Source organism: Paenibacillus sp. GCM10027630 (assembly GCF_042676305.1).
Taxonomy (GTDB): Bacteria; Bacillota; Bacilli; order Paenibacillales; family NBRC-103111; genus Paenibacillus_S.
The window spans coordinates 1-57,671 of the sequence record NZ_JBHTGY010000090.1 but is presented as its reverse complement, the minus strand read 5'-3'; the positions used below and the strand labels follow the sequence as shown (position 1 = coordinate 57,671).

The following is a 57,671-nucleotide window of genomic DNA, read 5'->3' as shown; positions in this document are numbered from 1 at the left end:
ATAGATGGCAATAAAGATTAGGAACAAAATAACAAGATTCAAAATCCAGCGCAGCACGTTCCACAGCTCAATATGCTTCATCTCAATATGCAGCTCCGTATGCATCCAATCCCCTATCAAATGTCCGAACACACTCAGTAGAAGAGCTGAGAACACAACAACCAGCATTCCCATCGTTAACGCAATAGCTAGCAGCTTGGAGCGGATGTAGCTTTTCCGCGCTGGCAATCCATAAGCTTTATTGACGGCGAGCACGATTGCATCCATTGCGGCACTCGCAGTGAACAAGGAAAAAATCAGACCAAATGACAACGCATCGCCTCTCCTTGAATCAAGCAAACTGCGAAGCTGCTCCTCCAGCCCCAATGTCACGCTTTCCGGAATATATTCTTTGGCTAGCCCAATCACATCTTCCGATGTTATCGGCAGATAGCCAAGCAAGCTCATAAGAAAAAGCAGAAATGGAAACACCGAGAGGAGAAAATAATAACTGCATTGTGCAGAAAGTCCGATAGCATCATCATGATTGAGCCGCTTTATCAATTGTTTTATGAAATTAATGATCAAGGAATCAGCCACCTTATATTAAGAATAAACAACAAGAGTAGATGCTGCAGCAACTGATTACTATCATTACCCCTTTTGCCTGCATCGCAAACATCCCGTTAATCTATTAGCTGCTGCATTATGACTTGCTTCTCGAAGCTTGCAGGTATGCCTAGTAACAAATAAAAATGACTCAGTCACTCTGTAAATCAGGAGATTATGCACTATCCTGTACAACCAATTATCGCACATAATAGCATCGGGCTTGTGATAACTATTACGCAGTGAATAGAAAGGATGAGTTTTGTGACTTTGGCACGAATAACGGGATGGCTTGGCTTTATCGCATTATTGGCAGGTGCTGTCAGGATGCTGATGACACCCGCATCCCTCATTTGGGGAACCGATAGTTTACCTGAGCTCGCGGCAGGCTACGCAGGCTGTGTGTTGATGGCCATCGGATCCATTGGATTGATGCTGGGACAATCGCAAAAAGCAGGAATATGGGGATTTATTGGCTCCTTGCTGATGGCGGTTGGAAATATTTTCACCTCCAGCTTAGTCTGGACCACGCTATTTAAAACCATTACGGAGCCGTCCCAAACTTTTTTAATGATCAACAATATTGTCATGCTGCTCGGTTTTGTCATTTTTTCCCTAATCTCGATACGAGTGAACGTCTACCCTCGCTGGGCATCCATTCTGCTGCTTGTTTCTCCACTAATCAGTATGATTCCGATGTTTGGGGACTATTTCGCATTAATGTGGGGATTAGCCTATGTTGCTTTTGGCTACCAGATTTGGAAAGCAAGAACATAGCCTGCATCAGGAACCTGGTATTATAAGTATTCCTGTGCAATTGCGGCGTTGAATGGCGATCCGTCGAACCCCAAGATCTTAGAAGTTGGATGAATCCATGAGGACATACATTAGCTGTCCTGTTAACAATATCATGCCCCATCCATGGAAGTGAAGGACAATAGCGGAAATATTTGTCTTCGATCACTGAAAAGCTCAAAAAACAGAGAGACAACGGAATTGCCAGTTCCGTTATCTCTCTGTTTTTGTGCATATTGCTCGTATTCGTCCAGAATAACGGAATTCTGACTTCCGCTATTAGCCTGAATTGGTGGCGGCAGAAGGAATAACGGAACTCTCCGCTCCGTCCAAATCCTTTAGGGCTCCTGGCAGCTTCGCCGCTATCCGCATCTCATTTTAATTGTAAATGCCGCGATTATTTCTTTTTCATTTCCTGGAATGCCTTCAACTGCTCATCCATAACTTCTTTTCCACCGGTTTTCATATATTCTGCCACCATCTCATCGTAAATTTTGTCAAAATCGGCAGGTTTCGCAGTAACTGTTTTTACCAATATTTCTATTCCCTTATCGCCAAGCGTCTGGCTGTACTTGATTTGCGCTTCAATCGGCCTGTCAAAACGAGGGGGCAGCTGGCCATCCTGATCTCCAACCTTAATACTGTTCATTGTAAATTCCTTATATTTGGGGTCCGCTGCATTCGCTTTTAATGTTTTCTCAGCATCGCCCATGTCCTTACCGTTGATCAGCATACTGTAGTCCAAATAATTGTACATGACCTTCTTCGCTTCTTCCGAATCGATAATTACCGGTATGCCGTCCTCGCCCATTTTGTAGGTTACACCCTCAGTGCCGTTCTGCAAATCAAAAATAACCTTATAATCCGACATCCAGTTCAGAAATTTGATAACCTCCACGGCTCTTTTGCTCGATTTGGGAATTGCGATATGGGCTGACAATGGATGATATATCGATTTTACATGCTTGCCTTCAAAATTCGTGAACGGATCGACCGCTGCCAGCACAGCACTTGGCACATTTTTCTGTAAGGTCGAATAATACGCTTGATAAACAGGCTCATTTGTATTTGTTATCGCAAATCCGATTAAGCCATTTACCAAATCCGCCTGAAATTTCTTGCCATCCTTATCCAAAGCAAAATCCGGACTGATTAAACCTTCATTATACAGCTTGTTCAGATACTTGTAGCCGTCCTTATTGCCAGGCTTCATTAAGTCTGGCAAGGAGTTGTACTCCTCATCGGTCATCTTTTTCCAGAACGATCTTACCAGCGGATCCAGATTATTGTTATACCGAATTCCATAAGGGATAACCTTCCCTCCAGTTCCCCCCGGATCCTTTTCCTTAAATGCTTTTAATACCGCATAAAATTCATCGGTCGTCTTAGGCGGCTGCATCCCGAGCTTGTCGAGCCAATCCTTACGGATCATAGGTGTTTGGGAGGCTATAATAATCCGCTTGGCAGGAATCGTGTACTGCTTGCCGCTAATAACACCGTAGCTGAGCAGCTTGTCACCCAAATATTTTTTCAAATTAGGCCCATACTGGTTAATTAAATCTCCCAGCTCGGTCAATCCACCCTGCTTTACCCAGTTTTGAACCGCGGGATCGCTATAAGTAAATATAAGATCGGGTGCTTCGTTAGCCGACATCAGCACATTCAGCTTAGGCACTTCCTCCGTCCTAGGCACCGTAACAAATTCAAGCTTAATATTATTCGGATCACCAAACTTCTCCTGCATATATTTGACAAAGTAGCTTTCCGTAAGAGGCGGAGCTCCAGGTGGTGTATTGCCGCGGTCGAACAGCTCAATTTTGAGTGTAACAGGTGGCCCTTTCTTGCCGCTATCCGAAGCACCCCCACTAGGGCTCTCCCCGCCTGAACAAGCAGCAAGCATGCCTGCAAGCAAGGTAACGGTTAAAGAACAGCTAATGGTTTTGACAGATGAAATTTTTAGATGCATCTACTACAACTCCCTTAACTAAGTTTGGTAAAGCTTATACCGCTTGCCCCTTGGTCTGATGCTTCTGCTCAAAGCCTTATGATGAATCAACCTTTTACAGCGCCGATCATCATTCCGGATATAAAATAACGCTGCAGCCACGGATAGACCAACAGAATAGGCAGCGTGGCGAACATAATGCTGGCCGCTTTCAAGCTCTCAGGAATTGGAGCGGTCGCATTCATACCTTCTGTTGCCGTAGAATCACTCATTTGATTGCTGATGACAAGCTGGTAGAGCTTCAATTGAATCGGGTACAATTCCTGTTTCGTTATATAGAACAGCGCGTCCATAAATCCGTTCCAGCGTCCTACTGCATAAAATAAGCTTAATGTTGCGATTACCGGCAAGGAAAGCGGCAATACGATTCGAATTAAGGTTCCAAAGTGGGAGCTTCCATCCATTCGCGCCGATTCTTCCAATTCTTCAGGAATGGAGGAAAAGAACGACTTTAATATAATTAAATAAAAGGCATTGATCATACCTGGGAGCACTAGAGCCCAGATTGTATTGGTCAGCATCAATGATTTCACTAGCAAATATTCGGGAATTAAGCCGCCGCTGAAAAACATCGTAAATAAAATCATAAGCAGACAAAAGTCCCTGCCCTTCAATTTCTTCTTGGTAAGCGGATAAGCTGCGCAAATCGTCATGGTCATACAGATCACAGTAAAAACAACCACAAGCAAAATAGTGAATAGCAATGAGCTTATCATTCTGCCATCGGAAAGCACCATTTGATATGCCAGCGTACTAAGCTCCACTGGAAACACGGTTACTTTGTTCGAGATGATTGCGGCATTAGAGCTTAAGGAAACGGAAGCCAGATGAAGTATAGGAACCAGGCACAAGAAGGATGCAATGGTTACAACCAGTATGATGAACATATCGATCAGTCTGTCATTCAAGCTTGCTTTCATTGGAGCCCCTCTCTACCAGATACCCTGGTCCGTAACTTTTTTGGAGATGTAATTGGATGAAAGCAAGAAAATCAAACCTACAACCGCTTGAAAGAGCCCTATGGCTGTAGCTATGGAGACTCTTGCGGACTGAACGCCCAGCTTGTATACAAAGGTGCTTATAACATCGGAAACATCGGTAACTAACGGGTTAGCTAACACATACGGCCGTTCGAAGCCAATGCTCGCCATATGCCCAATATTGATGATAAGCAGGATCATAATAGTCGGCTTAATACCTGGCAGAGTAATATTCCATATTTTCCGTAGCCGCCCAGCTCCATCGACCTCCGCAGCTTCATACAGCTCCCTGTTTATACCGGTCAATGCCGCCAAGTAGATGATTGTTCCCCATCCTGCATTCTGCCAAACTCCCGATCCTACATAAGTTAGAACCCAATACAAAGGATCCGTCAGAAATGGAATCGCTTTCATTCCAGCCATTTTAAATAGATGATTGACAAGCCCCGTGTTGGTGGACAATAGCTGGTAGACCATACCGCCGATAATAACCCATGAAATAAAATGGGGTAAATAGAGTATCGTTTGCGCACCCTTCTTAAACCATTTCAATCGGATTTCGTTTAATAATATGGCCAAAATAATGGGAGTCGGAAAGGATACGATCAAATCCAACAGGTTTAGCAAAAGTGTATTGCGCAGCACCTTATAGAAGTCCTTCATTTGGAAAATTTCACGAAAGGCATCAACCCCCGCCCATGGGCTGTTCCATACCCCCTTGAACATGTTAAACTCTTTGAATGCAATCGTTACACCATACATCGGTATATACTTGAATACCAGGAAGTACAGCATCGGTACGGACAGCAATGCATATAACTGCCAGTCCTGCCCCAGGGAACGCCAAGTACTCCTCCATACGGATGTTTGTACCAAAGGCTTAGGGGAATAAGTGTTTTCTATTACAGGTTCCTTGCCAGGCATAGTAGACCTCCTTTTCCTTAGACGGTACCTTAACGGTAATTTAATTGTTACCCAACGGTCAATTTACAAGAATCGCCTACTTATCATAAAGTTAAAAAGCGATTCCGAGGAATCGCTTATCATTTTCTCACACTTAACTTTTACGACAGCAATGTATATAAGATTTATCACTTTCCAGCATTTAGCTGCCTTCCGCTCGTTTCCGATAGTCTCCTGGAGGTATTCCATACATATTCTTAAACGCCCTGTGAAAAGAAATAACATGCACATACCCTACCCGCTCTGCAATATCCTGAACAGGCAGCTGAGTTGTAAGCAGCAGCCTCTGGGCTTCCTCCAGCCGTATTTTCAACATGTACTCCATAAACTTTTCGCCAAATTCTTCCTTAAACAGCTTGCTTAAATATCGCGGATTCATCTCGAATCGTTCGCTGATTTGGTTGAGGGACAAATTGGGATCCGTATAGTGGATTTCTATATACTCTTTCACCCGGCGAATGAGGGCATAATTATTTTTGGCTGACCGCAAAGAACGAATTTCAACCTCCAATTGCACAAGCAGAGCGTTAAGCCTTTCACGCCATTCCTCCAACGTTTCAGAGCTATTGGATATAGCCTCGAACTTCGCTGCATATTCATTATGCCAAAGCTTGCTTACCTCCTCGGCCATTTCCGACATCTGATTATGTAAATGGTACATCAAATAATTGGTTATGGTCCCGATGTCCGATTGGGATATACGGCCCTTCTTCAATGACTGAAACAGCTGGGTATAATGAAACTGCCACTGGCCGTCGCTGAGTCGAAACGACTTCGCTATCGTCCGCACCAATTGCAGATGGGGAAATATTCGTCCCTCCGCTTTGGAATGCAGCTCCCCGCTCCCGATTATGGAACCCACTCCGAACACCGGCTTATAGGAAACATATTCCTTCGCCTCCGAGTAGGACTGAGCCACATCCATAGGAGAATAGACCTCTGACCCTATCCCTACGGATACCGTAAAATCAAGATTGTTCAAAATCCAGTCCTGCAGCTTCTTCATCGTTCCGGTAACCACAGCCTGGTTCGTGAATGGATTGGTGTTTAAATAAAAGACAACGGCCATCTGCTGGGGCTCAAACCATTCATTCCATACAACCATATTATCGTTTTGAGCCATCTCCTGAAGCACATTGCTCAGAACAAATTTTAGCAAATACTGGTCGCGTGAATTATAAATTCCGGTAAAATGGGTGAATCGGTCAATCTCCATAACGGCAACCGTCAGCGTTTGGCAATCAGAAGGCATCTGCAGCTCAGCCATTTCGTTCTTCCACTGCACTGCATTCATTAGCTTATGCCCCTCCAGCCAATCCAACAGCAGCTGCTTTCTCCGAATTAGCAGATCATCCTTATGAAGCTGCTCGAATTGGCTCGCCCTTTCCAGCAGCTCGTCAATTGCAGCTTCGATGTATTTCAGTTCATCGCGGAATACCGCTGTTTTCACCAGCTTACCGCTTTTGCGTTTCGTATAATTGTTAATGCGTCCAGCGATCGCTTGAATGGGTTTGTAATTGCGGTGAGTGATGTAAGTAAACCATATAAGTCCGGCCGTGATGGTCGAAATCCCAACAAGCATCCAAAAATCATTAAACAGAGATGCCAGAGACAAACGTTTATCTGTCGGGCCTCCTGAGCCATATTTCCAGCCTGTATAATCGGATTTGATATACAAAGACGACAGCTCCGACTTATCGGCAGGGTGGGAGGGTTGAATGCTATTTCTATCAAACGGAGCCATATTAGAAGCAAGAAGCGAGATCGGTCCCCCGTCCAAACGGGTTAAATCCTTGACGAACCCGACTAACGCTTGTACACGAATGTTGACTACGACGGCTCCTTGCTTTTTCCCGGTATCAGGATAAAACTTAACCATCGTTACTACCCGCTCATCGCTTGATTCATGACTAAACTCTTTGAACGGTCTTGGATTGGTCCACACTATCGCATTCGAATTGGAAGTATAAGCATCAAGCAGGAAGTTACGGTCGCCGAACTCATCTAGAGGCGAGAGACCGCTTCTTGATAATATTTTGCTTGTATTGGCGTTATATAAATAAATGGAGTTCGAAAAGGGGAGTCCAGAGGAGAGTTCATCCATTTTTTGCGATATTCTAAAATAATCGTATAAAACCTTGTCACCTGATTCACCAAAATATTCCTTAAGTGCAGCATTCGTGTAAATTTCCTTAATTACCATTCGCTCCGCAGTTTTCAGATTGGCATCAATAACCTGTAATACCTTTGTTGCTATCACCTTCTTCGTATTCACGATCTGCTTTTGTGCAGAATCGTTTAATACAGCAAAAAAGGAGAAGATAAGCACGGATATAACCACGAAAAAAATAGGTGTATACGACAAAAGCATGCGATAATACCAGCTCATCTTCATCACAATCAGCCTCCTGCAATTATGGAAAATTGGTGACTGGCAGCTCTGATGTGTACACTAAATTTCCCCAATCTTAGCATCGTAATTTGATTTATTCAATCATTATTTTTGACATTAGAACAACGGAAAACAGCAGATTTCTGTTTCTTGTTTTCAGAACGAAAAGGGGCTATCCACTTGTCATTATATGACTTACCGGACAGTCCCTTGACCCCTGCACTTCAATTAATTTTTAAGCTCCGATTCGGCCTTTTTTACCGGCCAATTTTTACTTATTAAATTCTTCATACTCTCTATTCATCTCTTCCATGATCAAGTTACCGCCATTTTGGCGCCATTTACCCAGCTCGCGGTTAAACCCGGCTTCATCCAATTTACCCAATATGAATTGATACGTAGCGTCCGTAATGATTGTCTGCAGCTCCGTCCCCTTTTCCGCTTGAGCCTGGGAGATTAAAGCTGCAGTGGGATCCAAGACGACAATGTTATTATTGTCTTGGATCATTGCGTTGATTTTCTCTTGAAAGGAACCGTTTTCTCCAAGCTGCAAATACCGGATATCTGCCGTCCTAAGAGCATTGGCGTAGAGCTCAACCTCCTGCTCCCGCAGCGTTTTTGTATCAGGCATTATCTTAATCGTCTTTTCATTAATAAGTTTATAGTGACGGTCTTGCAGCCCGTAAGTGATCAGGTTATTGACATCCTCAGTCAAGGTTTGGTCAAAAAAGGAAAGCACGGCTCTTAGCTCGGCTTCGGTTTTGACACTCGTTTTCGGAAACAAGAACAGCCCTCCAATACCGGTACTCCCCCAGATCCTGTCTCCCTTCGGTCCGCTTATGCGGTTTTGTATTTCGATTACTGCTGCCGGATTGCTTTTCTTGATTCTGTCTCGAATAGTGGCGCCGAGCACGTTGCTGATCATCATTCCAGCCTCGCCGTTAATGAATCTATCCTCCTGCTGCACCTTGCTTGTAACTGTAAAATCCGGATTGATTAATTTCTCATCATACAGCTTTTTCATAAATCGCATCGTTTCCAAGTATTCCACGGTCATGAAGTCGGGTACCAGCCTCTTATTTACAAATCCCCAATTATTGGGTGTGCCGAAGTAGGAAGCTATATTTTTAAAAGCTCCATAGACCAAGTCGTTACGATCAAGCAGACCATAAGTGTCCTGTTTGCCGTTGCCGTCCGGATCTGCATAAGTAAATGCTTGTAAAACGGTATACAACTCTTCTATTGTATGGGGCTCTTTCAATCCGAGCCGCTCCAGCCAGTCTTTGCGATATTGGATTCCTTGCCGCGATAAAGGACGTTCCCAATACAGTCCATAATATTTGCCAAAATAGGACCCGTTGTTCATAATAGTTGAATTCATGTATTTGCTTATATGGGGGTAGTCCTTAAGAAGGGGTCCGATTTCCCAGAACATTCCGGAGCGGATGCCATTCACAACAGACGGGTGCTTCAGATCCACCGACTTGATTTGGACGACCTTGGGAAGGGTTCCGCCCGCTATAGCCGAAACCATTTTATCCGTATAGATGTTATCCGGAACCCATGTAAAGGACAATTTAGTCTCCGTCTTATCCTCCAAAGGCTTCACAATCGTGTCCCGTGGAGGGTCAGCGCTGTTCAAAACGAGCATCATGCTGATCTCAGGCTTCGCCTCCGACTGCAGTTGAGCCATACCGCTTTCCGATTTTCCCAAGTTAGCTGCAAAGGAACAGCCCGTAGTTAGCAGAGGGATGACCACCGAAATGCTAATCCTGGCAATAGCAGGTTTAAGTACGTTCGAAGTTCTGTTCACACCTCGTCCCCTCCTTCCTTAATAAGCTGAACTCCAATGGATGTAGCAGCATGCTCAGTTTCCCGATATTTTCCAGGACTGATACCTTCCAGCTTTCGAAACGATCGGATAAAATTTTGCGGATTATTGTAACGAAGCTTCTCCGCCATATCTTTAATTGGCATGTCCGTTTCCTTGAGCCACTTCAAAGCAACCTGATGACGATATTGGGCCAAATAAGCACTAAATGAAATATCCATACTTTTCTTGAATAAAGTGCTTAAGTAGCTGGAGTTATAATGCAGACGATCGGCACAAGAATCAATAGTAAGGTCTGTGTCGAATTCCTTATGAATCATATCGATCATTTCCCTGGAAACAGTAAGATGCTTAACTTCGGTTCTCTCTTCGATTCCAGCCATTAGCGGGTCGATTATTTTAGTAATGAACCACTTTTCCCCCTCATCAACAAGGTTCAAATGAAACAACTCGTCAAATAACGACTGCTGCCGCTGCATCGGAATGGATTGAATAGCGAGTCCGTTGGCTAGGCCGAGTAAATTCATCAATAGACGTATCGCATTGAACTGTAAATCATGGAGGTTCGGATTGCCGCTTTCCAACACCTGGAGCAATTGCCGTAATAGTGATATGGCTTGGCTTCTATCTACTAACTTGACCGCATCGAATAGCTCAGCTTGCAAGCCAAAAGGATAGGCATAGTGCAGCGAATGATTGTCACCCAAGTCTCCGAAATAAAGAATCGCTTCATCACCAAGAGATGTGCGCCTCTTAAGCACTTCTACCGCCTCTTCGTAAGCCCTTGGAATTTCCACAAAGCTGTTGTAGGTTAGACTGATCCCGATAGTGACATTTAAATCCAACAATTCATTGACCTTGCGTTGAACAAGCTGAGCGAAAGCAAGCACTTCAGTTGTAAAGGAGCCCTCGCTCTCCGCCCCACGTGTAATTACCGTCAGCTGAGAGAGTCCAAGCACAATAGGCTGCAGCCGTCTTCCGGCAGGCAACAGCTCACCTATCATGTTGTTTATGGCAAACAGCAGCAGATCAAGATCCTTTTCAGCAAAACGGGTGGGCTCAAGGCTTCCTGTCTGCAAAGCCAGAACACATAACTGGGAGAAGTCGTTACGCATGCCGAAGCTATCCATTCGTTCCCTGATCTCCTCTTCCTTCATGCCCCCCAAAAACAATTTGATTATGAAAAAAGTGCGCAGCAATTCATTTTGCCCGTAAAGCCTCGTTTCCAGCTCTGTATTAGCGGCGAATAAGCTATGAACCTGTTCCCCGATATATTGGATTTCATCTACTCTCTTCTTCGTATCAAGTATAGTTTGTCGTGCCGCTACATCTTTATAAATTTTATCAATAGGCCGGTATAACTTCTTGGATCCATACCATGACAAAATACTGAATAACAGCAGCAGCCCTATGCATATGTAAAGAGTATACCAACCAATTTCCCGGGACTGCTTGGTTAATTGATCCAGGGTGACGAGCGATATATAAATCCAATTATTGTACTCTGATTTTCTGTAGGTAATCGTATATGCCCTCTCATTGACTTCCAAAAAAAATTGTCCGGAAGCCTCCGGCTGCTGCACAAGTTGAGCCAAAGAAGCCTTAAGTGAGGCACTGGGTCCTTCCTCCTTAAAGCCTTTGCGTACAATCAGATTAGCTGACTCATCGAGCACAAGGACGGACTCGCTTTCTGTATTTACCGAGAACAGGCTGCTCAAATTGCACGCCGGAATTTGGATCATGGCCATCCCATTGCTTCGGAATGAAGTTAAGGGAAGTTTTTTGATTAAGCTAACATTGAGTTGGCATGGATCATCAGGCAGAGCAGTTGGAGGGGAACCGGCCCAAACAGGAGCTGCTGCACTGCTAGTCACTTCCCAGACTGAAGGCAGATCAGGCTCCGGCAGCACAAATCCCTTATTACTTTTCATCCAGGCATCCAATCGGTATAGTCCATCATTATTAATCAACCAATTGCTGCGCTTACTTAATAAGACGATATCACTTATCCCGTTATCCAGCCTCTGGAGACTGTTCAATTCCGTTTTGACTTGGGTGAACAGCTGAAATTGATCCGGTCCCAAAGGTTCATTCAAAGCGTTCAGAATGATCTTGGATCCCAGAAAATGTGTGGCCGCTTGGTCGACAACCTTCAATGTATGCTCTACATTCATTTGCGTTTGCTGGAGACTTAGTAATTTCTCCTCATTAACCTTTTGCTGAACAACTCCGGATGATTTGGCATAAGAAAAAATACCCAGGAAAATAACGGGCAGCGAGGTGATGATAAAGCATAATACAACCAATTTAATATAATAACGGCGAGGACGTTTGTTCATGTAAGCTATTTTCACCCTCTACCTTCTCTCTTGCTGGAAGCGTTTTCTGATCACTTAGTTCTCACATTGTATCATAAATAACCCGAAGCCAAACAGCAGGTTTTCCGTTATGATATACTAAAAATCAGACATTGCTAACTCAACCGCAACCGAATTCTAAATTGATATAGGGAACCGTGAAGGCTATGAAAATAAGATTAGGCTATATCGGAGTCGAAGATACCATGGAAATGGTTCTTGCTGTTATTAGGAAATATCCGGATTATGAATGTTATCCTTATATCCATACCCGGTTTGAAGAAATCGATGACCTGCTGGAGCAGCACTCCGGTAAAGTGGATATGTGGCTTTTCTCTGGCCCCCTTCCTTATGAAGCGGCTAAACAATCGGGTAAAAGCTCAAAGCCTTTATTTTTCATTCCATATACGGGTACAAGCTTATACCGCACTTTATGCGAAATTTTATACCAGCAAAAGCTTCATATTGATGAGCTCAGCTTTGACATTTTAACCCAAGCAGAGCTGCAGCAAGTATTCTCGGAATTCGGCATAAAGCACCGCCCTGTTTACAACAAGGAATATACAGGATCAGATGAAGCTTTGTACGAGCATCATTTGAAGCTATGGGAACAAGGTAAGACAAAAGCTGCGGTAACTTGTGTATGGATCGTTCAGCAAAAACTGGCAAGGATGGGCGTTCCGGTGTTTCGCGTCAGGCCGACGGAATCCTCTGTTGAATCCGTATTAAATACGGCATTGCGTGCGCATGAGATGCTGCAGTTCATGGATGCTCAAGTAGCCGTTCAAATAATCAAAACAGATCCATATAACGGAGTTTCCCAAGAGCTGTATTCATCCGATGAGCTTTTCAATATGGAAATGGCCCTTACTCAGAAGCTGCTTCAGTATGCAAAGAAAGTTCAAGGCTCTCTCAAGAGTGCAGGTCCGGGCCGATTTGCAATTTTCACCACACGCGGGATTGTACGGGAACTAACGAATAATTTCACTACCATTCCGGATTTGGCAGAAATACAAGAACTCGAAGGCCAGCTTGCGAATTGTGGAATTGGAATTGGAAAAACCGTCTACGAAGCGGAACTATTGGCCGGCAAAGCATTGCTCCATACAAAACCGTATAAAGAAGGAGCCTGGATGATCTTCTTCGAGGATAAAACGATTACAGGACCTTTAGGAAAGCCTGAACAGCTCTCCTACTCGTACGTTTCCGATGAGCTGCAAAAGATTAGTGCAGTCTCCTCATTAAACATAGCGACACTTGGAAAAATACAGTTCATCCTCAGAAAAAGAGGAACCGACGAAATTAATGCGTACGAGCTCGCTCAGCATATGCAAATTCTGCCGCGCAGCGCCCGCAGAATATTAATTCAACTGGAAGCCTCCGGGTTGGCTCAAATAACCGGAGAAGATAACCCCCATCCTCGCGGCAGGCCCAGAAAAATATATCGAATTGATTTAAGCCTGGAATGAACCTATTCCAGGCTTTTTTCATGTTAGCTATATTGACAAAGAACCTGACACCCGATTAAAATACGGTCATAGCCTTAAATCAACCTTAAATGTTCATGGAGGTGCCTATTCCTATGCGTTTATTAATCTTAAAGCACTTTGAATTCGATGATCCTGCGTTCATTCTTTCTTGGACGGAACAAAGACAGCACACAGCTTCAATTATATATCCGCCTGACTTCTTCACAGCCCCTTCATTGGATTCATTTGATTTCTTAATTATTCTTGGCGGACCGATGAGTGCGTATCAAGATGATGTTTTCCCTTGGCTGCAAGCTGAAAAAATATTTATAAAATCAGCGATTGACGCCGGAAAGAACGTGCTGGGCATTTGTCTTGGCGCACAATTGCTTGCGGAGGTTTTGGGTGGCAAGGTTTACCGTAATGCTCATAAAGAAATCGGCTGGCATCCCGTTACAAGAACCGGGATTCAGCATCCCTTGTTCACTGGCGTGCCCGACACCTTCGAATCCTTTCACTGGCATGGGGACTGCTTCGACATTCCTGAAGATGCCATTCCACTGGCCTACTCTGAAGCGTGCAGGGTACAGGCATTTGCATATGGAGAAAAAGTGCTTGGCTTGCAGTTCCACTTGGAAACTACTCCAAGCTGCATGGAAACTATGCTAACCGAATGGCATTATGAGATTATAAAAGCCCCTTATATTCAATCTGGAAAACAAATTATGGATCAATCCTATCGCAGCAACCAATCATTCTTAATTCTAGGGAACATTCTAGATCAGTTCGAGCAAATAACAGATAGAAAAGGCATTGCAATATAAGCGATATATTAATTTAATGTTATATTTAATAACAAATCTTTTCAAAATCAAAAACGTATGTTATATTATATTACATTAAATGATTGTTAAATATGAACTTATTCTTCTAATATCTAACACAAGAATGAAAGTAAGCTATAAACCGCATATTTCACATGTTTTCTAGGGTTCCGCGGAGTTATAAACCGGTCAGGTCCGAGAGAGAACGCACAGCTGCAGCTGTGTACACGGAGGGACAAAAGCCCGGGAGGATATCTAAGGATATCTTCCCGGTTTTTCTTTTTTTATTAAATGAATTCCTGCTATTCGCAGAGAAGATCCGAACTTTGAGGAGTGTCCTATCATGAAGACAGAAGTATCCTTACGCAAATCACTCACATTGTTTCCAGTCGTTTATCTCGGTCTCGCCTGGATGACTCCGATGATTTATTTTTCCGTCTACGGCATTGCTTATGAAACCTCACAAGGCATGCTGACTCAAGCGTATTTACTTGCATTTCTCGCTATTTTTTTCACAGCCTGCAGCTATGGTATCATGTCCAAAACTTTCCCAACCTCCGGCTCCGCATACACCTATGTCAAGAAAAGCATTCACCCCGCGCTCGGGTTTCTTGTCGGATGGGCTTTGCTGCTCGATTACTTATTCTCCCCGCTGATCGCATGCTTGACATTCGGCATTTACTTGCATGCCCAATTCCCATCAATCCCTGCCTATGTGTGGATCATTATACTTAATGCAATTCTTGCAATTATCAATGTTATGGGAATTAACTTTTCAGCGAATATCAGTAAAATTTTTGTTTGGATTCAAATGGTCTTTATCGTTGTATTCTGTGCATTTTTGATAAAAAACCTAACTGGCGTTGTTCATCCGCTACAGCCTTTGATTCAATCAGAAGTCCCTCTTTCCACCATATTGGCCGGCGCATCAATCATCTGCTTCTGTTTTCTAGGATTTGATTCCGTCACAACAATGGCTGAAGAAACAATTGACGCCAAAAAGACGATTCCCAAAGCAATCCTTATCATTATTTCGATCGCTATTGTTTTATACATGGTTCCCTCGTATTTAACCCAGCTCGCCTTTCCAAATATGAGCTTCCAAAATATAGATTCAGCAGGCTTTGAAGTCGTAACGCTCATCGGTGGAGCCGGTCTATCCGCACTATTTATTACCGTGCTCATTCTCGCCATTTTTACCCAGGGACTATCTTCAGTAGCGAGCACCTCCCGTCTGTTATATGTAATGGGACGCGACTCCGAGCTGCCAAAGAGAGTTTTCGGCACTCTTCACTCGAAGTTCAAAACACCTGTTATCAATATTACAATTGTCAGCCTATTCTCACTGCTTGCTCTAGTCATCAGCTTGGAGACAGCCGTTAAATTCGTGAGCTTCGGAGCTCTTACCGCTTTCATCTTCGTCAATTTATCCGTCATCGTACAGCGTTACATTAAGGATAAGCAGCGTTCCTTCAAGCAAACGATTGTGTATCTGGTATTTCCGTTGACCGGGGCCAGCTTTATCGGATGGTTGTTATCCCTTTTAGACAAAAACGCTTTACTAATCGGATTGTTATGGCTCCTGTTAGGCATGGCTTATCACTTTTATCAAAAGAACTCACTCAAGTCCGTCGCCAAATCATCACGTGATATGCAAACTCATCCAGCGCCTACATTTTCGAACGAATTATAAACATCCAAACCGTCTAAACCCATACGTTTGTGCATGGGGAGGGAATCGGGCATGGGATTCCGACCGCTCTTGAAGCTCGTGTTCCTTGAATTAATAGCTTGCAGCGGTAGGAACACAAGCTTCAAAGGCGGACACTATCGTTTCTTCACCCCATACCCATTCCCTCAGTTGTTCTACTCTTCGATAACTTCCACTATCTCTATCCCAACCAACCTTTGAATCCGTTGTCGCCTGCGTCGTCGATGATGTCTATATTCTAGATGATGTCTATTACCTATGTTGCCTACGTTGCCTTTGCTGTCGATGTCGATTATGTTGCTTGTGTCGCCTATGTTTCCCATGTTATCTATGTTGCCTTTGCCACCTTCGTTGCCCGTGTCATCCATGTTGCCTATGCCGCCTTATTGCTACGTTACCTATGTTACCTATGTTTACTTTGTTGCCCGTATTGTCGATTACCCATGGTTTCTGTGCTGCCTGCGTGCTCCATAGCAGCATTTTCTGTACATGAAACTTGGATTGTACAGTAATAACACCTACTTCCCCTTAAGGCCATTTGACAAAACACTAATGATCCCGAACAATCCGAATTAAAGCATTTGAGGCCTCCCTTCAGAATCAATTCACCGAAACTTATTTTCGAACATTGATTGTCATATAAAATTTGCCGCGTGCCCAATCCTCCCGGAATACCGCGAATGTACGGCAAATTATTAGATTTCATCCTTATCAACGGAAGTAATTGTTCCTCTATGACCTGGAAAGCACAAAAAACAAAGGGATAACGGAACAGCAACTTCCTTTATCTCTCTGATTTCACTTGCAATAATCCCTTTTGCCCAGAATAACGGAAATCCAACTTCCGCTATTGCCCTAAATAGGTCGCGATAGCCTGAATAACGGAAATTTTGTTCCACTCAACTCCTGCAGACATCATAGCAACATTACCCGTTATCCATACAAAAAACCTTTTCTACACATGGCGTGAATGCATTCAAAATCCCAAGCTCTCATGCAAATAAAGCAAGCGCTTCTTCCTCATATTTCTAGGCTGAAAAAACTTCAAACTTTCTACAAAGGCAAAAAAATGCACCATCAAGGCAATGAGCCAAGACAGTGCCGCAACTATCACAACTACCTATATATATACCTCCAACCGCCTGAAGCTGTAATATCCTCCGCTCCATCGATTGCATAACCCTCACAAACAAAACCAGGAACCTCCGAACCGTCTTCAAGCTCAACTTTTCCGATACCTAGAGGTGCAGGGATGGATGCCGCAAAAGAACCGAACGCCTCCAGCGGCATTTCCCACACTTCCAATCGTATGGATGCACCGCCCATTTGCCGTTTGATCAACCCAGGCTTAGCCGGTACTGTCGGCAGCTTAACCATTACATATTTGGCCGCCGTAGATGCTTCGCGAATGAACTGCGCACCGCATGCTTTCATCTGCTGCTCCAGCGGGAAGCCTCGCATATGCAGTCCGCAAACAGCGACCAAGGTCGTTGCTGGGGCTAAACCTTCAAGAACAGAGGCCCCACTCCCATTTGCCGCATCGGATAACGTGTTTGGGCCCACTTCTGCTGCATATGCATCTACAGAAAGCTTCGGTGCCCCGGCAGATGTCACTACGCCATTCGTAAACATTTCCGCAGCTCCGCATATTAATCCCTCATTCTCCGAGAGGGCAAACCATGTAATGCCAAACGGCATATCAGAAGCCGCATCAACCGACGGAACGGCTACCGCACACAAATCAAGCAGATTGCAATGATTCGTATAACGCCCCATATCACTATTGGCTCCGATAGAATTTGAACGAACCTGTTCACGAGTCCAAGTCCCCCCAGCCGTTGGCATCACCATTACCGCATCCCGCAGCAATTCCCTTGCTGCAAGCTTGAAAGCTTGCAGTTTATGCATAGCCCGAAACACAGAAGCAGCATCATATTCAGCAGCAGCACCGGAACGCAGAACCTGCTCAGTCACAGGGAAGGCCACACCCGGGTGCAATTCAATAAAACCTCCCAACCCAGCCCACCGTTCTGCAACTAGCGACCCACCGTACAGGATAGCTGCCGCTTCTGAAAACATCCCATAGTCTATATACTCAATAGGAATATTTAACGCTTTAATTTTCTCAACTGAAATATTCCACGCACGGCTATATTCATCTGCATAAGGGCCATAAAAATCCAGCGGATGCTCCGGCAAGTAAATTTTCGCGGGAAGCTCGAGCGATGGCTTCGGCAGACTCCTTGACCAAGGATCCGCGCTATGAACTCCCCTTGCGATACTATCCACAGCCAATGCATCCTCCAAGCTATGCGCAAATACTGTGACACAATCAAGGCTTGCACAAGCAGGAACTACGCCTTTGGTGGACCAAGCGCCAAGGCTTGGCTTGTAGCCTACAAGGCGGTTCAACGCCGCCGGTACACGGCCCGAACCGGCCGTGTCGGTGCCAAGCGAGAAGACCGCGTGCCCTCGGGCTACAGCAACAGCCGAGCCAGAGCTGGACCCACCGCTTATAAGCTCGGGCCGCAACGAATTATGCGTTTCGCCATAAGGGCTTCTCGTTCCAACAAGACCTGTGGCGAACTGGTCCAAGTTGGTTTTGCCCAGAGGTATGGCGCCTGCGGCAACCAATCTTTCCACCACCGCCGCATGCTCGCTTGGCGTGTAAGCATATTCCGCACAGCCCGCTGTTGTGGGCACTCCTGCCAAATCTATATTATCCTTTATAGCAAATGGGATTCCCCATAGCGGCGAATCCGCAGGATCAAGAGCTTGCAGCCGATCCAAGTAAGGCTGCACTCTTTCCAGCGTCGGCGGTGTAATCCAAATGTTCATTTCGATATCTTCATTTACACGATTAATAATTTCTTCAATAATTTCATCCGGTGTAACTTTTCGGTCAAGATACTTATCCCGAATCCACTGCAAGGAAAGCTCTTGCGGAATATTTTCTTTTATCATATAGATGACACCTCTCCTTTAAGTTGTCTCCAAGATCCAAGGGCGTCCTTCTCACGAAACTAATCAAGCAATATTTACAAGGCTGACAATCAGCTGTCCGGCATGAACTTCATCTCCGGGATTCACAAACACAGAAGATACAGTCCCATCACAAGGAGCTTGCTGCGGAAATTCCATTTTCATACTTTCTTCTATAATTAACGTATCGCCTTTCTTTACCTGCTGGCCCGGGGATACAAGCACCTTCCAAACACTCCCTGGCATTGTGCAGCGAACAGCCGAAGCTCCAGGCGGCAGCTCATCTTCTACTGAAGCTTTTGCCGATTCACTCTCCGATACATATTCCGCAAGGCCCAACGCTTTCCAGCTCTCCCGCTCCACATTGAAGGCAGCCTGCTGCTGCTTGCGAAATACTTCCGCACTTTCTTCAATCGACTCAAGAAATTGCAAATATTCTCCCAGATCAAAGGTTGTTTCTGCAATATCAGCCTCAAACCGGCCACGCAAGAAATCCTCACGCATTTTTAACAGTTCATCTGCTTCAACAGGGAAAAATTGGATTTGATCAAAAAAGCGCAGCAGCCACGGTTTACCTTCCTTGAAGCTCTCTGTACTGCGCAGACGGTTCCACATTTGAATGGTGCGACCTACAAACTGGTATCCTCCAGGACCTTCCATTCCATACACACACATGTAAGCTCCCCCGATACCAACGGCATTTTCAGGCGTCCAAGTACGTGCAGGATTGTATTTTGTAGTGACAAGGCGATGCCGTGGATCTATAGGCGTTGCAACCGGAGCCCCAAGATATACGTCGCCTAATCCCATTACAAGGTAGTTGGCATTAAATACAATCTCTTTCACTTCTTCCTCACTCGCAAGACCATTGATGCGCCTAATAAATTCAATATTGCTAGGGCACCAAGGCGCATCGGGACGTACCGTCTGCTGATAACGTTCAATAGCAAGCTGCGTCGCCGGGTCATCCCACGAAAGCGGCAACCGCACAATCCGCGACGGTACCCGAATGGATTCCAACGGAGGCAAGTGACTGTCCAACTCCAGAATCTTGCGACAAGCTTCATCTATACTCATTTTTGAACGGTCAACGTGGATTTGTAATGAACGAATTCCAGGTGTCAGATCCAGAACAGGAATCTCTCCACACTCCTCAATAGCTTGCATCAAAGCATGGACTTGAAAACGAAGAAGGAGATCAAGCTCCATCAAACCGTATTCAACCAAAAGGTTTTCATCGCCCGAGCAGCGGATAGTAATCGGGAATCTACGGTTAAGCTCCTCTTTTGCCAACAAAGGATAATCCGGTGTTAATTGGGTGCTTGCTTGAGGGAGATTTACTTGATCCAGATTCGATCGTTTACCGCTGCCAATTGCATATAGATGGCCCTCCTGAGTTGTTCGGAGCTCATCCGCCTCTGTTAGTGTCAGCAATTGAAAGCGGATAGTATCACCAGGGTGCAATTGCCCTATTTTCCAAAATTCCGCCGACGCCGTAGTAACGGGGCATACGAAGCCCCCAAGACTCGGACCATCAGGACCAAGCAGAATGGGCATATCACCGGTCAAATCAAGAGTACCTATAGCATACGCATTGTCATGAATATTGGAAGGATGCAGACCCGCTTCACCACCATCCTCGCGCGTCCACAGCGGTGCAGGACCAATAAGTCGAACTCCGGTACGTGAGCTGTTGAAATGCACCTCCCAATTCGTTTCCGTCAATTGTGTTAAATAGTCAGGCAGCAGAAACTCCTCAGTACAGTGCGGACCCGGAATAACCCCAATCGTCCAAGCATTCGACAAAGCTGGTCTATGGAAGTTTTCGAGCTCGCTTCTTTCAAAAGGCTCTTTAGCCGCCTTATTTACACCAAGCACATCACCCACTCGTAATGCACGACCCCCATGACCACCAAAACCACCCAATGTGAAGGTCGAGGAGCTACCAAGAATTTGCGGCATATCAAATCCACCGGTTACAAGTAAATAAGTGCGCATTCCCGCTCTGGCTTCCCCGAAGCTTAATACCTGCCCCCTGCTCGCCTGAATCGGCCTATACATCGGAATGACAGTCCCATCTAACACCGCTTGCATATCGGCTCCAGTCACACAAAACCAGATAGCATTCCGAAACTTATAAGAGCCTCCGCGTAACGTCAATTCAAGACCGCTCGCATTATCATCATTGCCCAGCAATTTATTGCCGATTCGGAAGGAGTATGGATCCATTGGCCCGCATGGAGGAACCCCAACATCCCAGTGACCTACGCGCCCCGGCCAATCCTGAACCGTCGACTGAACGCCGCCGTCCACAACCTCCAACGCATGCTCCGCAGGAGCGAAACCATTCAATAATTGGGTATATACGTTTCCTTCTACGCAATCATCTTCATTTAACAGAGCCTTTATATACTGGAGATTTGTAGTAATGCCATATAACCGAGTCTCTTCGAGAGCATCAGCCAGTTTTTGTATAGCAGCCTCCCGATTTTCACCATGAACAATAATTTTGGCTAACATTGGATCATATAACGTAGTAACGGTGATCCCGTCCCTAATCCAGGTCTCGATTCTTGCTTGTTTTGAAAATATGGCATGATCCAGCTGACCTGCGCTCGGACGGAAGTTTTGCAAGCAATCCTCCGCATAAATACGCGCTTGAATACTATGACCTTGGGATGGTTTAATGAGCGATTGCAAATCTTTCAGCTCATCCGCCGCCTCGCGAATCATCCATTCCACCAAATCAATACCCAATACTTCTTCAGATACACCATGTTCAACTTGCAGCCTCGTATTCACTTCCAGAAAATAAAATTCGTAAGACTCCGGATCATAAAGGAACTCAACCGTTCCTGCACTTCTATAGCCAACTTCCGACGCCAATCGCTTTGCAGATTCCAGCATTGCTGTACGCACTTGCTCCGACAAATTAGGCGCAGGACTCTCTTCAATCACCTTTTGGTTACGGCGTTGAATCGAGCAATCGCGCTCCCCTAAGGTGACAACCTCACCAAAGGCATTTCCAAAAATTTGAACCTCTACATGGCGTGCTTTGGCAATATATTTTTCAAGAAACATACCGCCGTTCTTAAAGTTGGTTTCTGCCAAATGTCGCACTCCATCATAAGCAGAGCACAAAGCTTCCTCACCCTCGCACACACGCATTCCAATCCCGCCGCCACCCGCAGTGCTTTTGAGAATAACCGGATAACCTATTTCACGCGCTTGCTTCAGCGCTTCTTCCAGTTCTCTGATCAGAGCGGTACCAGGCAGCATAGGAACACCAGCTTTTTCTGCAATTTCCCTGGCCGAATGCTTCAGACCGAACATTTCCATCTGCTCCGGTGTCGGACCTATAAAAGTAATTCCATGCTCACGGCACGCACGAGCAAAGTCCGCATTTTCACTTAAGAAGCCATAGCCCGGATGGATGGCTTGCGCACCCTTTTCAATAGCTGTTTTCAAAATTAATTGCGCATTCAGATAACTTTCTTTGGCCGGCCCCTCTCCGATAAGCACCGCTTCATCCGCATGGTCTACATGAAGGCTATCCTGATCAGCTTGTGTATATACAGCAACAGATTCTATGCCAAGCTTGCGTAGAGAGCGTTCAATCCGCACCGCGATAGCACCACGATTAGCAATTAGAACTTTTGTAAACATAGCGATAACCTCGTTTCATGTAGTATTAGTCGAGTCCGACAATTGCCCTTATTATTTATCCCAAATTAGAAGTTGTATAGGTGTTGGATTATAAGCATTGCACGGATTATTCAGCTGAGGGCAATTGCTGATCAGCACCATCGTGCGGCATAATGACTGCATTTCCACATAACAGCCGGGAGCCGAGACGCCATCCGCAAACCGTAATCCTCCATCCGGAGTTACAGGCACATTCATGAAAAAGTTAATATTCGGGGCAAGGTCTCTTTTGGAATAACCCCCATTATGTCGGGACATTTGCAGCATGAATGTATCTCGGCAGCTGTGCATGGGCAGCTTATCATGCGAATAGCGCACTGTATTGCTCTGCGCAGAGCAAGCTCCACCTAACGTATCATGACGTCCGCATGTATCAGCTACGATCGCAAGCAGTTCTTTGCCTGATTCAGAACGCAGCACCGAACCCGTTGTAAGATACACGTTACCTTGACCGGCAATTGTCGCAACCGCGCTATAATGATCGTCCGGATGATCAGCATCGAAGAACAACGTATCCGCAGCTTGATTGCCCTCCAAATCTACAATTCGAAGCACTTGACCTGGCTGCAGCTCGTGCATCCAGCCATCCCCCGCATTCACTATTTCACTAAATACCGCATCCTCTACGCTGCGTGCACTTTCCACTCTATTAAATACAGCCATTTCAAGTTTCCTCCTAAGGGTATCGATTTAGTTTCAGCCTAACAGCAAGTAATATTCCCAAGTGTTCTCATAGGCACGGCGGTTTTCCGGGCGATAATTCACACAATAATCCATAGAACTTACCGGCTCAGCAGATAACACTTCAATCTTTACAGGAACAGAAGGGTAGGCCGCACTTGTATCGAGCGGATTAGGCGTATTGGATAAAACAAACAAAGTATCCATCTCTGTACGTAAAGTTAAGGCCGCACCTTCCTTGCAATGATCCGCACTAAAACACATATCACCCTTATCATCACAAAATACTTTAGAGAACAGGTTAACTACTGGCGTTAAATCACGTCGGCCCAATCCATTCCTCACCAGCTCCACTTCAAAATTCTCTTGTCCGCTGCGCAGCCACTCATTGCGTAATTGCTGATAATTCGTCGCTCCATATTTAGCATCTGTAGCCGCCCGGGTTGTATAACCACAAATCGTATCATGCCATCCCAGACTATCCTCTACAATACTCGCCAGGACACGGCCGTTATCACTCATCAGCACATTCCCTTTAGTCAGATGTGAGGTATGCTGCGCCTTTAATGTATCCGGCATATTGTAGCGCTCCGATAAATCCTTAGCGTTATACATCAGCATGGAGAGATTCGCCCCAGCATCCAGCGCTGTAAAACGAATTAATTTACCACGACCGACCACCCCCGACCATTTACCACCAGCACCTATTGTCATGCTCCATAAACTATTCATTCCATATACCTCCCACAACAATGATTATGTTCGTCAAGGAAAAATGCCAGCCATAGAAAAAAAATAAAGCCTGGGAGATATGATCTCCCAGGCTTTTATCCTTCCGTGTTATATAGAAAGCGCTCATCGTACGATCCGTCCGACGCCTTCTATACACTGTCTCTCGGACCAGACTCGACTACTGATTGCTATAGACGATAGCTTCTTGCACCTCTCGCCTCACCGTAATCAACGGAACCCTAGACAGCTTTTTGTCCCCATCCTAACTCCATGAGAACCTTTATTCAATTTTTCAAACCTTACGTCTATTGGTAGTATATTGCACAAAATGGGTTTTTGTCAACAGTTATGTTAGGTTTAGTTACATTAGCGATCGTTAGTTCGATGAAATGTTTAATAGAAGGCACATAACAGGCCGACTTGCGTCTATAGTTGTAGTTTCGATGTAAATTAAAAACATCCCGCACCACTGTGCCGAAAGTGGAATGGGATGCTCGTCTCTTCTTGAATTCCTTTTATTTCATCCACTGCGCTGCACTCAGCTGCGGTTCTGATACGTATTCGACAACAACACGAATGCCTTGTTCTTCTAATTCCCTCGCTTTACTTAGTCATTTATGGTCTTCAAGAGATGATAATGCAGACCTTGCTCTTCTACAGAGCCTGCCCCTACATCGCCAATACGTAGACGCACCTTGTTTATTGTACCCGTTCCAATATATACTCCATTTCATGAGTCAATTGCTTGATTTCATCAAAAGCCCATTGCAGTTGAGTAGTTGACTTCATCGACATCGACTCCCCCCTTCTATTCCTGAAGAACATGCCCAAGCTTCAAAATAAATACCAAACCACCCTCTGTCCGACCTACTCCTGTGAAACAAGAATCCTGCAGCTCGCCTATAGTTTTCGGAGGAGGCTGAATAGCAGAGAAAGAAGTTACGTGATGCACCCTATCTACGATAAGCCCTACCATACTTTCCTTATAATTAACCACAACAATCCGGGTTAGCTTCGAATAAGCTTCTTCAATACAACCTAATCGATTCCGCAAGCTGATCACCGCAATAACTTTGCCTCTTAAGTTGATAACTCCTTTTATGTATGGATTGGCGTGAGGAATGACTGTAATATCCTGCATCTTAATAATCTCGTGGATATCGTCTATTCTAAGCGCATATCTTTCTTTACCGATGCCGATTTCAATGTATTGCACCTGCTTGGTGGGCTCCATCTCTTTCCCCTTCTTGAACTATTATATTTTAAAAGCTTCCACCGTACTGTTCAACTCCTCCGCAAGCAGGGCAAGGGATTGGGCAGTCGATGCTGTTTCTTCGCTGCTAGCAGCTGATTCTTCGGTTACTGCCGATATGCTTTCGATTGAAATCATAACCTCGGAAGTTTGTGCAGCCTGCTCTTCACTTGCTGCAGCAATTTCCGTCACTTTACTAGCAGACTCATTGACCAACGTAACAATGCTTTCAAAGGCTTCCCCCGTTTTTTGCGATGATACAACCCCCTCTTTTACCGCTGATATACTGAGCAACGTATTCCGCTGCATACCTTTTATAATTGCAGTGATCTGCTTGGTAGCTTCACTGCTTCGTTCCGCGAGCTTACGTACTTCATCAGCTACTACAGCAAAACCTCTCCCCTGATCCCCGGCTCTTGCAGCTTCGATAGCAGCATTAAGGGCTAGAAGATTGGTCTGATCAGCAATGTCGTCGATAACTTCGATAATTTCTCCGATTTTATTCGAATCTTCTTCCAGCATGGACATCTGATTATTAACTAAATTCATCCCGTCAATAGATGAACGAAGCACTTGACTTCCTTCTTGTGCAAGTCTTACTGTATGATCCGCTAATTCAGAAGCTTCTTCTGCACCACGAGCAACTGAGTTAATTGCGGACGCCAGCTCACGAAATAATTCATTCATCGTCTGAGCTGCATCGGCTTGACTCAAGCTTCCGCTTGCTATCTCCTCTGTGCTAGCCGATATTTGCTGAGCTGCAGCTGACAGGCTTCCCGAAGAAGACAATACCGAACCGATAATTTTACGTAAATTCAAGATCATTTCATTTGTCGAATTCGCCAGTTGACCCACTTCATCTTTCGTATTGATTTCGGATGTTTCCGTTAAATCTCCGTTTGCCACTTTAGTCACCAGTTCGACAATGCGGCTTAAGGGACGGGTAATAATTTGTGAGATGGCATAACCCAAACCGATACTTAGAAGCAGGGCAGCAACAATAATGCTAATCGTGACCATTCTGGAAGAAGTGTAAGTCTCATCTCCATTTTTATTAGCTTTATCCGCCGTTTTCACACTAATTTCGGTTAATTTATCCAATAAATCGTTGAACTCCCCTCCGAATTTTTTCAAATCTCCTTCGGAAAGCATAAGATTAACCTCAGCGTCCCTCCCGGCATAAATTAAAGCAATAGCCTGGTCTGACGCTTTATTGTAAGCCTGCCATTTCGGCATAATACGTTCAAAAACCTCTGATTCCTCAGCAGATAAATTTGTTTTCTTATAGGCTTCAAGCTTCCCGTTAGCTTCTTTCGTAATATCTTTGATTATTTGCTCGAATTCCCGCTTCTTGACAGGGTCAGCATCCCGCAGATCCCTCAGATTTATCCTTATTCTTTGATATAAAACTTGAGTATCGAGCAAAAGGACGGATGGCAAAAAATTATCTTCGTAGATGGATTTCATCCCATTATTCAGTTTACTCATGGTATTAAGTCCATAAAAACCTACAAGGCCCAAAATCATTGCAACTACCATGAAAGCTGAAATCAATTTTGCTGACGTTTTTAGATTGTAGAACCATCTCATATTACTAGCACCTCATCCTTAAAATTTTATAGCTTTCGTTGCTGTCTACGAATAATTAACGCCGCCCCTTCACCTCACTTTCACATATTTTAAATAAGGAGATATAGAATCCCGCCATGAATGGTGGAATTTATAACTTTCTTTTTGGATGATTCTAAGAAGTTTATTTACATAAACTAATTATTGGGTTTTCATGCTAAAATATAGTTCGTACAATTTGCGTTGTTCGAACAATTATAGGAGGCAACCATGCAACAGCTGCTAAAGACTTTACCTGACATTTCATTGCATTTGGAGAACAACAGAGAGTACACGGATGAACAAATTGTAAATATGTTTTTAGCCGCATGTCATCGCTCTAAGTACACACTCAGAAATTACAGAAACGCCATTAATAAATTTCGAGCCTTTATAAAGCATAAGTCACTAAAGGAAGTTACTTGGAGAGAAATCGAGGTATATAAGCTCGGCCTGATTCAAGGATATTTCAGCAGAAGCAATTTGCCGCAGGCGCCTGCAACCGTTGCTGTCCATATAGCGCCTATTCGCTCTCTTTATGCTTGGGGAAGCGATCCCAATATTGGAATTTTCGAAAAAAATCCTACTACTTGCGTTCGTAGTCCCAGAGTATCCGTAACAAGCGGGAATCATTATTTAACAAAAAATGAGGTAGTTTCTCTAATCGCGCAGCTTAAACAAAGAGGATTGCGAGACTATGTAATCGGATTAACTCTTGTTCTATTAGGATTAAGAGTATCTGAATTAACGTCTATAGAATGGGGGGACTTTCATACAGATCCACAAGAAACGACTATGTGGTTGACAGTTAACGGTAAAGGGGGGAAACAACGAGAAGTAAAAGTTCCACAGCTGCTATGGAATTTAATCCAGCAGCTTTCCACACATACGAAAGACAAGATAGACCCCCATAATAAACGCCTCTTCCCATTAAGTGTACGAGCAATTGAAAAAATCATACAAAAAGCCCGTGAAGACTGGGGGGTTGACAAAAAAGTAACACCCCACTGGCTCAGGCACACAAATGCTACCTTAGCTCTACTCAAGGGAGCTTCCTTGCAGCAGGTTCAAGAATCGCTTGGACATACACATATTAATACAACACAACGATACCTTCACACAGTGCAACAAATTAATAAAGCAGCCCCGGATTATGTAGAGGATTTCTTAAAGGATTACATATAGGTAATTGTACCTATGACATTCCATTTGAGTTGTTTTATTAGTTGCTTTTTACTATAATATGGGTAATATAATCGATATAATTTGACATTTTTCGCAGAAAAAATAACAAAAAGCACGAACAACGCAAATTGTACGAACTTTTCTATGTTTTAGTTAATTTGGACTATAACTGCTGCAATTATACCATTACCTTAACAAAAAATTATAATTGGAGACTGCTTTAGAAGCGGATCTATTGTAAAAATGGTGAATCAGAAAACAAATGCCGACTAAAATAATGTGGTTACTTGTATAAATGAAAGATTTCATAGGCTACTGTTGAAGTCGTATTCCTTTAAATGGAATGCTTTAAGTGAAGGGCAATGCGGAAGTAATTGTTCCTTTATCGCCTGAAAAGTCCAAAAATCAGAGCGATAAAGGAACAGCCAGTTCCGTTATTGCTCTGTTTTTGTGCGTACATGCTCCATTCGGCCAACATAACGGAATTCCCACTTCCGCTATCGCCCCAGATTGGACTCAAATGATGGAATAGCGGAACTTTCAGTTCCGTACAAAATCCTTCTGGGCTCATCGCCGCTCCCCCTATAAAAATCCCCTTGATCATGGAGTGCATTAAAGATCTCAAGCTCTAATGAGCTCAATATAAGCAAGGTAAACAGGTTACTCGCTCATTCTTTCATTCCTTCGAAAAGCTTTCTGATCGAAACTCTTTCATTAGAGGATACATATATTTCAATCTTAAAGGCAGCTTGTTTTGCGGGATAAATAGGGTGCCCTCGGTAAACTTATATTAGAAAGGGCATCTTACTTTAGTGCTGTAAAGTACTTAAACTTTCTTATATGTTGAAGAAGCCGCCAGCAAACTTTAGGTTTGACTGACGGCTTCTATAAGTTCAAGGCCATTAAAATGATATTAGGTCCTTCTCCACAACTTACAATTGCACAACTTTTACTTGCTTCAGCAATTCGTCAACATCAGCTTTATTGATATAACCTGCTTTTTCATTCAATGCATTAGCGCTTCCGACAGCTGTCGCATAGCTCAGAGATTCCTCAATCGATCTTCCTTCAGCTATACAAACAGCCATGCCAGCCATAAATGAATCTCCGCAGCCAACTGTGTTTACAGCATCAATCCGAGGGGGCTTTACGCGATAATAAGCTCCTTGAACATAGGCAAGTGATCCTTCAGAGCCGAGAGAAACAGTTATACAAGGAATATTCATTCGTTCCATTGATACCAATTGTTCTATCATTTCTTTGGCATTGCTCACTGTCTTGCCTATGAGCTGGGCTGCTTCCTGCTCATTGGGCTTGATTAAATATGGCGCCGCTTCAGCTCCCCGCTGCAATGCCTCGCCGCTTGTATCCAGAAGAACAACTGCACCTTCTCCCTTCGCCAAGCTTATAAGCTTCGCATAGAAATCCTTGGGCACACCTGCAGGCAAGCTGCCCGAAATACATACAACAACGGACCTTTTGGCCAACTCCTTGAGTTTCACAGTGAATTGCTCCATCGCAGTATCGGATATGACCGGTCCCGGCTCCAAAATTTCCGTTGAGCTTCCATCCAGCTCATCAATGATGTTCAAACAAAGCCTCGATTCCCCGGCAACCTCAACAAAATCATGTTGAATTTGCTGCCGATCGAGCTCCTGCCGGATGAACCTGCCATTAAAGCCTCCCGCGAAGCCGGTTGCCAGAACAGGCTTCCCCAGTTGACTAATAACACGCGCTACGTTGATTCCTTTTCCGCCAGCTTCCGCATAAAACCGCTGGACGCGCATTACGCTTTTCTGGGTGAATAAGGGAACATAATACGTTTTATCAATAGCTGCGTTTAGAGTAACCGTTGTAATCATTGTATGCCCCGCCTTTAGCACGGCCGATAGTGCCGCACAGCCTCATTTTCTCAATAGCAGCTGCATGCAGCGCTTTTTTAGCTGGAATCATATATTTCCTCGGATCATTCTCCTCCGGATTAGCTGCAAACACAGCCTTAATGGCATCCGAGAAAACGATCCGCAATTCCGTAGCCACATTCATTTTGGCCATACCGAGTGATACACATTGTCTGACCTGAGCTTCCGGGATACCGGAACCGCCGTGTAATACCAAAGGCACCTCCACTTTGGTTGCGATTCGTTCAATCCGTTGGAAATCGATTTTGGGCTCGCCTTTATAAATACCATGAGCTGTTCCTATGGCAGGTGCAAGAGTATCGACCCCAGTCAGTTCAATGAATCGAGCGCAATCATCCGGATCCGCCATCAGCGCTTCGTGCTCGGCTACGACGATATCGTCTTCTACCCCGCCGACTTTGCCAAGCTCAGCCTCAACATTCACGCCCGCAGCCTTGGCGATCTCAACGACCTTGGCCGTTTGTCTGACATTTTCCTCAAAGGGCTGATGGGAAGCGTCAATCATAACCGAGGTATAGCCTGCACGGATACACTGTACAATCAGATTAAAATCTGAGCAATGGTCCAGATGCAAAGCAATTGGAACTTGAGAACGGTTTGCCGCTACAGTCGCTGCCGCCGCGATGTAGTCAGGCCCAAGATGCTTGACTGTACCGACAGTGGACTGCAGGATGATAGGAGCTTGAGCTTCTTCAGCCGCCTCTACGACACCTTGAAGCATCTCTAGTGTATGAACGTTGAAAGCAACAACTGCATATCCATGTTCCCGTGCATGCTGCAGCATAAAGGTAGATGAGACAAGAGGCATATTAGTTAACTCCCTATTTGTTTTATCGTAAAATCAAGCTATGTTCAGGCAAGCTGTATTAGCTGCAATCATAATAAATCGGTCTAAATTTTCACCACTTGCGTCAAATTGCGCGGCGAATCAGGGTCGACTCCTTTACCCAGAGCTGTATAATAGCCTAAATATTGCAAGGCAGGCAGGTATAATACGGTACGAGCTTCATCCGTGAGCTGCTTTCCACCAACTTCAAATACACCATCCGCAAAGGCTGTGTCCTCTCCTGCTTCCGCTGTCACTACCAGCACATAAGCTCCGTACTCCTGCATTTCTTGAGCAACCTTCAATTCATAGGCTCTAGCTTGCTCCGACAGCAGCACACATACAAGCGTGCCCGGCTCTACCACCGATTTAGGCCCATGTCTGAATTCGAGTGTGCCGTAGCTTTCAGTCCATACATAAGACATTTCCTTTATTTTCAGGCATGCTTCTTGTGCAATTCCAAAATAGGCGCCCATCCCGAGATAAATATACTTATGCAGCTGTTCTTCTTGAACCAGTCTTTGAATAAAAACATCAGCACGCTGGACAACATCAGCATCCGCTTCGATTACAGTACCCAGCTCCGCTTGCAAATTCGGATGCTCAGATGCAGATGCAATGGCGGCCTGCATCATGAAGGTCATGCTGCTGAAGGACTTGGTCATAACCGTGCTCTCTTCCTTCCCGAGCGGTGAAACGAGACATTCCGCCAGCTGTGCCATCGTGCTTTGCTCATAGCAGGTGATTCCGCAAATCGTATAATGGGGAAGATCGCGAACAGACTCCAATGCCAGGACAACTTCCGTAGATTCGCCGGAACGGGATACCCCGACAACCAAATAGTTCCTGTTTGCTGCCGTATTTTGCCCGCGGAATAAATATAGCTCCGAGGACGGCAAAGCAGTAGCGTTTCGTCCAAGCCATTTCCTATAGGTTGACGCCATCGTAAGCGCCTGATAATACGATGAGCCTGATCCAATAAAGATCACTTCATCGAATTGTTCCGATTTAAGATAGCGCTCAACCCAATCGCTTTGAAGTTGCAGCTGTTCCATTGCCGCGGATAATGCGGCGGGTTGAGCGGATATTTCAGCAACAGTCAATTTACCTAAAGACATGTTCATTACCTCCATGAAATGGTTATATAATCTTGTATACCCTCATAATATCGTTATTTTATGATTATTTCAATCATTATTTTGACTATTACAATCTTTTTTTCTAGTGGCTAATATCATATATATCATTTCCAGCACAAAAAAACGGCCTTCCCCCGTGCTGCAGATTAAGGAGAAGACCGTTGCGGTGCATTATTTCCTAACCCCAAATACCTAGAGATATGATTCCCAATGCAATGAAAGCAGACATCGTTATACGCATAAATCCCTGTTGTTCCTTAAGCAGCCAAATACCAAACAGCGTGCCAAATACGGTGCCAATTTCACGAATCGGGGAAATATGTGATAATGGCGCAATATTCATCGCTAAAAGAAATAGGAAATAAGAGCCGGGAGAACAAAACGTGCCCGCAAGAATCAGCTTCCAATTGCGAGCCCATTCCTGTTTGATTTGCCGGGAGATTAGCACAGGTATCAGCAAAGTAACAACATAAGAAAGATTCGATATCTCGAGCAGCGCAAGCGGGGTCATATGTCCTTGCCCCAAAATCGTTTTGTCTGCCAATGTATAACCCGTTATGCACACACCTACACCAACTGCCGCCGTAATCGCTTTTATAGGCATGTTCTTTGGATTCATACCATAAAATGCAATGGCAAATAAGCCGAATACGATCAATCCGAGACCGATCCAGCCTATAGCGGACAGTTTTTCCTGGAAAATAAGGATGCTGCATATCGGTACAAGCAGAGCTCCAAGCCCCCTCATCATCGGGTAAACTTGCGACATCTCTCCATGCTGGTAAGCTTTGGACAGCAGCAATATGTAACCGATCTGAAAAATGAAGGAGATGCCCAGCAATGTGTACCCTTCAAGCTCTAATGGATGCCTATCCAATTGTATCAACAAATAAGGCAGCAGAAGAGCCGATGAAAACAAATGAATCATCCATAAAAACACATTTTTATTTATGCTTTGCTTGGTAAATAAATTCCAGACAGAGTGAAGCAAGCCTGAGCCTAACACAAGCATTAACGCAATCTGGATCATTTCTGTCCTTCTTTCATATGGATCTCATACAAACCTCAATTCGGATTAAAAAAATCATCGCCGCTTTACTCACGCTCATTCTTGGTCAAATGAAGCTCAATTCCCTGCTCACGCATTTGATCCAACAACTTATGATCAGCTCCGGCATTAGTAATACAGCCATGGAGGGATGACAACGGAGCAATAGGAAACAAGGAGGTTCTGCCCAGCTTTGTATAGTCAAACACGGCGTAGGTCTGCAAAGATCGCCTGATCATTAATCTGGCAATTTCCGCTTCCAATTCGGAGTATGTGGTCACACCCTGTTCCGCGGCTATTCCGTCGATTCCCATAAACATTTTGTTGATGTTAATGCTTTCCAGCATTTTTTCCGCTAGCGGCCCACAAAGCTCATAGCTTTTTCTCCGCATGACTCCCCCGGTTAAGAGCACCTGCACACCCTCACTATCCGCAAGCTCCATAGCAATATTGACAGCATTCGTAACAACCGTTATACCTTCATGCTTTTTAAGCGCCCTTGCAATCAAAAAGGTTGTGGTCCCTCCGGTCAGGCCTATGCTATCGCCCTCCTCGACAAGTGAGGCAGCCTCCAGAGCAACAGCCTCCTTCTCGAACCAGAGCAGCTCCTTTTTCTCTAGAAACGACTGCTCTTTAACCATGGATTGCTGATCCAATACCGCCCCGCCTAAATTGCGGATAAGAGCACCTTTTCTCTCCAGAAGATCGAGATCACGGCGGACCGTAGCTTCCGAGCAGTCAAATAATTGGACAATCTCTTGTATCGAGATTTTACCTTGTTGTTTGAGCGCATTAACTATATTTTGCCGGCGCCTCTCACCTTTGGACAAGCCTGCGTCTTGGTTCATATACAGTCACTTTCCTTTCTCAATCGGTTACCAAAATAACTTATCCCTCATTCTAAAACATCATTACGATCATTTCAATCATTATATGCTTAAAATAAATCAATATTTGAAATATTTATTCAAAAAGAAGTCGCCCGCCCTGGGATTTCCCTACGGTAAAGATTAGGCTTGTCAGGAAATCGTGCTTTCCGTGCTTTTAAGATACTCCCTCGGCGTTACTCCAATTCTTTTCTTAAACATCCTCAAAAAGCTAGAATAATCGTTAAAGCCCGACTTCATACATGCCTCCGTCACATTGCTGCCTTGTGAAAGATATTTTTTGGCCAAAGAGATCCTCTTGTAAATAATGTACTCATGAATTGTACTACCCGTATATTTCTTAAACAGCTTAATCAAATAATACTTATTGATATAGAATTCTTTTTCCAGTTGATCGAGCGACAGGTTCTGGTCTAGGTTTTGTTCAATATAGTCCAGTATGGGCGATAGCTTCTGATGCATATTAATGCCGGTATCCGAATGCTTTTGATTCAAAAACAGCTGATTAATCAACACCAGTATTTCCATAAAGCAGCTGAATTTCAGCAGCTCGGCCCCCCCGGAAGGATTTTTAAGCAAATATTCATATTTCATAAAAAGGCTTTCCAACGCTGCAATTTCTTTCTGGGTCAACGACATCTTGTTCTGCTCTCCGTTAGCCCGGTTATAAAAGCATTCCAGCGGATCGAAGCCGGCTGTCTGAAACAACATCGCCATCGACGGATTAAATTCAATCACAATTCGTTCATATAGTGCATCTGAAGAGAAGGCGGGCTTATGGATCTCATGCTCATTCGTAATAATTAAATCTCCAAATTGCAGCGGGTAGATTGTTTTTTCCACAAAATATTTAACATCCCCCTTCAGCAAGAAATAAATTTCACAGCCTCGGTGGAGGTGGAAATCGATTTTGGATACTTGCTTTTGGACATGCGTATATTTGATGTTCTGATCGATATGATCTAAATAGGCGGCGAACATAAGTGACACCCGCTCCTCTCTGCATATGTCAAATATTAAACCAATTAAAACAATATTTATATCAAAAAAGACAAGGAACTAGCATAAATTATAATATATTCTGATAAGTATTGAAAATCAATTTAACAAAATATGGAGGCGGAATACTTATGGGCGTTCAAGCAAAGCTGAAAGTCGGGCTGATCGGTGTAGGCGGCATCGGCGGGCATCACGTTCAATATTTACAGACCATGGACAATATCGAGCTTGTTGGTGTATGCGACACGAATAAAGAGAAAGCAGACTCAGTAGCAGCTAAAGCTAATACAACCGCTTATTACACTTATCAGGAGCTGTTTGACCAATCGGGTCTTGAAGCCGTCATTATTGCAGTTCCTCATTATGATCATACGCCAATTAGCGTGGAAGCGTTTCACCGGGGGCTGCATGTTATGTGCGAGAAGCCTTTGGCCGTTCATCTCAATGATGCTTATCAGACAATTGAAGCCTATGAGGCGGCCAAGCTTATCAATCCGAATATTGAGTTTGCGCTGATGTTTCAAGAACGCACCCTTCCTTTTTATATGAAAATAAAAGAGATATTAAGCAGCGGAGAGCTTGGACAGCTTACAAGAGCTACATGGATTCATACAGCCTGGTTCCGTTCACAAGCTTATTATGACGGTGGGGATTGGCGTGCTACTTGGGCAGGAGAAGGCGGCGGCATCTTAACCAATCAATGTCCTCATACTCTGGATATGTATCAGTACTTATTTGGCTTGCCTTCCGAAATAACAGGCCACGCGCATATCGGCAAGTATCATAATATCGAAGTCGAGGACGAAGTTACCGCTTATTTTGAGCATGACAATGGAATGATCGGTCATTTGATCGTCACAACTGCCGAATCACCGGGAACAAACCGAATGGAAATTATCGGAGAAAACGGCAAGCTGGTTTATGAAAATGAAAAGCTGATCTTTTACCGCAACCGCATCTCGATGCTGAAATACAGCCAAGAAACGCCAAACCGTTTTGAAAAGCTGGAAAATTGGTACACCGAAATACCAGTTAATACGAATGCTCCTTCAGGACATAAAGTAGTTACCCAGAAGTTTGCGCAGCGGATACTGACGGGGACCGGAGAATTGATAGCGCATGGAACTGAGGGTGTAAATTCCCTTACCCTTGCCAATGGGATAATGCTGTCTTCCTTCAAAAAGCAAACCGTCAAAGTTCCTTTTGATACAGATGAATATGAAAGCAAGCTGCGTGATTTGATCCGCACCTCCAAGTTTGTGAAGCCAGCAGCAGCTCAAAACGCAGCAAATACGGATTTCACGAAGTCATTCAGCACCAGCAAATAATAGAACGGGGGATTGACGAATGGTTAAAATTACATGTTTTGCGGATGAAATTTCTCCGGATTTGGACGAACAGCTCAACGTATTGGAGCAAGAAGGAGTACGCTATCTGGAGCTGCGGGGCGTTTGGGGCAAAAATGTGCTGGATTTGACTGAAGAAGATATGCAGCTAATAAAAACGAAGCTTCAGGAACGCGGCTTTCGAATTTCATCGATAGGATCACCTATCGGGAAATATGAGATCACGGACAATTTTACCCCTCAGTTGGAGGCGCTGGATCGCGCTATTGCTGCAGCTCATTTTTTCGAGACGCCTTATATCCGTATTTTTTCATTTAGAACTCCAAGCAATAAGCCTGTAGAAAACTATCGTGAAGACGTACTGCACAGTATGCATCAGCTGACTAAGGCTGCAGCCAAAGAGAATATCATTCTATTACTCGAAAACGACAGTAACTTATATGGAAATACAGATGATCGATGCCTGGAGATATTGGAGCACTGCCAATCGCCGCATCTGCGGACAGCCTTCGATCCGGGGAATTATGTAATGAACCATGTCATCCCGATGACTGCGGCTTATCCTAAGGTGTCCTCATACATCGACTATATTCATGTCAAAGATGCAACAGTGGAGCCGCGCCAATTTGTTCCGGCTGGTTTGGGCGATGGGCAGCTGGTTGAGCTAATAGGAGAGTTAAAGCAGATCGGATATTCAGGCTTTCTATCCGTAGAGCCTCATCTGACTCACTATTTGCCTGAAGCCAGCAACCCGGAGCGTGTTGTGACAGCGATTCAAGCTTTAAAGCTGCTGCTTGATAACGCAGGCGTGGCTTGGGAGTGACCCTAGTCCCCAAGTTCAAACAAACAAACAAACAAACAAGCTTCCAAAACCACTGTCAAAGTGGAAATGGAAGCTTGTTTGTCTTTATTATCAGCATTATAAACGTTAAGAGAAAACTTCAGAAATGTCTATTGAGGCAGTCACTTCATCATAATAAATTTATCTAAAAGGCCGGCTAAACTCAGTCACCAATCGTTTGAATTCTCCGCTTTCAGTTGTAAAGATCTCGTAAATCTTTAAGGTAAGCGGGGAATCGAATTGCTCGGAGGTCCCGGCAAAGGAAATATTATTCTCTCCGGAAACCAAACGCTCCTGGCCTATCAAGGATTTCGCAGCGCTAGCTACAAGCCGGCCCGTTGCATCATACAATTCAAATTGAAGACGCGGGAAGTTCGCATCCACTTGAGTCTCCTTTTGACGCTGGATATCCAATAAGAACTTGCCCTTGTACGTATATTGATGTGTAGTAGTATTGAACAAATACGAGATATCCCAGTGCTCAACGGCTACATCAAACGGATACATACTGAATTTATCCTCAGCAGAAGGTGCTTGCAGCTGGACACCGTATGAAGCGATCGTCGATTTGAAAGCTGTGGAGCCAGCCGTTTTTGTGCCGGCGCTATCCTGAATTTTCAATCCCAACCCTTTACCGGACTCTGTAGAAGGTAGAATGTAAGCATAATTCACTGTAATTCCCGAATTCGGCAGCACGGTTGTTGTTGTCATCGTTTGGCGCTTACCGCTGTATTGATAGCCGTCTGAGCTAACCAACTCTGTTTGAAATGCCGGAATCGTGAGTGGGCGGTCACTACGGTTATACAGCCTGAATTTGGCTGTCACCTGCTTGCTTCCCTCATCTTCGTTATCACTCATTTGGAATTCAACCAGTGATACCTGCATATCAGGATGAATCAATTCACTGCGGGTATCAAATTTCATAATGCTGCCCAGTGCGTAGGATGAGTAGGTTTGTGCAGCAGCTGAACCAGGCAACAGAATGTTCAATCGTCCCACTTGATACTGAACAACGTTTGCGGCAGCCGCACCCGATTGAGCAAAGCTCTCCGTGGTCAGCAGGTTCAAGCTTGATAACACTGTATCCTGCTCAGTTGGTATTACATAATGGATGTACTTCTCTTCCTTCGCATCCAGCGCTATAGTACCTTCTTCTACTTTTTTACCTGAAAAAACTTTCGCATCCGTTCTACCATCGATAGTGAATTCTGGGATTGTCTCCCGTTGTGCCGATGGATTGTGGGCAAGCAATTGCACGACATACACATTACCTTGAGCCGTAGACTCTTTATGGATATCAATCGGTGTATATTGAATAGGTGATACAAGTGTTGGAATTTGGAAGCTGTCGGCCCATTTGCGCACAGCTGTCGGATCCGTAATAGGCGTATCAACACCGCTCCACGGTTGCGTTGTTACAGGAATGGCCGTGATCAGAGTTTCTTTCTTTGGATAAACATAAACATCCACATCTGTCCAATTTACCTCGCTTAACGTCACCTTATCCGTCCGGTCCAATACAACCATATAGCTTAAATCCGTCGTTGTCTTTGGCTGGATCGCTTTCGGATTGGAAGCACTTGACTGTAAAGTATATACAGTGCCTTCGCTTGTTACGGCACGAAGCTCGTATTCCGGCACCCGAGTTACTGCAGCGCTGCTATTTCCCATTTTTACAACTACGCCAATTCTTGTTCCTTCTAATATACGTTCATTCAGTACGCTTTTCACTTCAACGTTAAGTGCATCTGTCAGTGGATAAACCTTTGCTTCAGTCTGTGCAACAACTGCTTGCACGGGGCTAACGTTAATTGCCTCATCTGCAAAAGCCTGACTGCCGAAACTCATGAGGGATGCGGAGAGTACGATGGTAGCTAAAGTAACGGTCAACTTCTTGTTCATTTAATTTCCTCCTGTCACAAGCAAGCGTAGCCTAGAGGGCCGCTGTCCTTAAGCCTTCAGCTGCGCCCTTCTGCATCCGCTCTACTCTTTATTGGTCCTATCCTGTTAGCTGTTTTTTATTGAGCGAGTTGTACTTTTTCCTTATCCTTCAATTGATGCTGTCCTGAAGTAACGAGCTGTTCACCCTCTTTTACTCCTTTAAGCACCTCTTGATAGGTCTCATTCAGACGGCCAAGCTCAACCTTGCGCTTTTCAACGGTATCTCCCGTCAAAATAAACACGAACGTCTCACCGCCCTCCCGAACAACACTTAACGTAGGTACAGTAACAACGATTTGATCCTGATCCTCTGTAAGGAGAACCTGAGCTTTCATACCCGGTCTAAGCTTTCGATCTGCATTCGGCACTTCCAGCTCCAATGAATAGGATTTAGACTGGGCGCTTACAACATCTGCCAGATAGCTCACTTTACCTTTCAGCTTCTCCGTAGAGCCCGAGATGTAAAAGGAAAGCTCTTGCTTGCCGCGCACCAGCTTCGCTGCCTCCTCGGTAAGCTCCGCTTTGATCTTAATCGGGTCCAACTGTTGAATCTGTGCCGCGCGGAAGCCTGCCGCTAACGTCATGCCTACTTCTAACGGTAGATCCGTAAGCACCCCGCTCACAGTTGCTTTCACTTCCATATGCTCCAGCGTGCGGTCTGCCTCGCGAATCGATACTTCCGACGTTTGCAGCCCCTGCTCCAGCTGTGATAAGGAATTCGTCGTCTCAAGCGTCTTCAGCTTCTGTTGATTGCTTGCAAGATCAAGACGTTGGTTATTCAACTGCGTCTCTGCTTGCTCCAGCTGAAATTTGGTCACGAGCCCCAGGTCATAATCATTACGCATCTTGCTGTAATTTTTATCGGCTTCTTTAATAGAAGATTCGAGCTTAATGATGCCATTCTGTAGGTCCAACTTGCTGTTCACCAAATCTTCACGCGCCTTAGCCAACTGCTGCCCTGTACCTGAGATGCTAATTTGCGCCTTTTCTTTGGAAATCAGCACATCGGTCGGATCCAATCTGAAGATGACCTCACCCTTCTCTACCATATCCCCGCGCTTCTTCAATATCTCCTGTACATCTCCGCCTACTTTGACAGGGACATCCAGCTGGATAGAAGATGCAATATCAGCCACCTGCTCCAATGGCTCACTTATCTTTTTCTTCTCAATTTTGTTAACCTTTACTTGCTTGAGCTGAACCTCGTCTGCTTGTGCAGGCTGAGCTTTGGGTGCTGACGAGCAGCCTGCGATAAGGGCCGTGCTGAGAACGATTGCGCCCATAATTTTTGCACCTTTGTGAACCTTGTTCGCATTTTCTGGTTTCATTGGACGTTTCTCCTTTATACGTATCTTTCTATTCAACTGGCCCAAGCTTAATGCAAGGAGTTCGCAGCGGCATTAGCAGCCGTTACACGTTTTCCCTTTTTATTGAAAAGACGTGAAATACGAACCTTCATTCTATCGATAATTTCATAAACTACAGGCACCACAACTAATGTAAGCAAGGTTGAAGTCACCAAGCCGCCTATAACAACAACTGCCAAGCCTTTGGATATTAGAGAGCCTTCCGAGAAACCAAGCCCCAGAGGCAATAAAGACAATATGGTCGCTCCAGCCGTCATTATAATAGGACGCAATCTTGTCAAACCTGCTTTAACGACAGCATCGCGCATTTCCAGACCTTCCTTGCGAAGCTGCTGCACCCGATCTATTAATACAATAGCATTGGTGACCACGACCCCAATCAACATCAAAAATCCGATTAGAGAAGTAATATTGATCGATTCTCCTGCAATCAGCAATCCGAGGAATCCCCCAATTGCGGCAAGCGGCAAGGAGAATAAAATAACGAATGGCGCGCTCGCATTACCGAATGCGATAACCAAGACCAGGAAGACTAGAAAGATCGCAGCACCCATAGCAACGGCCATTTGACCAAAGCTTTCCTGAATGTCCTCATTTACCCCTTGTACTTGGGTTCGGATACCGCCTGGAAGAGACACTGACTTTAAGGCTTCCGTTACTTTTGTACTCATGCCGCCTTTATCTTTGCTATCGATTTTTGCGGTAATTTTAACGTATTGCTCCTGCATTTCACGAGTAATAGCTGCCGGAGCCTCCACTTGCCGGATTTTTGCGATATCATTCAAAGCTACCACGACACCCGTCGAAGTTGTCATCGTAATACGTCCAAGCTTTTCCATCGAATTTTTGAAATCATCGTCTACCATAACTTGTGTAGCAAAGGTTACATTGTCGAACTTAATGTCGCCGATCGACGCTTCTGCCAGCCACAATCGGACGGTATCTGTAATTTGTGCGGAAGACAATCCGTAGACACGAGCTTTATTCTGATCCACACTAACGACAACCTGCATTTTCTTCTCGTTTAGGCTGTCTTTAATATCTTTAAGCTCAGGAAATTCCTTCAGCTTCTGTTTAATAAGCTCAGCCCCGGCTACCAGCTGATTCAAGTCTTCACCCTTAAGCAGGTAAGAGAAGTCATCCGAAGAACCGCCCATACTGCCCGCCAGCAGCGCCCCTTCAACTTCCGATCCTTTCGGAACCATACCCAGCATAATGTTCTTATATTCTTCGGCCATCTTTTTCGCATCAGATGCTTTGGATACAGACGCAATAATACTTGCACGATAAGCAACCCGCTCACCGCTTGTACTCTGCATGTCATAGCCTACCATCGACTCGAAATAATCAAAGGCCGGTTGACCTGCGGAGTCTTTGGCTTCCTTAAGAAGAGTCTCAATTTCCTTCACTTTCAAATCCATCGATTCTATCGAGGTTTCCTGAGGAAGCTTCAACGTATATTGCACTTGCTTGTTGGATTCGCTGTCAGGCATGAAGGCGAAAGGAAGGAAAGGAACTGTTCCTCCAATCGAGATGACAAATGCAAGAAATGAAACCAACACCGTCTTCTTAGGATTATTTAATGACCAGCTTAAAATGGACTTGTATTTGGCAGTGAATTTCCCCACATGTTCTTCATCGTGATGCTTGATCTTATCATTGTTTAGAACCAAGAGCATCGCTAGCATTGGGATCACAGTTAAAGCCACTATTAGTGAGGATAAAAGCGCAACAACAAGCGTAATGGCAAATGGCCGGAAAATATCGCCCAAAACTCCGCCAACAAATGCTATCGGTAAAAATACACCCGCAGTCGTAAGCGTTGAGGATGTAATAGCTGAAGCTACCCGTGAGGTTGCCAGCTTAATTACGGACTCATTGCGCTCGCGCGCTTGCTGCAGCTCACTGTATATATTCTCAATAACAACAATCGAATCATCGACGACCCGGCCGACGGCTATCGTCAAGCCCCCTAATGTCATTACATTAAGAGTAATATCCAGGGAAGCCATAACACAAAGTGTTGTTAAGATCGATAATGGAATTGAAACCAATACAATCATCGTCATACGTACATTTTTCAGAAATAAAAGTATCATTACTGAAGCCAGTATTGCCCCCAGAATACCTTCCTTCAGCATACCGTTGATTGACTTTTTTACATCATTAGCCGCATTATATACCGGTGTAAATTGCAGGTTCGGATATTCCTTCGTCCAACCGGCAAATAATTTGTCAACCTCGTCGGCAAATCGTACCGTATTGGCATCTTTTCCTTTAAATAATGTGAGCCCGATTGCCGGACTGCCATCTAGTCGGGCAATAAATTTGGAGTCCGAAATGGCCTCGACCTTGGAAATATCCTTTAAAAGCACGATATCCCCTTTGGGTGAGGTAATCTTCATATTCTCCAGATTATAAATCGTGTTCAAGTCACTTTCGATTCGAACCGATTGTGAACTGCCGCTAAAATCAACCTTACCTGCCGGGCTCGTCATCAGAGCAGTCTGGATGCTTTGCGATACAAGTGCAGGTGTCAGACCGTAGTTATTAATCGCGTTAATATTCAGCTTAAGCTTAAGAGTTGCTTCCTGTTGTCCGACCGAATCCACATGATCGATTCCGTCCATAGCGCTTAACGTAGGTTCAATAACATCCTCATAAATACGGTTAAGCTCTTCTTGGTTCATGTTGTTATTTCCATGAACTGCCGCGAAGTAAACGGGGAAATCACTGCTCCCGAACTTGGAAACCTTCGGTTCGCTTGCGCCAACAGGCAGCTTAATGTCCTTAATGGCACTTTCGATATCCCTCTTTGCATCATCAGGGCTGCGTCCGTTAACCAACTCAACGGTAATTGCGGAGAAATTGTCGTTGGAAGTAGAGGAAACCTTCTTCATGCCCTCAATTCCTACAATCCTCTTTTCCAGAACCTTGGTTACATTCTCCATAACATCTTTTGGAGGGGCGGGATACACCGTGCTTACAAATACGACTGGCAATGAAATATCAGGCATGCTCTCCTGTTTCAGCGTCGTAGCGGAGAAGGTGCCGGCAACGAATAGAATAACGCTTATAATGATGATCGCTGCGACATTTTTCAAAGAAAAATCAGTAAATTTGTTCATCTCTCTACTCCTCCATCAAATTACATCAAGCGAATCTGTAAATATCATGAATCCTTGATTATGAAAGTGAGCTTTTAAACCCACACTCACGGCAATGGTCTCTTCAGCTGCCATTCCTCATGCAGTTCTCCCATGCGTGAAATAAACATCCCACACAGCATAGACATATTTTGGAATCTTCGTCTAATGATGTTGCAGCCTTCTTCATCATGCGATTCCACATTGGACGGATGAGGGAATCCAGCCAACGCTCCGTCTACGGCTTGTTTAACGGAGTTGAATTTACCTATTTCATTCCGAACAATATTGATTCCAAAGTCATCCGTAATGTAATAGTAATCTTTCCTATCATTCTGGATCGGGACCTTATGACACAGATGCTTAAGCTCCATAGTTCGGATTTGAACGCTTATAGCCGCCTTGGAAACAGATAACTCCTCGGCCATTTGCTGCAGGCTTATAGGCTCTGATGAAAAAAGCAGTAAGGTATACATCTTACCGACGAGCGGACTAAAGCCTTCATGTTCCAGGTAAAGGGACATAAAGTTGCTAATATTCAGCTTCAATTCTTCAATGGTGTTAGACATAGGCGCTTGGGTATCTCCTCCCGTTAGTTTCATTCCCATCATTAAGAACCATGTTAATCATTTTGCATCAGCGTTTTGACTGACTGGTCATTCTATTAGTAATATAATTCAAATACTGTATCCAAATCAACCTATTTTTTCCCATAACACGTATAATTCCTTAAAATTGACCAGTCGGTCACATGTTTGACATAAACTAAATCCAAGTATACAATGGCTTTACTACTACCATTCGGTATCTTGAATGGAGAAAATAAGGGGTGTGAACCGGCATGAATGACAAAAAACTGCAGATCATACAAGCCGCAATCAAGCTCTTCGGTGACCGAGACTATCACACCACATCTGTTCAGGACATCGTTAGCTTAGCCGGAGTATCCAAAGGTGCCTTCTATCTGCACTTTCACTCCAAGGAAGAACTGCTAATTGCTGTATTCAGCTACTATATGGATGGACAAAGTATTTATCTGAAAGAAATTCAATCGAATTCTTCCCTTACTCCCAGGGAGAAAATAATCAATGCTATCCAATTCCAATGCCAGGTTATTATGGGAGACCAGGACTTCCTTTCGATGCATATGAAGGGAATCGCTTTTATGAACAACACGGTTAAGGAAATGATGATCGATCATAGCATGCAAACCGTCAGATGGATGGAGCAGCAAATTCTCGAGCTGTACGGGCTGGAGATTGCGGTTCATTCCTTTGATTGCGCTAATCTGTTAAACGGTATGCTGAAGGAATATTTCTTCTACTTTATCGTTTACGCTCACCCTATTAACAGCCAACAGCTTGCTGAATATTTGATGAACCGTATGGATGATATCGCTTACGGGATTATGAATAAACCAACATCGCCTATTTTATATGCAGCACTTATTTGCCCCGAACAGAGCCAAGCTATAACAAAGGAAACCTGGCTCCAAAAAGCTCATTCCGTTAAGGACTGGATTGAAGCTAATACTGACAGCACCAAATCCACCGAAACCATGGTCCAGTCCATGGATGCGATTATTCAAGAGGCTCTTAAAGAGCAGCCCAATCAGATCATTATTAAAGGCATGTATAATTATTTAATATCTTTAGCAAACGGAGATCAGGGCATCATCGAGAAGCTGACGTTGTTATTCGAAGGCCAGAAATAAGCAGCCTTCTTCTCTTCCACCCCAGACCCAGCTGCATTTACGGAAATAGAGGACAATAGCGGAAGTCTTATTCCTTTATCGCATAGAAAAAGCATAAAAACAGAGAGATAGCGGAAGTAACTACTTCCGTTATCTCTCTGTTTTTATGTATTAGTCCTCGTATTCGACCAAACAAAGGAACTCTCTGTTCCGTTCAAATCCCTTCGAGCTTATAGCAGCCTCAGCGTCCTTGGTGGATGATCAAGTCATCAAGGGTGAGCCAAGCAAAATATTAAGCGCTAATCTTTTATACGCGCTGCCCTTGCTCTACACACTGCTTCCATAATTCCAGCTGATTCGTACATACCCATATATTCGGATATGTGCTCCGTAATTCGCGCATTTCTTCCTCATCATCTATCGTCCAGGCGATAAGCTGTATGCCTTGCTCCTCGCAGCGTTGAACAAAATCGTCGGTTAAGTATATATATTTGACCGATACATAACGCGCCCTGATTTGCTCGGCAAACGAGAACACCGAAGGGGTCGCACCATAGATGACCAAGCCGAGCTCGATCTCCTCGGACAGCTCCCTCATTCTGGCAATCGAGTAATGATCGAAGGATGTTACAAAAACTTGATCGAGAACCTCGCAGGAGCGAATTACTTCAAGAACCTTTTCTTCCAAACCGGGATACAGATTCCCGCTTTGCTTTAATTCAATATCCACTGAAGTCCGCCCTTTCGCAAGCTTCAAGACTTCCTCCAGTGTCGGGATCGGAGAGCCTCCCCCTGCATCCAATTTACGCAGTTCGTTAAACGTATAATCAATAACTCGACCTTTGCCGTTTGTAGTACGGTTCACTGTCGTATCATGAATAACTACAGGAACTCCATCCTTGGTCAGCTGAACATCCAGCTCCAAATGGCTAAAGGATAAATCTATTGCTGCTTGAAACGAAGGTATCGTATTCTCCGGGTATTTCTTGGGGTATCCTCTGTGCGCCAGACCTGGAATCATTAGTATGTCCTCCCATATCAATCCATTTGAGCTGCTATTCGTTTAACGGCAATATTTGAATACGATCCAATGCGTAGCTCGATGAGGTCTTGTATTTAGCAGCTCCGGATTCAAACAAAATATGCAATTGGCCGGCCGACTCAAATATGCCTTCTGACATCGGAGGCAGCTCCATCTTGTCTGCTTCGTTCTTGCTGTCCAAAAACCATACGGGAATCTCCGTCGATCTTACTGCAGCTTTGGAATGCGGCTTCTCCGTCATATTGATGTTAAATCGATACAGCGTGCTCGCATTGTTCCTTCCATAAGACTGGCTAAGCCAAATATGGTCTTTGGCTACGCTCATTCCTTGTATTCGATCAGGCAGCGATAGAATATAATCTGGGGCAATTGGGCCTTGACCCTGCTCCGGCTTCGTCGAAGGAAGGTCAGTCTCTGGATTAAGTCTATAGCCTTCTGCCCAAGCCTTATGCTGCTTATCATCCCTATTCATTAAATAATGGGACTTATCGGTCAGATAGTCGCTTCCGTGAGCAAATTCGCCGATCCAAAGAATACCATCCTCATAAGCGGTAAAGGAGGCGCGTGTATCACTCTGTACAGATCCTGCAAAAGCAAGCTTGCCGCCATTTTCCGCTTTTACAATATCCTCCAAATTCACATAATAAACATCCTTGTCCGAAGAAATCCAAACATGCTTTTTACTGGCCGTAATCCCGCCAGCATGACCAGTATAGGGGGTGCCGGAATTTTTGTAAAGCTCGACAGCCTTCACCATTTTTCCTGAGGAGGCATCAATGACGGACAAGAGACTTGGCTTGCCATCCTCCCTGTAATGGGAAACCAGCATCCACTTTTTATCCTCTATGTAAGCGAGACCTTGTGGAACCGCATTTTGCAATAGTGCTGGAACAATAGGGCCAGGCTTAGCTTTCTGAAGGAAAGGCTTAATCTCCGGCATATCAACGCGGAATTTAATTCCCGCCTCTTCTTGTGTAATACCCGCTGTACCCGTGGCAGGCTTTTCCTTGGGTGCAGCAGTATTGGGTGAAGCCGCCGCCGCTGAAGCAGGCTTAACTTCCACCGCTGCCGGCTGTTGTTGGCAGCCGGTAGCGGTTAAGAGAAGCGTGCAAATCAGCGTCGGCAGCAGTAAGGATGACTTCATTCCGCCGCTCCCAGCTGTCTTCTATGCTGCAGCAATTCCCGCAGCCTTCCAGGATAATCCGTAATGATTCCTGATACTCCATAGTCGATAGCTAATGCCATTTGATCTTCGTCATTAATTGTCCAAGGATATACCTGCAATCCAAGTGCAATTGCATCAGATACTGTCTCTTTATCCATTCCCTTATAATTCGGATGCAGGGAGTATAATGTAGCTTCGAAGCTATCGACTAAATCTGAATTGCTCCCTGTATTGAGTTCGTACAGCAGACCGACCTTCGCTTCAGGTTCCAATTTCTTTAGGTTAAGCAAGTTTTTATGATTAAATGAAGATACAACTACATTGTGCAGACGGTCCTTTTTCTTCATTAAATCAAGCAGCAGCGGTTCCAGCCTGCCTTCAGTTGAATGTTTAATTTCCACGTTAATCATCACTTCCGCAGGAACGAGATCAAACACCTCCTCTAACAAAGGCACCCTTTCACCCTCGTACTTCTCGTGGAACCACCGGCCCGCGTCGGCTTTCTTGATCTCCTCAAGCGTCATATCATAGACGGAGCCTGTCATGTCTGTCGTTCTATCCAAGGTAGAGTCGTGGATGACGATAATTTCATCGTCCCTGGTTAAATGAATATCCAATTCGATACCGTCGCAACCTTGTTCAAGCCCCAGTCGAAAAGCCCCTAATGTATTTTCCGGCGCCTCGCCTTTGGCACCCCGGTGAGCAATTACTAAAGTTTGATTCAATCCCATTTCGAATCTCTCCTTTTAATAAGTGTCTACTTAAATGTTGAATTCGCCATTGCAGCCACGATATATTTTTGAGCGAAAACAAACACAATGACAATCGGCAGTATAACTAATAAGCTGGCTGACATAAGCAGATGGAAATTTAACGATTCGTTGCCTCCTATCGAGTCACGCATCATCGCTACGCCAACTGTTAATACACGCATGGCATTGGAATTAGTCATAACGAGCGGCCAGAAATAGGAGTTCCAGCTGTGAATAAAGCTGATAACAATTAATGTCACTACAGTGGGCATTGCCATAGGAGTCAAGATTCTATAGAGAACCTGAAGTCGATTTGCGCCATCTACCTTAGCTGCCTCTATAACATCATTATTAATGGATCTGAACATTTGACGCAACAAGAAAATTCCATAAGCCGAAGCCGCATGAGGAATTATAAGTGCATAATAAGTATTGATCCAGCCCAGATCAGACATCATCACATAAATCGGAACAAATACAACCTGCTCAGGGACGATCAATGCAGCAAGAACAAGAACAAACAGCTTATCTCTTCCAACAAATGAACCTTTAGCAAAAGCATACGCCGCCATAATGCCAATGTTGATTTGCAGAAACACTATTCCAACCGTTTGGATAACTGTGTTAACTGTAAAGCGATAGAAAGGAATTGTTTTGAATGCAGTCGCAAAATTTTCCCACATCAGCTTTTCAGGCCAAAAGCTCGGAATGGCCAGCCTTAGCTCGGCAGGCGTCTTCAATGCCGTCACAATCATCCAATAGATCGGAAAAAACATGATCAGCGTGATGCAAATGGCCACTATCAAACGGGTAGTTTTTAAAACCGGACTCTTCATTTGTCTATATACCTACCCTTCGTAATGGACTTTCTTCTTGGATATGTACAATTGAATACTCGTCAGTATGATAATGATAATAAAGAATAAGATGACCAAGGCTGATGCTCTGCCTGTTCTAAATTCACTGAAGGCCATTTCGTAAATCCAATAAACCATAGCTTTGGTTGATTCCAGCGGTCCACCGTTCGTCATTACATCAACGGATTGAAACACCTGCATGGACGAAATAAAATTAGTGATGATCAGAAATAGAGAGGTTGGAGACAGTAAAGGTATCGTGATTTTCCAAAATTGAGTCCATTTGGTAGCCCCATCAATGCTGGATGCCTCATAATACTCAACCGGAATACTTCTCAGACCGGCAATAAAAATAATCATCGTGAAGCCGACGCCCTTCCAGACGGATACCAGTATAAGCACCCATAGTGCCGTGCGGGTATTGGTTAACCATAGAACGGGCTCGATTCCCAGCATCTTGAGCAGTTCATTCATCAATCCATATTGCCCATTGAAAATCCATATAAAGATCATCGATACGATAACCATGGATATATAGTGCGGCATAAAGATAACCATACGCAATACATTGTAAAACTTTGAAACGGAATTGAACAACAAAGCCAACAAAAGTCCAATTCCCAAGGTAAGAAATACATCAAAAACGGTGTAGGTAAATGTTATTTTTAATACATTGTAAAATGTATCGCTGGTCAACAAGTAGGTGTAATTATCAAACCCAACGAATTTCTTCACTGGCTTCGTCATGTTCCAATTTGTGAAGCTAAGGTAGAGTGAATTAAATAATGGATAATAAATAAATAAAACTAAAATAACTAATGCGGGTAAAGCAAAAGAAAAATCTTTAAACCCTTCCATAAACTTGGATGGAGCCTTTCGGCTAGTCTTGTCTCGAACTAATACTTCAACCTGTAATTTGCTGTCCGTCGCTTTCATCGCGACTCCCCTCTCACTTGCGATAATGAACCGTAATGCGGGTTACTTAGGCTCCCGCATTACGGACTAAAGCCTATATTTATTGATCTGCTATGATTCTATTAATTTCTTTGATGCTATCTTTCATAAGAGGTACCGGGTCAGCATTTTCAAGAATCATTTTACCAACGACCTCCATATATTGCTTGGAGAATTCCGGATAAGCCGGATGCTGCGGACGTCCTACAACATTGTCGAAATTTTCAAATACGGCTTTATATTGCGGCAGCTTTTCGAAGTATTTCTTGCCTTCATCTGTAGTGACAACCGACTTGTGAGTCGGCAAATATCCGGTTCCTTCAGCCCATTTGATATTGTTTTCAGCACCTGTCATAAAGCTAACAAATTTCCAGGCCGCTTCTTTTTGCTTAGCCGGCGCGCCTTCCATCATAACAATTCCTGCTCCGCCGATATGCGACTTTCTTTCTTTATCCCCAGGAATAAACGAAACTCCTACTTCAAACTTGGCGTTTTCCAGGTATGTTTTAATAATAGCGGAGGAATGTTGTACCATGGCTACCTTTTCTTCAAGGAACATTTGTCTCATCGTATCCGATGCACCTTTTCCATAGCCCATTTGCATGGAGCCATCCTGTATCCATTTACGGAAATTTTGAATCCATTTCAAGCTGTCCGGCTGATCAAGCATTGTTTTTTTGTGATCCGGACTCAGAATAGCTCCTCCGCCATTGGAAACCCAAGGATCATAGTACCAAGTATCCCAACCAGGTACAGAGAATGCATAACGAGTTGTTTTACCGTTTTCCTTCAATGTCACCTTTTTATTGAAATCCTCAATTTCGGCCCATGTTTGCGGAGGCTTCACGCCGAGCTTATCTAGCATCGTTTTATTGTAAACGAAGACGCTTGTGCTGACGATTAGAGGAAATCCATATTGCTTATCATTATAAGCATACGCCTGCAGCATACCTTTGGAGAAATCATTCATATCCACTTTATCCCGCTTTATGTAGGGAGTCATATCCGCAAACACTCCGCCATCGGCAAAGTTCGGAAGAACGGATACCTCTACGTTCGTCACTGCCGGGACATCCTTGGCCGCAACGGCTGCCTGCAGCTTTTTATGTAAATCAGGATACCCACCTTGGTAAACCGGCTCAACCGTAATGTTAGGATACTTCTTCTGGAACTCGGTAATCATGTAGTTTAAAGCAGCAATTTGAGGTTCTGCATGCGAATGCCAATACTGGATAGTAACCGGAGAATTGTCGGCTGCAGGAGCTTTTGCTACCTCCGTTTGTTGGCTTGCATTGTTAGAGCATCCTACCGCCAAGCCTAAGGACATAGAAGAAACAGTGAGTACAGAAAGCCATTTATTCAATTTCATTGTTAAAATACCCCTTTCTCTTCTTATCAATTTAGATAGAAACGCATTCACTCAACTATAACAGAGAATGCAAAAAAGGAGAGCATCGAGAGCACAAGAAACAGAAAGGAGCCGGCATAAATACGCACGGTCCGTTCGTCTCTTGGGTTGTCTCAATGATCTCCGCACCCAATCGTTATTGAACGAAATAAAGCGTTTTCTTAATTCATTTAAAATTATCCCATATCACCTTTGGATAGTCAATACCTACATAAAATCTTAATATTACCATTAAAACAAGAAGAATACAATGTATACAGCTCAATCAAAGCGCTTCCAAAGCAGATCCTTTCATACTATCCGGTTTTACCAGGCCCTTGGATTCCATCGACAGTATATCTCCGGAAGCAGAAATCCCTTCCATCGCTAACAGGAGCGTCTCCCCTTGCTTGGATTTCAAGCTGAAGCATAGCTCCATCACCGGTTCTTCAATGCCCGAAACCTCAACGGTTCCTTCCGGTCTCATTTTGACATTGACGATCTGAATTCCGTGTTTTCCGAAATTCGTCGCGATATTTCCAAGAGCACCTGGCCTGTCAATAATTTTAATCACCACCTCCATCGTTCTCCGATTTCGCATCAAGTGCTTCTCCCATTTGTTTAATACAAACAGGCTTAAGAGCACCATAACGGTTGCCAGAGCAGCGCAATAAAAGAAACCGGCCCCCACACATAAGCCAATAGCTGCAACTACCCAAACGGATGCCGCTGTCGTCAGCCCCGATACGGTAGAGCCGGTACGCATAATCGTTCCAGCTCCCAGAAAACCGATACCGCTGATGACCTGAGCTGCCAACCGCGCAGGGTCGGTACGCACATTGACCTCATTTACAAATTGTGAGAACCCATATATAGACAGCAGCATGATGGCTGCAGATCCAATACAGACCAGAATGTGCGTTCTCAAACCTGCTGCATGATTATTCCATTCACGCTCAAGTCCTACCAAGCCTCCCAATCCCGCAGCCAGCAGTATGCGTATCGTTAATTCCAGATGGGTGATATGCCAAACACTATCCATGCTAACTCACCTCCTTCAAATTCAAATAGAAAAAACCCCAACAGAAAAAGTGCAATAAACCCGCACCTTTTCCAAAGAGGTTTCTCAGATAATCTCTCCCGCTTGGAATTAGAGGCTATTTAACTTCACCATAATTCAGATGTTCCTGCAGATACCGCAAGTGCTCCTGCTTCGAGTGCATCCTCAATCTCCTGATGCGTCCCGACAAGGCCACCTGCTATAATCGGAAGGGAGGTCATATCTGTCATCTCCCTAATGACTCGGGGCATGATACCCGGCATCACTTCAATCGCGTCAGGCTTGCTCTGCTCAGCCGCCTTAATGCCTCTGACAACGGCACTTCGGTCAATCAAAAATATACGCTGTATCGCCATTAAACCGGCTTCCTTAGCTCCTCTAATCAAGTTGCTCTTGGTAGAGATGATTCCGGTAGGCTGTATATATTGTGCGACATACGCAACACCGCTGCGGTCAGCCGCAATACCTTCGATAAACTCCATATGAATAAATACTTGCTTGTTGGCTGCTTTCACTTGGTCCACCAAATCCTTGATGTTAAAGATAGACCCCACCAGAAGGAAAACAATATTAACTTGACTTTTAATAGCAAGATCCATATCTTCTAATCTCTGTACAGCTGCAATGGTTTGATGTTCTACCAGATCGACAATCGGATACAATCAGTTCCCCGCCTTTCGTTGAAGTGAGAACATTATAACATGGTTGGTTATAAATCTACGACATCTTTAATACTTGAAACAATATGGTGGGGACGGTGGATTGTCAGCTCCGCCATTTCTGCCGTACTGACTCCAGTCAGTACTAGGACGGATACCATGCCTGCCTCATTAGCCATTTTTATATCCGTTTCCAGTCGATCACCAATCATCAAGCAGTCCTTATAATCCAAGCCCAGATGGGCAACGGCCGCCTCTGCTGCTATTAATGAAGGCTTGCCGACAACCAAATCAATCGCCTTCCCCGTAGCTACCTCAAGTGCGGCGATGAATGTGCCTGTGTCGGGAATTTGCCCGCCGTCCAATGGACATGTCGTATCCGGGTTGGAGGCGATGACAACGGCACCTTTGACAGCCGCTTGATACACGCTGTTCAGTTTATCGTAAGTAAACTGGCGATCCCATGATAATACAACATACTCGGCACTGTCGCTATCATGTGTTATGGGAATCCCATATTCCGCAAGCTCCTCATTGATTGGCTCTTCTCCAATAACAAAAACTTTTTCTCCGGCTTTAAGACGTCGATGCAAGTATTGGGCAACAATTTGCGAAGAGTTCAATACGTCCTCAAGGCTTGTCGGAATCCCCATTTTATTCAGCTTTTCTACATAGGATTGTCGGGTTGCAATAGGTTTGTTGGACAAGAACACTACCTTGTCTCCACGAGCTCTTAAAGCTTGAATAGCCTCTGAAGCCCCATCTATCATCTTGTCTCCCAAATATACCGTACCATCCAAGTCAAAAATGTATCCTCTCACTCTGTCTGCCTCACTCTCAGGTAAAATTGTTAGCAGCCCTGGAAAAAAACAAAAAAAACCTTATCACAGTAAACACATCCATCCCCAAAAGGACGGATATGATTACGGATAAGGTTTTCTCCAGGACTCGTGCCTAACCGTATATTCATTATTGTTACTAAGTATAGGATCAAGACCAATATCTGTCAATAACAAATTATAGACTGCAAATTCAGCAGTAAACTATGAAATTCTTCTGACAGACAAGAGCTCATCTTGCGGCAGCAACAAAGCACGGTCTGAAAGCTCCTGCTTCAGCTTAGTGAATTGCTCCGTATCCTGCTCTGTTATCGTTTTCTCGCGGCCTTTTTTCAAATAATGCTTGTGCTCGTATAGGAACGGTTCATCCACAAAATTACTAATGATCACACCCGCATATACAGACAAATCCCCCTGTGGCAAATCATAAAGGTGAAATGGGACTACACCGCGATGCGATGTTTGTTGATTTAACATGGAGAACTGGATTCCGTTACTTATTTGTGCAATTGCCTTCATGACGCTCAGTCAGTCCCCTCTATAGAAGTAATATTAAAATCAAACTTATTTTAACTATGATGATAATGAAAATCAATATCAGATAATAGTCAGAGAACGTTTCTTCCCATGGAAATATTGTTGAACATCCTTGCAAAACGCCGTTTCGATTGAATTGAGAAGAGTATGCTTGCGAGTGACATAGCCATTTTTCCGTTTAATACTTAATGAAAACACCACTCTAGTTATAAGCTTTCCATTATTGATGTCTTCTACAACCGATTGAGAAGGGAGAAAAGCAATTCCAAGCTCCGACTTGACCGCTTGTTTGATTATTTCAAAATTGCTCATTTGTAAAAAACGCACCTTCACCCGTTGCTGCTCTAATTGAGCGGAAATATATTGCTGTAAATAGAGGCTTTGCGGCAGCAGTATATTTTCATTATGTAAATCCCGACAATCAATAACCTTCCGGTTAGTCCACGAATGACCCACTGGCAAAACTAACAGGAAATTCTCTTCAAAAAGAACCGTTATATCAAACTCGGCCCGAATATATTCATCCTCTGGATAGAGCGGTAAAAAAGCAAAATTCGTCTTCCCTTCCCGTAGAGAGCGTATCAGATCATCATAGCATTGGGTATAAATCTCTAATAATTACTTGGGATACACATGATGAAAATGTTGAAGGATGTCCGAAAAGAAATAACCGGCAATGTAATTGCTCACATAAATAGACAAATTACTGTCCTGTCTTGAAATATTCTTCATTTGCAACGATGCATCTTCAATGAGCCTTGTTATTTGCTTGGCATATTCCAGCAAAACCTCGCCTTGCTTAGTCAATTGAACCGTTTTTCCTGAACGGTGAAACAAGGTGGCATTAAACAGCTCCTCTAGCTGCTGAATGTGGTTGCTGATCGTTGGTTGGGAGCAATACAGACGTTTGGCCGTATCAGTAAATGACTTACAGTCGGAAAGGACGATGAAGGTTTCAATTTTATCCAATATTTTCAGATTCAACACCTCAACAAGAACAGACTTTATTGATAATGATTATCATTATCAAGTTGGAAAGTCAATGGACTGACTTGCACATATGCATACAACAACAAAATATAGTCATTGAAAAGCTACTGCCTATTTTGGTACGATAAAGCGGTAATTTCAACTAAGAAGGTGATGGTTTCACATGCCGCAACTCAAGCTTGCTTTAAAGGACAATCAGCGCTTTTTAATACGGAGCTTTTCCATCATTGTATTAGGCCTTTTTATCAATCAGCTGCTGCAAACCGTAGGAAGTATCATTCTCGCACGTGTCTTAGACGATCCCGCCAAATTCGGTGAAGTGAATCTGCTGCTTCAAGTATTCGGAATGGTCACTCTTTTCCTAAACGTCGGCTTCACCTCTTCACTAGTATATACTTTCTCTACACAGGCAAAAGAAGCCATCCAATCCAAACTTCGGCTGGCATTGCTTGGCAGTGTTTTTTTTGCAGTCGTACTGAGCTTACTCCTTACTATTCTGGCACCCGTCTTATCCAATGCGTATAAGCTTCCTGAACTCAAAGGGGCACTCATTATAAGCTCTGTGATGTTAGTGTTCAACTCGATTATCAATATTGGGGTATCCTCCTTCTCCGGAAGCCGTGATTTCAAGACACAAGCATTTTTCATGGTTGTCTCGACGATTTTCTCTACATCGGGAACATTGCTAGGCGTATTATGGCCGCTCGGCTCTAATTCAGTTCTATGGGGAGTCTCCTTCTGGATGGGAGTCGGTGCCATACTCGCTGCAGCCTATATATGCTGGAAGGTTGAAAAAGAACATCATCCCGTATGGTGGGGGCCTGTCTCTTTTTTGCAGATCAAGGAAATGCTGAAGTACGGCGTTCCGCTCTGGGCAGGAACTATTGCGAAGGCTTTCCAACAGCCTTTTATGGTCATGATGATTGGGTCCAGCTCGGTTATTGCCGTTGGGTACTTGGCGAATGGCATTCGAATAACAGGTTTTATCGGCATAGTTACATGGGCCTTTATGATCGTTACCTTCCCGTTTGTAGCTGAGGTCTCGCGAGACTTGACCGAAAGCAAACGTCGAGGCACGCTTTGTGTCCGATATAATAACTTGATCATGTATCCGCTCACCTTGTTGATCTGTTTATATCCAAACCAAATTAACGGCTTCTTGTTCGGCAATAGCTATACCACAGGAGATTCAGCCGCTTATATCCGATTGCTGGCGTTGGGAGGCTTTTTCTCATCCGTTGGACGGTTAGGGGGTAATATTCTTGCGGGTATTGGGAAAACAAAGGCGAATTTCTGGGTAATGGTAGTCGCTGGTATTTTTGTAATAGCCATTGTCCCCTTCATTATATCTTACAATCCCATATGGTCCGTGTGGGTTTACACTGGAGGCTGGGCGGTATCGGCACTCTCTATGATCTGGTTCTTTTATTTAGAGGGGTTTCCTTTAAATTGGTGGAAGGCTTACGGAGAACCTTTAATTCCTACTCTAGTTATGGGTGTTTTTATGTTCGTAAGCGGGTTTTCCGGGTCTTTTATGATTGGCTTGGTCATCCTTGGTATTACCAGCTTGCTTGTGTTAACTCTCTTATTAGAAGTGAACCCATTAAAGCTGCCCCGCTTCCGGCCTTTCCGAGGAAAGTCGTAGCTGTTTGCTTATTTTCAACCATGCATGCTTCTGCTGTCTTCTGTTCACAGCTTAGGTGTAAGAGGCTGTCCCAAAAGGGTATCAGTAAATGAATCAGTCCCAAACTATGTACAAAGACGCCTCCAAAACCACCATGTAAGCGGAACTGGAAACGTTTGTAGGGAAATTCTCATCAGAGTGAGGGTTTGAAAATCCAAAAATGAATCCGGCCGCTTTTAGATGTTACTTAAGTGATGGGGCGGCTGCTTTCAATCTAGAGGAGACCAGGATTTGTCGGGGCTGCTGCGAAAGAAAATAGATAGAAATTGTAACGCTAATCCAGTGTGGATATCGACTGAAATCAATCTAACTGGAAAAACTAACTCTAATAGAGGGGATATGGTGGATATGAGCCAAAATACGTAGAATTAGCAGGAGGAATTCCAGCTATAAGACTTGGAACGCTATTTCCGGAGTAACTAACTTGACATTTTCAGGCTGTCGAATTAAGCGCTTTCAATATCTCTCAAATTTTAATCCATACACCCTATTTCTCAATAGTGTTCTCGCAAAGCTCAATCTAGGTGTTA

General features: G+C 44.2%; 45 protein-coding genes and 2 riboswitches (1 of these 47 running past the window's edge). Of the genes, 9 read left to right on the top strand and 36 right to left on the bottom strand.

Features of this window, described 5'->3' with window-relative positions:
- Window positions 1–567: the 5' portion of a YihY/virulence factor BrkB family protein gene (locus tag ACFQ0C_RS33860; RefSeq protein WP_379373600.1), read on the bottom strand. It extends 261 nt beyond the left edge of the window; 567 of the gene's 828 nt are visible here — the first part of the coding sequence; its start codon is at window positions 565–567; the stop codon falls past the left edge of the window.
- Window positions 568–852: 285 nt separating this feature from the next.
- Between ACFQ0C_RS33860 and ACFQ0C_RS33855 the strand changes: the two genes are divergently transcribed.
- The gene (locus ACFQ0C_RS33855; RefSeq protein WP_379373598.1) at window positions 853–1,365 is read left to right on the top strand and encodes a hypothetical protein; all 513 of its coding nucleotides are present in this window, start codon (window positions 853–855) and stop codon (window positions 1,363–1,365) included.
- A 415-nt stretch (window positions 1,366–1,780) separates the two neighbouring features.
- On the opposite strand, the gene ACFQ0C_RS33850 is transcribed toward ACFQ0C_RS33855, so the two are convergent.
- From ACFQ0C_RS33850 to ACFQ0C_RS33825, 6 genes are all read right to left on the bottom strand, one after another.
- Window positions 1,781–3,349, bottom strand: coding sequence for an extracellular solute-binding protein (locus ACFQ0C_RS33850; protein ID WP_379373596.1), 1,569 nt, complete (start codon window positions 3,347–3,349; stop codon window positions 1,781–1,783).
- A gap of 86 nt (window positions 3,350–3,435) precedes the next feature.
- Window positions 3,436–4,308 carry a carbohydrate ABC transporter permease gene (locus ACFQ0C_RS33845; RefSeq protein WP_258213222.1) on the bottom strand — a complete coding sequence of 291 codons (873 nt, stop codon included), beginning with the start codon at window positions 4,306–4,308 and terminating at the stop codon, window positions 3,436–3,438.
- Window positions 4,309–4,320: 12 nt separating this feature from the next.
- Entirely contained in the window at window positions 4,321–5,163 is an 843-nt protein-coding gene (locus ACFQ0C_RS33840; RefSeq protein WP_258213281.1) for an ABC transporter permease, read from the bottom strand.
- 310 nt (window positions 5,164–5,473) lie between these two features.
- A complete protein-coding gene (locus ACFQ0C_RS33835; protein ID WP_379373593.1) occupies window positions 5,474–7,726 on the bottom strand; it encodes a helix-turn-helix domain-containing protein in 2,253 nt (750 codons plus the stop codon).
- A 268-nt stretch (window positions 7,727–7,994) separates the two neighbouring features.
- Window positions 7,995–9,536 (bottom strand): extracellular solute-binding protein, encoded by a 1,542-nt coding sequence (locus ACFQ0C_RS33830; protein ID WP_379373591.1) that lies wholly within the window; start codon window positions 9,534–9,536, stop codon window positions 7,995–7,997.
- Window positions 9,533–11,893 carry a helix-turn-helix domain-containing protein gene (locus tag ACFQ0C_RS33825; RefSeq protein ID WP_379373589.1) on the bottom strand — a complete coding sequence of 787 codons (2,361 nt, stop codon included), beginning with the start codon at window positions 11,891–11,893 and terminating at the stop codon, window positions 9,533–9,535. The genes ACFQ0C_RS33830 and ACFQ0C_RS33825 overlap by 4 nt, the downstream gene beginning before the upstream one ends.
- Window positions 11,894–12,078: 185 nt before the next feature.
- Here ACFQ0C_RS33825 and ACFQ0C_RS33820 point away from each other — a divergent pair, with 185 nt between their 5' ends.
- From ACFQ0C_RS33820 to ACFQ0C_RS33810, 3 genes are all read left to right on the top strand, one after another.
- Window positions 12,079–13,380 (top strand): helix-turn-helix domain-containing protein, encoded by a 1,302-nt coding sequence (locus ACFQ0C_RS33820; RefSeq protein ID WP_379373587.1) that lies wholly within the window; start codon window positions 12,079–12,081, stop codon window positions 13,378–13,380.
- Window positions 13,381–13,493: 113 nt separating this feature from the next.
- Complete coding sequence (locus tag ACFQ0C_RS33815) at window positions 13,494–14,204, top strand: type 1 glutamine amidotransferase (protein ID WP_379373585.1); 711 nt, start codon at window positions 13,494–13,496, stop codon at window positions 14,202–14,204.
- Between the two features lie 151 nt (window positions 14,205–14,355).
- Window positions 14,356–14,456, top strand: a riboswitch (guanidine-I (ykkC/yxkD leader).
- Between the two features lie 91 nt (window positions 14,457–14,547).
- Window positions 14,548–15,897, top strand: coding sequence for an APC family permease (locus ACFQ0C_RS33810; protein WP_379373583.1), 1,350 nt, complete (start codon window positions 14,548–14,550; stop codon window positions 15,895–15,897).
- A gap of 1,134 nt (window positions 15,898–17,031) precedes the next feature.
- Here the strand turns inward: ACFQ0C_RS33810 and atzF are convergent.
- The 6 genes from atzF to ACFQ0C_RS33780 all read right to left on the bottom strand — a co-directional run bounded on the left by atzF (window position 17,032) and on the right by ACFQ0C_RS33780 (window position 26,857).
- Window positions 17,032–18,879, bottom strand: a complete 1,848-nt coding sequence (atzF, locus tag ACFQ0C_RS33805) for an allophanate hydrolase (RefSeq protein ID WP_379373581.1) — start codon at window positions 18,877–18,879, stop codon at window positions 17,032–17,034.
- Between the two features lie 63 nt (window positions 18,880–18,942).
- Window positions 18,943–22,563: an urea carboxylase gene (gene uca, locus ACFQ0C_RS33800; protein ID WP_379373579.1), complete on the bottom strand. Its 3,621-nt coding sequence runs from the start codon at window positions 22,561–22,563 to the stop codon at window positions 18,943–18,945.
- Window positions 22,564–22,614: 51 nt separating this feature from the next.
- Window positions 22,615–23,265 carry an urea amidolyase associated protein UAAP2 gene (locus ACFQ0C_RS33795; RefSeq protein ID WP_379373577.1) on the bottom strand — a complete coding sequence of 217 codons (651 nt, stop codon included), beginning with the start codon at window positions 23,263–23,265 and terminating at the stop codon, window positions 22,615–22,617.
- 33 nt (window positions 23,266–23,298) lie between these two features.
- Entirely contained in the window at window positions 23,299–24,015 is a 717-nt protein-coding gene (locus tag ACFQ0C_RS33790) for an urea amidolyase associated protein UAAP1 (RefSeq protein WP_379373575.1), read from the bottom strand.
- 82 nt (window positions 24,016–24,097) lie between these two features.
- Window positions 24,098–24,269, bottom strand: a riboswitch (guanidine-I (ykkC/yxkD leader).
- Between the two features lie 554 nt (window positions 24,270–24,823).
- Complete coding sequence (locus ACFQ0C_RS33785; RefSeq protein ID WP_379373573.1) at window positions 24,824–25,249, bottom strand: chemotaxis protein CheW; 426 nt, start codon at window positions 25,247–25,249, stop codon at window positions 24,824–24,826.
- A 21-nt stretch (window positions 25,250–25,270) separates the two neighbouring features.
- The gene (locus tag ACFQ0C_RS33780) at window positions 25,271–26,857 is read right to left on the bottom strand and encodes a methyl-accepting chemotaxis protein (protein ID WP_379373571.1); all 1,587 of its coding nucleotides are present in this window, start codon (window positions 26,855–26,857) and stop codon (window positions 25,271–25,273) included.
- A gap of 249 nt (window positions 26,858–27,106) precedes the next feature.
- Here ACFQ0C_RS33780 and ACFQ0C_RS33775 point away from each other — a divergent pair, with 249 nt between their 5' ends.
- Window positions 27,107–28,060 carry a tyrosine-type recombinase/integrase gene (locus ACFQ0C_RS33775; protein WP_379373569.1) on the top strand — a complete coding sequence of 318 codons (954 nt, stop codon included), beginning with the start codon at window positions 27,107–27,109 and terminating at the stop codon, window positions 28,058–28,060.
- A gap of 382 nt (window positions 28,061–28,442) precedes the next feature.
- Here ACFQ0C_RS33775 and ACFQ0C_RS33770 read toward each other — a convergent pair whose 3' ends face one another.
- From ACFQ0C_RS33770 to ACFQ0C_RS33740, 7 genes are all read right to left on the bottom strand, one after another.
- Window positions 28,443–28,631, bottom strand: coding sequence for a hypothetical protein (locus ACFQ0C_RS33770; RefSeq protein ID WP_379373567.1), 189 nt, complete (start codon window positions 28,629–28,631; stop codon window positions 28,443–28,445).
- 361 nt (window positions 28,632–28,992) lie between these two features.
- Window positions 28,993–29,922 (bottom strand): 1-phosphofructokinase, encoded by a 930-nt coding sequence (gene pfkB / locus ACFQ0C_RS33765; protein WP_379373565.1) that lies wholly within the window; start codon window positions 29,920–29,922, stop codon window positions 28,993–28,995.
- On the bottom strand, window positions 29,888–30,790 hold the full coding sequence (fba, locus tag ACFQ0C_RS33760; RefSeq protein ID WP_379373563.1) for a class II fructose-1,6-bisphosphate aldolase: 903 nt from the start codon (window positions 30,788–30,790) through the stop codon (window positions 29,888–29,890). Before fba ends, pfkB begins: the two co-directional genes overlap by 35 nt.
- An 83-nt stretch (window positions 30,791–30,873) precedes the next feature.
- Entirely contained in the window at window positions 30,874–31,932 is a 1,059-nt protein-coding gene (locus tag ACFQ0C_RS33755) for an SIS domain-containing protein (RefSeq protein WP_379373561.1), read from the bottom strand.
- A gap of 193 nt (window positions 31,933–32,125) precedes the next feature.
- On the bottom strand, window positions 32,126–32,977 hold the full coding sequence (locus ACFQ0C_RS33750) for a DMT family transporter (RefSeq protein WP_379373559.1): 852 nt from the start codon (window positions 32,975–32,977) through the stop codon (window positions 32,126–32,128).
- Window positions 32,978–33,042: 65 nt separating this feature from the next.
- Complete coding sequence (locus tag ACFQ0C_RS33745; RefSeq protein WP_379373557.1) at window positions 33,043–33,843, bottom strand: DeoR/GlpR family DNA-binding transcription regulator; 801 nt, start codon at window positions 33,841–33,843, stop codon at window positions 33,043–33,045.
- Between the two features lie 171 nt (window positions 33,844–34,014).
- Window positions 34,015–34,863 (bottom strand): AraC family transcriptional regulator, encoded by an 849-nt coding sequence (locus tag ACFQ0C_RS33740; RefSeq protein ID WP_258213241.1) that lies wholly within the window; start codon window positions 34,861–34,863, stop codon window positions 34,015–34,017.
- Between the two features lie 149 nt (window positions 34,864–35,012).
- On the opposite strand from ACFQ0C_RS33740, the gene ACFQ0C_RS33735 reads away from it, so the two are divergent.
- Both ACFQ0C_RS33735 and ACFQ0C_RS33730 read left to right on the top strand, forming a co-directional pair.
- Window positions 35,013–36,209, top strand: a complete 1,197-nt coding sequence (locus ACFQ0C_RS33735; protein ID WP_379373555.1) for a Gfo/Idh/MocA family protein — start codon at window positions 35,013–35,015, stop codon at window positions 36,207–36,209.
- A 19-nt stretch (window positions 36,210–36,228) separates the two neighbouring features.
- The gene (locus ACFQ0C_RS33730; protein WP_379373553.1) at window positions 36,229–37,050 is read left to right on the top strand and encodes a sugar phosphate isomerase/epimerase family protein; all 822 of its coding nucleotides are present in this window, start codon (window positions 36,229–36,231) and stop codon (window positions 37,048–37,050) included.
- Between the two features lie 159 nt (window positions 37,051–37,209).
- On the opposite strand, the gene ACFQ0C_RS33725 is transcribed toward ACFQ0C_RS33730, so the two are convergent.
- The 4 genes from ACFQ0C_RS33725 to ACFQ0C_RS33710 all read right to left on the bottom strand — a co-directional run bounded on the left by ACFQ0C_RS33725 (window position 37,210) and on the right by ACFQ0C_RS33710 (window position 44,091).
- Window positions 37,210–38,970: a hypothetical protein gene (locus ACFQ0C_RS33725; RefSeq protein WP_379373551.1), complete on the bottom strand. Its 1,761-nt coding sequence runs from the start codon at window positions 38,968–38,970 to the stop codon at window positions 37,210–37,212.
- Window positions 38,971–39,086: 116 nt separating this feature from the next.
- Window positions 39,087–40,337, bottom strand: coding sequence for an efflux RND transporter periplasmic adaptor subunit (locus tag ACFQ0C_RS33720; RefSeq protein WP_379373549.1), 1,251 nt, complete (start codon window positions 40,335–40,337; stop codon window positions 39,087–39,089).
- 47 nt (window positions 40,338–40,384) lie between these two features.
- Window positions 40,385–43,504, bottom strand: coding sequence for an efflux RND transporter permease subunit (locus ACFQ0C_RS33715; protein ID WP_379373547.1), 3,120 nt, complete (start codon window positions 43,502–43,504; stop codon window positions 40,385–40,387).
- Between the two features lie 86 nt (window positions 43,505–43,590).
- Complete coding sequence (locus ACFQ0C_RS33710) at window positions 43,591–44,091, bottom strand: GbsR/MarR family transcriptional regulator (protein WP_258213247.1); 501 nt, start codon at window positions 44,089–44,091, stop codon at window positions 43,591–43,593.
- 272 nt (window positions 44,092–44,363) lie between these two features.
- On the opposite strand from ACFQ0C_RS33710, the gene ACFQ0C_RS33705 reads away from it, so the two are divergent.
- On the top strand, window positions 44,364–45,236 hold the full coding sequence (locus ACFQ0C_RS33705; protein WP_379373545.1) for a TetR/AcrR family transcriptional regulator: 873 nt from the start codon (window positions 44,364–44,366) through the stop codon (window positions 45,234–45,236).
- Window positions 45,237–45,522: 286 nt separating this feature from the next.
- Here the strand turns inward: ACFQ0C_RS33705 and ACFQ0C_RS33700 are convergent, their stop codons facing one another.
- The 12 genes from ACFQ0C_RS33700 to ACFQ0C_RS33645 form a co-directional block, all read right to left on the bottom strand.
- On the bottom strand, window positions 45,523–46,236 hold the full coding sequence (locus ACFQ0C_RS33700; RefSeq protein WP_379373543.1) for a glycerophosphodiester phosphodiesterase: 714 nt from the start codon (window positions 46,234–46,236) through the stop codon (window positions 45,523–45,525).
- 34 nt (window positions 46,237–46,270) lie between these two features.
- Window positions 46,271–47,401, bottom strand: coding sequence for a hypothetical protein (locus tag ACFQ0C_RS33695; RefSeq protein WP_379373541.1), 1,131 nt, complete (start codon window positions 47,399–47,401; stop codon window positions 46,271–46,273).
- Window positions 47,398–48,153: a glycerophosphodiester phosphodiesterase gene (locus tag ACFQ0C_RS33690; protein WP_379373539.1), complete on the bottom strand. Its 756-nt coding sequence runs from the start codon at window positions 48,151–48,153 to the stop codon at window positions 47,398–47,400. The genes ACFQ0C_RS33695 and ACFQ0C_RS33690 overlap by 4 nt, the downstream gene beginning before the upstream one ends.
- Window positions 48,154–48,179: 26 nt before the next feature.
- Complete coding sequence (locus ACFQ0C_RS33685) at window positions 48,180–49,010, bottom strand: carbohydrate ABC transporter permease (RefSeq protein WP_379373537.1); 831 nt, start codon at window positions 49,008–49,010, stop codon at window positions 48,180–48,182.
- Between the two features lie 12 nt (window positions 49,011–49,022).
- Window positions 49,023–49,889, bottom strand: a complete 867-nt coding sequence (locus ACFQ0C_RS33680) for a carbohydrate ABC transporter permease (protein WP_379373604.1) — start codon at window positions 49,887–49,889, stop codon at window positions 49,023–49,025.
- A gap of 157 nt (window positions 49,890–50,046) precedes the next feature.
- A complete protein-coding gene (locus tag ACFQ0C_RS33675; protein ID WP_379373535.1) occupies window positions 50,047–51,354 on the bottom strand; it encodes an ABC transporter substrate-binding protein in 1,308 nt (435 codons plus the stop codon).
- A 304-nt stretch (window positions 51,355–51,658) separates the two neighbouring features.
- Entirely contained in the window at window positions 51,659–52,414 is a 756-nt protein-coding gene (locus tag ACFQ0C_RS33670; protein ID WP_379373533.1) for an MgtC/SapB family protein, read from the bottom strand.
- Between the two features lie 125 nt (window positions 52,415–52,539).
- On the bottom strand, window positions 52,540–53,094 hold the full coding sequence (locus ACFQ0C_RS33665) for a glycerol-3-phosphate responsive antiterminator (RefSeq protein ID WP_258213255.1): 555 nt from the start codon (window positions 53,092–53,094) through the stop codon (window positions 52,540–52,542).
- A 47-nt stretch (window positions 53,095–53,141) separates the two neighbouring features.
- Window positions 53,142–53,912 (bottom strand): HAD-IIA family hydrolase, encoded by a 771-nt coding sequence (locus ACFQ0C_RS33660; protein WP_379373530.1) that lies wholly within the window; start codon window positions 53,910–53,912, stop codon window positions 53,142–53,144.
- A gap of 222 nt (window positions 53,913–54,134) precedes the next feature.
- Window positions 54,135–54,449: a hypothetical protein gene (locus ACFQ0C_RS33655; RefSeq protein ID WP_379373528.1), complete on the bottom strand. Its 315-nt coding sequence runs from the start codon at window positions 54,447–54,449 to the stop codon at window positions 54,135–54,137.
- A 78-nt stretch (window positions 54,450–54,527) separates the two neighbouring features.
- On the bottom strand, window positions 54,528–55,076 hold the full coding sequence (locus ACFQ0C_RS33650) for a substrate-binding domain-containing protein (protein WP_379373602.1): 549 nt from the start codon (window positions 55,074–55,076) through the stop codon (window positions 54,528–54,530).
- Between the two features lie 9 nt (window positions 55,077–55,085).
- Window positions 55,086–55,436, bottom strand: coding sequence for a LysR family transcriptional regulator (locus ACFQ0C_RS33645; protein ID WP_379373526.1), 351 nt, complete (start codon window positions 55,434–55,436; stop codon window positions 55,086–55,088).
- Window positions 55,437–55,620: 184 nt separating this feature from the next.
- On the opposite strand from ACFQ0C_RS33645, the gene ACFQ0C_RS33640 reads away from it, so the two are divergent.
- Window positions 55,621–57,102: an oligosaccharide flippase family protein gene (locus ACFQ0C_RS33640; protein WP_379373524.1), complete on the top strand. Its 1,482-nt coding sequence runs from the start codon at window positions 55,621–55,623 to the stop codon at window positions 57,100–57,102.
- The last annotated feature ends 569 nt before the right edge of the window (window positions 57,103–57,671 follow it).

What these genes read in the sequence shown, in the direction of transcription:
- ACFQ0C_RS33845 (WP_258213222.1), bottom strand. Translation starts at nt 4,308, where the DNA reads ATGAAAGCAAGCTTGAATGACAGACTGATCGATATGTTCATCATACTG.
- ACFQ0C_RS33840 (WP_258213281.1), bottom strand. Translation starts at nt 5,163, where the DNA reads ATGCTGTACTTCCTGGTATTCAAGTATATACCGATGTATGGTGTAACG.
- ACFQ0C_RS33810 (WP_379373583.1), top strand. Translation starts at nt 14,548, where the DNA reads ATGAAGACAGAAGTATCCTTACGCAAATCACTCACATTGTTTCCAGTC.
- ACFQ0C_RS33770 (WP_379373567.1), bottom strand. Translation starts at nt 28,631, where the DNA reads ATGAGCCCAGAAGGATTTTGTACGGAACTGAAAGTTCCGCTATTCCAT.
- uca (WP_379373579.1), bottom strand. Translation starts at nt 22,563, where the DNA reads ATGTTTACAAAAGTTCTAATTGCTAATCGTGGTGCTATCGCGGTGCGG.
- ACFQ0C_RS33815 (WP_379373585.1), top strand. Translation starts at nt 13,494, where the DNA reads ATGCGTTTATTAATCTTAAAGCACTTTGAATTCGATGATCCTGCGTTC.
- ACFQ0C_RS33710 (WP_258213247.1), bottom strand. Translation starts at nt 44,091, where the DNA reads ATGTCTAACACCATTGAAGAATTGAAGCTGAATATTAGCAACTTTATG.
- fba (WP_379373563.1), bottom strand. Translation starts at nt 30,790, where the DNA reads ATGCCTCTTGTCTCATCTACCTTTATGCTGCAGCATGCACGGGAACAT.
- pfkB (WP_379373565.1), bottom strand. Translation starts at nt 29,922, where the DNA reads ATGATTACAACGGTTACTCTAAACGCAGCTATTGATAAAACGTATTAT.
- ACFQ0C_RS33725 (WP_379373551.1), bottom strand. Translation starts at nt 38,970, where the DNA reads ATGAACAAGAAGTTGACCGTTACTTTAGCTACCATCGTACTCTCCGCA.
- ACFQ0C_RS33825 (WP_379373589.1), bottom strand. Translation starts at nt 11,893, where the DNA reads ATGAACAAACGTCCTCGCCGTTATTATATTAAATTGGTTGTATTATGC.
- ACFQ0C_RS33795 (WP_379373577.1), bottom strand. Translation starts at nt 23,265, where the DNA reads ATGGCTGTATTTAATAGAGTGGAAAGTGCACGCAGCGTAGAGGATGCG.
- ACFQ0C_RS33715 (WP_379373547.1), bottom strand. Translation starts at nt 43,504, where the DNA reads ATGAACAAATTTACTGATTTTTCTTTGAAAAATGTCGCAGCGATCATC.
- ACFQ0C_RS33680 (WP_379373604.1), bottom strand. Translation starts at nt 49,889, where the DNA reads ATGGAAGGGTTTAAAGATTTTTCTTTTGCTTTACCCGCATTAGTTATT.
- ACFQ0C_RS33850 (WP_379373596.1), bottom strand. Translation starts at nt 3,349, where the DNA reads ATGCATCTAAAAATTTCATCTGTCAAAACCATTAGCTGTTCTTTAACC.
- ACFQ0C_RS33705 (WP_379373545.1), top strand. Translation starts at nt 44,364, where the DNA reads ATGAATGACAAAAAACTGCAGATCATACAAGCCGCAATCAAGCTCTTC.
- ACFQ0C_RS33750 (WP_379373559.1), bottom strand. Translation starts at nt 32,977, where the DNA reads ATGATCCAGATTGCGTTAATGCTTGTGTTAGGCTCAGGCTTGCTTCAC.
- ACFQ0C_RS33690 (WP_379373539.1), bottom strand. Translation starts at nt 48,153, where the DNA reads ATGGGATTGAATCAAACTTTAGTAATTGCTCACCGGGGTGCCAAAGGC.
- ACFQ0C_RS33720 (WP_379373549.1), bottom strand. Translation starts at nt 40,337, where the DNA reads ATGAAACCAGAAAATGCGAACAAGGTTCACAAAGGTGCAAAAATTATG.
- ACFQ0C_RS33730 (WP_379373553.1), top strand. Translation starts at nt 36,229, where the DNA reads ATGGTTAAAATTACATGTTTTGCGGATGAAATTTCTCCGGATTTGGAC.
- ACFQ0C_RS33700 (WP_379373543.1), bottom strand. Translation starts at nt 46,236, where the DNA reads ATGATTCCAGGTCTGGCGCACAGAGGATACCCCAAGAAATACCCGGAG.
- ACFQ0C_RS33820 (WP_379373587.1), top strand. Translation starts at nt 12,079, where the DNA reads ATGAAAATAAGATTAGGCTATATCGGAGTCGAAGATACCATGGAAATG.
- ACFQ0C_RS33790 (WP_379373575.1), bottom strand. Translation starts at nt 24,015, where the DNA reads ATGAATAGTTTATGGAGCATGACAATAGGTGCTGGTGGTAAATGGTCG.
- ACFQ0C_RS33785 (WP_379373573.1), bottom strand. Translation starts at nt 25,249, where the DNA reads ATGGAGCCCACCAAGCAGGTGCAATACATTGAAATCGGCATCGGTAAA.
- ACFQ0C_RS33780 (WP_379373571.1), bottom strand. Translation starts at nt 26,857, where the DNA reads ATGAGATGGTTCTACAATCTAAAAACGTCAGCAAAATTGATTTCAGCT.
- ACFQ0C_RS33835 (WP_379373593.1), bottom strand. Translation starts at nt 7,726, where the DNA reads ATGAAGATGAGCTGGTATTATCGCATGCTTTTGTCGTATACACCTATT.
- ACFQ0C_RS33775 (WP_379373569.1), top strand. Translation starts at nt 27,107, where the DNA reads ATGCAACAGCTGCTAAAGACTTTACCTGACATTTCATTGCATTTGGAG.
- ACFQ0C_RS33685 (WP_379373537.1), bottom strand. Translation starts at nt 49,010, where the DNA reads ATGAAGAGTCCGGTTTTAAAAACTACCCGTTTGATAGTGGCCATTTGC.
- atzF (WP_379373581.1), bottom strand. Translation starts at nt 18,879, where the DNA reads ATGATAAAAGAAAATATTCCGCAAGAGCTTTCCTTGCAGTGGATTCGG.
- ACFQ0C_RS33655 (WP_379373528.1), bottom strand. Translation starts at nt 54,449, where the DNA reads ATGAAGGCAATTGCACAAATAAGTAACGGAATCCAGTTCTCCATGTTA.
- ACFQ0C_RS33735 (WP_379373555.1), top strand. Translation starts at nt 35,013, where the DNA reads ATGGGCGTTCAAGCAAAGCTGAAAGTCGGGCTGATCGGTGTAGGCGGC.
- ACFQ0C_RS33745 (WP_379373557.1), bottom strand. Translation starts at nt 33,843, where the DNA reads ATGAACCAAGACGCAGGCTTGTCCAAAGGTGAGAGGCGCCGGCAAAAT.
- ACFQ0C_RS33675 (WP_379373535.1), bottom strand. Translation starts at nt 51,354, where the DNA reads ATGAAATTGAATAAATGGCTTTCTGTACTCACTGTTTCTTCTATGTCC.
- ACFQ0C_RS33670 (WP_379373533.1), bottom strand. Translation starts at nt 52,414, where the DNA reads ATGGATAGTGTTTGGCATATCACCCATCTGGAATTAACGATACGCATA.
- ACFQ0C_RS33640 (WP_379373524.1), top strand. Translation starts at nt 55,621, where the DNA reads ATGCCGCAACTCAAGCTTGCTTTAAAGGACAATCAGCGCTTTTTAATA.
- ACFQ0C_RS33740 (WP_258213241.1), bottom strand. Translation starts at nt 34,863, where the DNA reads ATGTTCGCCGCCTATTTAGATCATATCGATCAGAACATCAAATATACG.
- ACFQ0C_RS33755 (WP_379373561.1), bottom strand. Translation starts at nt 31,932, where the DNA reads ATGAACATGTCTTTAGGTAAATTGACTGTTGCTGAAATATCCGCTCAA.
- ACFQ0C_RS33695 (WP_379373541.1), bottom strand. Translation starts at nt 47,401, where the DNA reads ATGAAGTCATCCTTACTGCTGCCGACGCTGATTTGCACGCTTCTCTTA.